60 protein-coding genes, 7 tRNA genes and 5 riboswitches (1 of these 72 running past the window's edge) are annotated in these 57,215 nt (G+C 36.2%); of the genes, 46 read left to right on the forward strand and 21 right to left on the reverse strand.

What is annotated here, in order from left to right; genetic code table 11:
• The first annotated feature begins 16 nt into the window (after positions 1-16).
• The 9 genes from ACQKNI_RS16515 (at position 17) to ACQKNI_RS16555 (ending at position 2,751) form a co-directional block, all read left to right on the forward strand.
• Positions 17-92, forward strand: a tRNA-Asp gene (locus ACQKNI_RS16515).
• 8 nt (positions 93-100) lie between these two features.
• Positions 101-176, forward strand: a tRNA-Phe gene (locus tag ACQKNI_RS16520).
• Between the two features lie 10 nt (positions 177-186).
• Positions 187-259, forward strand: a tRNA-Thr gene (locus tag ACQKNI_RS16525).
• Positions 260-265: 6 nt separating this feature from the next.
• Positions 266-336: transfer RNA gene (locus ACQKNI_RS16530), tRNA-Trp, on the forward strand.
• 10 nt (positions 337-346) lie between these two features.
• A tRNA-Ile gene (locus tag ACQKNI_RS16535) sits at positions 347-423 on the forward strand.
• 7 nt (positions 424-430) lie between these two features.
• Positions 431-505 (forward strand) — tRNA-Asn (locus ACQKNI_RS16540).
• Position 506: 1 nt separating this feature from the next.
• A tRNA-Glu gene (locus tag ACQKNI_RS16545) sits at positions 507-578 on the forward strand.
• A 129-nt stretch (positions 579-707) separates the two neighbouring features.
• A complete protein-coding gene (locus tag ACQKNI_RS16550; RefSeq protein ID WP_088232348.1) occupies positions 708-1,127 on the forward strand; it encodes a CBS domain-containing protein in 420 nt (139 codons plus the stop codon).
• 472 nt (positions 1,128-1,599) lie between these two features.
• Positions 1,600-2,751 (forward strand): DUF3965 domain-containing protein, encoded by a 1,152-nt coding sequence (locus tag ACQKNI_RS16555; protein ID WP_088232349.1) that lies wholly within the window; start codon positions 1,600-1,602, stop codon positions 2,749-2,751.
• Positions 2,752-2,991: 240 nt separating this feature from the next.
• Here the strand turns inward: ACQKNI_RS16555 and ACQKNI_RS16560 are convergent, their stop codons facing one another.
• Both ACQKNI_RS16560 and ACQKNI_RS16565 read right to left on the reverse strand, forming a co-directional pair.
• Positions 2,992-3,324, reverse strand: a complete 333-nt coding sequence (locus ACQKNI_RS16560; RefSeq protein WP_088232351.1) for a hypothetical protein — start codon at positions 3,322-3,324, stop codon at positions 2,992-2,994.
• A 5-nt stretch (positions 3,325-3,329) separates the two neighbouring features.
• On the reverse strand, positions 3,330-4,490 hold the full coding sequence (locus ACQKNI_RS16565; protein ID WP_088232352.1) for an SH3 domain-containing protein: 1,161 nt from the start codon (positions 4,488-4,490) through the stop codon (positions 3,330-3,332).
• A gap of 269 nt (positions 4,491-4,759) precedes the next feature.
• A riboswitch (TPP riboswitch) is annotated at positions 4,760-4,871 on the forward strand.
• A 60-nt stretch (positions 4,872-4,931) separates the two neighbouring features.
• A riboswitch (TPP riboswitch) is annotated at positions 4,932-5,034 on the forward strand.
• 84 nt (positions 5,035-5,118) lie between these two features.
• Between ACQKNI_RS16565 and tenA the strand changes: the two genes are divergently transcribed.
• From tenA to ACQKNI_RS16665, 20 genes are all read left to right on the forward strand, one after another.
• On the forward strand, positions 5,119-5,814 hold the full coding sequence (tenA, locus tag ACQKNI_RS16570) for a thiaminase II (RefSeq protein ID WP_088232353.1): 696 nt from the start codon (positions 5,119-5,121) through the stop codon (positions 5,812-5,814).
• Positions 5,783-6,532, forward strand: a complete 750-nt coding sequence (locus ACQKNI_RS16575; protein ID WP_088232354.1) for an ABC transporter ATP-binding protein — start codon at positions 5,783-5,785, stop codon at positions 6,530-6,532. The genes tenA and ACQKNI_RS16575 overlap by 32 nt, the downstream gene beginning before the upstream one ends.
• Entirely contained in the window at positions 6,532-7,284 is a 753-nt protein-coding gene (locus ACQKNI_RS16580) for an ABC transporter permease (protein ID WP_088232483.1), read from the forward strand. The genes ACQKNI_RS16575 and ACQKNI_RS16580 overlap by 1 nt, the downstream gene beginning before the upstream one ends.
• A complete protein-coding gene (locus ACQKNI_RS16585) occupies positions 7,281-8,282 on the forward strand; it encodes an ABC transporter substrate-binding protein (protein ID WP_088232355.1) in 1,002 nt (333 codons plus the stop codon). The genes ACQKNI_RS16580 and ACQKNI_RS16585 overlap by 4 nt, the downstream gene beginning before the upstream one ends.
• A 10-nt stretch (positions 8,283-8,292) precedes the next feature.
• Complete coding sequence (gene tenI, locus ACQKNI_RS16590) at positions 8,293-8,913, forward strand: thiazole tautomerase TenI (RefSeq protein WP_088232356.1); 621 nt, start codon at positions 8,293-8,295, stop codon at positions 8,911-8,913.
• Complete coding sequence (gene thiO / locus ACQKNI_RS16595; protein WP_088232357.1) at positions 8,906-10,015, forward strand: glycine oxidase ThiO; 1,110 nt, start codon at positions 8,906-8,908, stop codon at positions 10,013-10,015. The genes tenI and thiO overlap by 8 nt, the downstream gene beginning before the upstream one ends.
• 15 nt (positions 10,016-10,030) lie before the next feature.
• Positions 10,031-10,234: a sulfur carrier protein ThiS gene (thiS, locus tag ACQKNI_RS16600; protein WP_088232358.1), complete on the forward strand. Its 204-nt coding sequence runs from the start codon at positions 10,031-10,033 to the stop codon at positions 10,232-10,234.
• Between the two features lie 2 nt (positions 10,235-10,236).
• Positions 10,237-11,007 (forward strand): thiazole synthase, encoded by a 771-nt coding sequence (thiG, locus tag ACQKNI_RS16605; RefSeq protein ID WP_088232359.1) that lies wholly within the window; start codon positions 10,237-10,239, stop codon positions 11,005-11,007.
• Positions 11,000-12,019 (forward strand): thiazole biosynthesis adenylyltransferase ThiF, encoded by a 1,020-nt coding sequence (thiF, locus tag ACQKNI_RS16610; protein ID WP_088232360.1) that lies wholly within the window; start codon positions 11,000-11,002, stop codon positions 12,017-12,019. Before thiG ends, thiF begins: the two co-directional genes overlap by 8 nt.
• Before the next feature lie 6 nt (positions 12,020-12,025).
• Positions 12,026-12,847, forward strand: coding sequence for a bifunctional hydroxymethylpyrimidine kinase/phosphomethylpyrimidine kinase (thiD, locus tag ACQKNI_RS16615; protein WP_280147282.1), 822 nt, complete (start codon positions 12,026-12,028; stop codon positions 12,845-12,847).
• Between the two features lie 531 nt (positions 12,848-13,378).
• A riboswitch (cyclic di-AMP (ydaO/yuaA leader) is annotated at positions 13,379-13,526 on the forward strand.
• Positions 13,527-13,619: 93 nt separating this feature from the next.
• A complete protein-coding gene (locus tag ACQKNI_RS16620) occupies positions 13,620-14,006 on the forward strand; it encodes a hypothetical protein (protein ID WP_280147283.1) in 387 nt (128 codons plus the stop codon).
• Between the two features lie 16 nt (positions 14,007-14,022).
• A complete protein-coding gene (locus tag ACQKNI_RS16625; RefSeq protein ID WP_280147284.1) occupies positions 14,023-14,253 on the forward strand; it encodes a hypothetical protein in 231 nt (76 codons plus the stop codon).
• A 259-nt stretch (positions 14,254-14,512) separates the two neighbouring features.
• Positions 14,513-14,658: riboswitch (cyclic di-AMP (ydaO/yuaA leader) on the forward strand.
• A 93-nt stretch (positions 14,659-14,751) separates the two neighbouring features.
• Positions 14,752-14,856, forward strand: coding sequence for a hypothetical protein (locus ACQKNI_RS16630; protein WP_088232364.1), 105 nt, complete (start codon positions 14,752-14,754; stop codon positions 14,854-14,856).
• Positions 14,853-14,933, forward strand: a complete 81-nt coding sequence (gene kdpF / locus ACQKNI_RS16635; protein ID WP_000972378.1) for a K(+)-transporting ATPase subunit F — start codon at positions 14,853-14,855, stop codon at positions 14,931-14,933. Before ACQKNI_RS16630 ends, kdpF begins: the two co-directional genes overlap by 4 nt.
• Before the next feature lie 19 nt (positions 14,934-14,952).
• On the forward strand, positions 14,953-16,620 hold the full coding sequence (gene kdpA / locus ACQKNI_RS16640) for a potassium-transporting ATPase subunit KdpA (protein ID WP_427282504.1): 1,668 nt from the start codon (positions 14,953-14,955) through the stop codon (positions 16,618-16,620).
• A gap of 13 nt (positions 16,621-16,633) precedes the next feature.
• A complete protein-coding gene (kdpB, locus tag ACQKNI_RS16645; protein WP_140417471.1) occupies positions 16,634-18,724 on the forward strand; it encodes a potassium-transporting ATPase subunit KdpB in 2,091 nt (696 codons plus the stop codon).
• A gap of 16 nt (positions 18,725-18,740) precedes the next feature.
• Positions 18,741-19,322 (forward strand): K(+)-transporting ATPase subunit C, encoded by a 582-nt coding sequence (kdpC, locus tag ACQKNI_RS16650; RefSeq protein WP_088232367.1) that lies wholly within the window; start codon positions 18,741-18,743, stop codon positions 19,320-19,322.
• Positions 19,323-19,378: 56 nt separating this feature from the next.
• Positions 19,379-20,533, forward strand: a complete 1,155-nt coding sequence (kdpDN, locus tag ACQKNI_RS16655; RefSeq protein WP_088232368.1) for a KdpD-like non-kinase potassium sensor — start codon at positions 19,379-19,381, stop codon at positions 20,531-20,533.
• A 193-nt stretch (positions 20,534-20,726) separates the two neighbouring features.
• Positions 20,727-21,581 carry a patatin-like phospholipase family protein gene (locus ACQKNI_RS16660; protein ID WP_088232369.1) on the forward strand — a complete coding sequence of 285 codons (855 nt, stop codon included), beginning with the start codon at positions 20,727-20,729 and terminating at the stop codon, positions 21,579-21,581.
• Positions 21,582-21,650: 69 nt separating this feature from the next.
• Entirely contained in the window at positions 21,651-21,854 is a 204-nt protein-coding gene (locus ACQKNI_RS16665) for a hypothetical protein (RefSeq protein ID WP_088232370.1), read from the forward strand.
• Positions 21,855-21,960: 106 nt separating this feature from the next.
• Here the strand turns inward: ACQKNI_RS16665 and ACQKNI_RS16670 are convergent, their stop codons facing one another.
• From ACQKNI_RS16670 to ACQKNI_RS16685, 4 genes are all read right to left on the reverse strand, one after another.
• Positions 21,961-22,956, reverse strand: a complete 996-nt coding sequence (locus ACQKNI_RS16670) for an ABC transporter permease (RefSeq protein WP_098252359.1) — start codon at positions 22,954-22,956, stop codon at positions 21,961-21,963.
• On the reverse strand, positions 22,940-24,427 hold the full coding sequence (locus ACQKNI_RS16675; RefSeq protein ID WP_141555226.1) for a sugar ABC transporter ATP-binding protein: 1,488 nt from the start codon (positions 24,425-24,427) through the stop codon (positions 22,940-22,942). Before ACQKNI_RS16675 ends, ACQKNI_RS16670 begins: the two co-directional genes overlap by 17 nt.
• Positions 24,424-25,536 (reverse strand): sugar ABC transporter substrate-binding protein, encoded by a 1,113-nt coding sequence (locus ACQKNI_RS16680; protein ID WP_088232373.1) that lies wholly within the window; start codon positions 25,534-25,536, stop codon positions 24,424-24,426. Before ACQKNI_RS16680 ends, ACQKNI_RS16675 begins: the two co-directional genes overlap by 4 nt.
• Before the next feature lie 88 nt (positions 25,537-25,624).
• A riboswitch (SAM riboswitch) is annotated at positions 25,625-25,730 on the reverse strand.
• 89 nt (positions 25,731-25,819) lie between these two features.
• Complete coding sequence (locus tag ACQKNI_RS16685) at positions 25,820-27,121, reverse strand: NCS2 family permease (protein WP_088232374.1); 1,302 nt, start codon at positions 27,119-27,121, stop codon at positions 25,820-25,822.
• 221 nt (positions 27,122-27,342) lie between these two features.
• On the opposite strand from ACQKNI_RS16685, the gene ACQKNI_RS16690 reads away from it, so the two are divergent.
• The 3 genes from ACQKNI_RS16690 to ACQKNI_RS16700 all read left to right on the forward strand — a co-directional run bounded on the left by ACQKNI_RS16690 (position 27,343) and on the right by ACQKNI_RS16700 (position 29,460).
• The gene (locus tag ACQKNI_RS16690; protein ID WP_088232375.1) at positions 27,343-28,209 is read left to right on the forward strand and encodes an SDR family oxidoreductase; all 867 of its coding nucleotides are present in this window, start codon (positions 27,343-27,345) and stop codon (positions 28,207-28,209) included.
• A gap of 68 nt (positions 28,210-28,277) precedes the next feature.
• A complete protein-coding gene (locus ACQKNI_RS16695) occupies positions 28,278-29,039 on the forward strand; it encodes a L,D-transpeptidase (RefSeq protein WP_098357061.1) in 762 nt (253 codons plus the stop codon).
• 169 nt (positions 29,040-29,208) lie between these two features.
• Entirely contained in the window at positions 29,209-29,460 is a 252-nt protein-coding gene (locus ACQKNI_RS16700) for a hypothetical protein (RefSeq protein ID WP_088232377.1), read from the forward strand.
• Between the two features lie 32 nt (positions 29,461-29,492).
• Here the strand turns inward: ACQKNI_RS16700 and ACQKNI_RS16705 are convergent, their stop codons facing one another.
• The 9 genes from ACQKNI_RS16705 to ACQKNI_RS16745 form a co-directional block, all read right to left on the reverse strand.
• On the reverse strand, positions 29,493-29,708 hold the full coding sequence (locus ACQKNI_RS16705; RefSeq protein ID WP_088232378.1) for a DUF1540 domain-containing protein: 216 nt from the start codon (positions 29,706-29,708) through the stop codon (positions 29,493-29,495).
• Positions 29,709-29,780: 72 nt separating this feature from the next.
• Positions 29,781-30,233: a thioredoxin family protein gene (locus ACQKNI_RS16710; RefSeq protein WP_088232379.1), complete on the reverse strand. Its 453-nt coding sequence runs from the start codon at positions 30,231-30,233 to the stop codon at positions 29,781-29,783.
• Positions 30,234-30,245: 12 nt separating this feature from the next.
• Positions 30,246-30,665, reverse strand: a complete 420-nt coding sequence (locus tag ACQKNI_RS16715; RefSeq protein ID WP_000532256.1) for a disulfide oxidoreductase — start codon at positions 30,663-30,665, stop codon at positions 30,246-30,248.
• Positions 30,666-30,830: 165 nt separating this feature from the next.
• A complete protein-coding gene (locus ACQKNI_RS16720) occupies positions 30,831-31,079 on the reverse strand; it encodes a YhdB family protein (protein ID WP_001195458.1) in 249 nt (82 codons plus the stop codon).
• A 123-nt stretch (positions 31,080-31,202) separates the two neighbouring features.
• Positions 31,203-31,712 (reverse strand): PCYCGC domain-containing protein, encoded by a 510-nt coding sequence (locus ACQKNI_RS16725; RefSeq protein ID WP_071711548.1) that lies wholly within the window; start codon positions 31,710-31,712, stop codon positions 31,203-31,205.
• Between the two features lie 45 nt (positions 31,713-31,757).
• Positions 31,758-32,867 carry a GerAB/ArcD/ProY family transporter gene (locus ACQKNI_RS16730; RefSeq protein ID WP_088232380.1) on the reverse strand — a complete coding sequence of 370 codons (1,110 nt, stop codon included), beginning with the start codon at positions 32,865-32,867 and terminating at the stop codon, positions 31,758-31,760.
• 12 nt (positions 32,868-32,879) lie between these two features.
• Positions 32,880-33,962 carry a Ger(x)C family spore germination protein gene (locus tag ACQKNI_RS16735; RefSeq protein ID WP_088232381.1) on the reverse strand — a complete coding sequence of 361 codons (1,083 nt, stop codon included), beginning with the start codon at positions 33,960-33,962 and terminating at the stop codon, positions 32,880-32,882.
• A complete protein-coding gene (locus tag ACQKNI_RS16740; protein ID WP_098357063.1) occupies positions 33,959-35,464 on the reverse strand; it encodes a spore germination protein in 1,506 nt (501 codons plus the stop codon). The genes ACQKNI_RS16735 and ACQKNI_RS16740 overlap by 4 nt, the downstream gene beginning before the upstream one ends.
• Positions 35,465-35,589: 125 nt before the next feature.
• On the reverse strand, positions 35,590-36,186 hold the full coding sequence (locus tag ACQKNI_RS16745; RefSeq protein WP_141552205.1) for a hypothetical protein: 597 nt from the start codon (positions 36,184-36,186) through the stop codon (positions 35,590-35,592).
• A 233-nt stretch (positions 36,187-36,419) separates the two neighbouring features.
• Between ACQKNI_RS16745 and ACQKNI_RS16750 the strand changes: the two genes are divergently transcribed.
• The 12 genes from ACQKNI_RS16750 to ACQKNI_RS16805 all read left to right on the forward strand — a co-directional run bounded on the left by ACQKNI_RS16750 (position 36,420) and on the right by ACQKNI_RS16805 (position 46,277).
• Positions 36,420-36,983: a nitroreductase family protein gene (locus ACQKNI_RS16750; RefSeq protein WP_098357065.1), complete on the forward strand. Its 564-nt coding sequence runs from the start codon at positions 36,420-36,422 to the stop codon at positions 36,981-36,983.
• Positions 36,984-37,097: 114 nt separating this feature from the next.
• Positions 37,098-38,516 carry a stage V sporulation protein SpoVR gene (gene spoVR / locus ACQKNI_RS16755; protein WP_098357066.1) on the forward strand — a complete coding sequence of 473 codons (1,419 nt, stop codon included), beginning with the start codon at positions 37,098-37,100 and terminating at the stop codon, positions 38,514-38,516.
• A gap of 95 nt (positions 38,517-38,611) precedes the next feature.
• Positions 38,612-39,889, forward strand: a complete 1,278-nt coding sequence (locus tag ACQKNI_RS16760) for a neutral/alkaline non-lysosomal ceramidase N-terminal domain-containing protein (protein ID WP_427282505.1) — start codon at positions 38,612-38,614, stop codon at positions 39,887-39,889.
• A 142-nt stretch (positions 39,890-40,031) separates the two neighbouring features.
• Positions 40,032-41,696, forward strand: coding sequence for a CoA-disulfide reductase (cdr, locus tag ACQKNI_RS16765; RefSeq protein WP_427282506.1), 1,665 nt, complete (start codon positions 40,032-40,034; stop codon positions 41,694-41,696).
• Between the two features lie 185 nt (positions 41,697-41,881).
• Positions 41,882-42,145, forward strand: coding sequence for a metal-sensitive transcriptional regulator (locus ACQKNI_RS16770; RefSeq protein ID WP_000456206.1), 264 nt, complete (start codon positions 41,882-41,884; stop codon positions 42,143-42,145).
• 88 nt (positions 42,146-42,233) lie between these two features.
• A complete protein-coding gene (locus ACQKNI_RS16775) occupies positions 42,234-42,794 on the forward strand; it encodes a sulfurtransferase TusA family protein (RefSeq protein WP_088232388.1) in 561 nt (186 codons plus the stop codon).
• A gap of 38 nt (positions 42,795-42,832) precedes the next feature.
• A complete protein-coding gene (locus ACQKNI_RS16780) occupies positions 42,833-43,963 on the forward strand; it encodes an MBL fold metallo-hydrolase (RefSeq protein WP_427282507.1) in 1,131 nt (376 codons plus the stop codon).
• Between the two features lie 33 nt (positions 43,964-43,996).
• Positions 43,997-44,224 carry a sulfurtransferase TusA family protein gene (locus ACQKNI_RS16785; RefSeq protein WP_088232390.1) on the forward strand — a complete coding sequence of 76 codons (228 nt, stop codon included), beginning with the start codon at positions 43,997-43,999 and terminating at the stop codon, positions 44,222-44,224.
• 30 nt (positions 44,225-44,254) lie between these two features.
• On the forward strand, positions 44,255-44,614 hold the full coding sequence (locus ACQKNI_RS16790) for a rhodanese-like domain-containing protein (protein WP_427282508.1): 360 nt from the start codon (positions 44,255-44,257) through the stop codon (positions 44,612-44,614).
• A gap of 15 nt (positions 44,615-44,629) precedes the next feature.
• Positions 44,630-44,926, forward strand: coding sequence for a rhodanese-like domain-containing protein (locus ACQKNI_RS16795; protein WP_088232392.1), 297 nt, complete (start codon positions 44,630-44,632; stop codon positions 44,924-44,926).
• Between the two features lie 73 nt (positions 44,927-44,999).
• Positions 45,000-45,479, forward strand: a complete 480-nt coding sequence (locus ACQKNI_RS16800) for a DsrE/DsrF/DrsH-like family protein (protein WP_098858845.1) — start codon at positions 45,000-45,002, stop codon at positions 45,477-45,479.
• Between the two features lie 33 nt (positions 45,480-45,512).
• Positions 45,513-46,277 carry a sulfite exporter TauE/SafE family protein gene (locus ACQKNI_RS16805; protein WP_098858846.1) on the forward strand — a complete coding sequence of 255 codons (765 nt, stop codon included), beginning with the start codon at positions 45,513-45,515 and terminating at the stop codon, positions 46,275-46,277.
• A 33-nt stretch (positions 46,278-46,310) separates the two neighbouring features.
• On the opposite strand, the gene ACQKNI_RS16810 is transcribed toward ACQKNI_RS16805, so the two are convergent.
• Positions 46,311-46,751, reverse strand: coding sequence for a hypothetical protein (locus tag ACQKNI_RS16810; RefSeq protein WP_000642358.1), 441 nt, complete (start codon positions 46,749-46,751; stop codon positions 46,311-46,313).
• Positions 46,752-46,899: 148 nt separating this feature from the next.
• A complete protein-coding gene (locus ACQKNI_RS16815; RefSeq protein WP_141552126.1) occupies positions 46,900-48,102 on the reverse strand; it encodes an LCP family protein in 1,203 nt (400 codons plus the stop codon).
• A gap of 316 nt (positions 48,103-48,418) precedes the next feature.
• Here ACQKNI_RS16815 and ACQKNI_RS16820 point away from each other — a divergent pair, with 316 nt between their 5' ends.
• Positions 48,419-49,417, forward strand: coding sequence for a YhdH/YhfP family quinone oxidoreductase (locus tag ACQKNI_RS16820; RefSeq protein ID WP_088232396.1), 999 nt, complete (start codon positions 48,419-48,421; stop codon positions 49,415-49,417).
• Between the two features lie 36 nt (positions 49,418-49,453).
• On the opposite strand, the gene ACQKNI_RS16825 is transcribed toward ACQKNI_RS16820, so the two are convergent.
• The gene (locus ACQKNI_RS16825; RefSeq protein WP_088232397.1) at positions 49,454-51,109 is read right to left on the reverse strand and encodes a Na/Pi cotransporter family protein; all 1,656 of its coding nucleotides are present in this window, start codon (positions 51,107-51,109) and stop codon (positions 49,454-49,456) included.
• A gap of 811 nt (positions 51,110-51,920) precedes the next feature.
• Positions 51,921-53,123 (reverse strand): MFS transporter, encoded by a 1,203-nt coding sequence (locus ACQKNI_RS16830; protein WP_088232398.1) that lies wholly within the window; start codon positions 53,121-53,123, stop codon positions 51,921-51,923.
• Between the two features lie 321 nt (positions 53,124-53,444).
• Here ACQKNI_RS16830 and ACQKNI_RS16835 point away from each other — a divergent pair, with 321 nt between their 5' ends.
• Positions 53,445-54,533: a DUF871 domain-containing protein gene (locus ACQKNI_RS16835; RefSeq protein WP_088232399.1), complete on the forward strand. Its 1,089-nt coding sequence runs from the start codon at positions 53,445-53,447 to the stop codon at positions 54,531-54,533.
• Between the two features lie 94 nt (positions 54,534-54,627).
• Here the strand turns inward: ACQKNI_RS16835 and entC are convergent, their stop codons facing one another.
• Both entC and ACQKNI_RS16845 read right to left on the reverse strand, forming a co-directional pair.
• Positions 54,628-55,977, reverse strand: a complete 1,350-nt coding sequence (entC, locus tag ACQKNI_RS16840; RefSeq protein WP_098252356.1) for a cell wall-binding protein EntC — start codon at positions 55,975-55,977, stop codon at positions 54,628-54,630.
• Between the two features lie 448 nt (positions 55,978-56,425).
• Positions 56,426-57,215, reverse strand: the 3' portion of a protein-coding gene (locus ACQKNI_RS16845) for an ABC transporter permease (protein WP_088232401.1). The gene runs 386 nt beyond the window's last position; 790 of the gene's 1,176 nt are visible here — the last part of the coding sequence; its start codon lies beyond the right edge, outside the window — the gene reads right to left on this strand; it ends in the stop codon at positions 56,426-56,428.

Below are 57,215 nucleotides of genomic sequence, written 5' to 3' on the forward strand. Positions count from 1 at the left end.
GTCCCCGCAACCAAATGGTCCCGTGGTGTAGTGGTTAACATGCCTGCCTGTCACGCAGGAGATCGCCGGTTCGACCCCGGTCGGGACCGCCATTTATGTTGGCTCGGTAGCTCAGTCGGTAGAGCAGAGGACTGAAAATCCTCGTGTCGGCGGTTCGATTCCGTCCCGAGCCACCATTTTTTTTATGCCGGCTTAGCTCAATTGGTAGAGCAACTGACTTGTAATCAGTAGGTTGGGGGTTCAAGTCCTCTAGCCGGCATCATTTAGGGGCATAGTTTAAAGGTAGAACTGAGGTCTCCAAAACCTCCAGTGTGGGTTCGATTCCTACTGCCCCTGTAAAGTATATGGGCCTATAGCTCAGCTGGTTAGAGCGCACGCCTGATAAGCGTGAGGTCGATGGTTCGAGTCCATTTAGGCCCACCATATATATTCCGCAGTAGCTCAGTGGTAGAGCTATCGGCTGTTAACCGATCGGTCGTAGGTTCGAGTCCTACCTGCGGAGCCATGGCCCGTTGGTCAAGTGGTTAAGACACCGCCCTTTCACGGCGGTAACACGGGTTCGAATCCCGTACGGGTCATAAAAAAAGAGTCAGCAATATGCTGACTCTTTTTTATTATGTTTAATCCTCTTTTATCATCTTCTTTTTCTGAAATAAATAAAGGGATTTAGGAAAAGCTATGGTATGTATTAAAAGGAGGAGATAAAAATGACACGAGTTCGAGAACTTATGAGTACTCATATTGTACATTGTACACCGCTAGATAATGTATATGAGGCCGCTGTAAAGATGAAAGAAGAATCGGTTGGATTGATTCCTGTTGTTGAAAATGAACAAGTTGTTGGGCTTGTTACTGATCGCGATTTAGTTGTTCGAGGGATTGCTGAGAAACATCCTGGATCTAATAAAATTACAAATGTCATGACAACAAACATTGTTTCAGTTTCTCCAGATGATGCGATTGAAAAGGCTACAGAATTAATGGCACAGTATCAAATTAGACGATTACCAGTAGTTGAAAGCGGTCAATTAGTTGGGATGTTAGCATTAGGTGACTTAGCTATAAGAGAATCGACAGATGATCAAGCGGGATTTGCTTTAGGCGAAATATCGGGACATACAGAATAAAGATAAAACCTTAATAAATGGAAGTCTACTGCCCGCAAATAGTAAGATAAATTACGTATGAAGAACAGATACATCATTCTAGTATATAGACTAAACTAATATGTTAGCGTGATGTATCTAGGGCATTATATAATAGGTATACAGTTCATATTTTCGACAGTTTTGTAACATTTGTCATTCCTAATTTTTAATAAGAGAAAAAATGATATACTGATAGATATAAGCATTATGATAGATTTTGAATATAACAATATTTATCATTATTGATGTAACAATGAATTAATATTTCTTATGTAGATAAAGTGAAACTTTAATCAGCAGGGGAGGGATTCATCATCCAACTGATTATTAGTTGAAAGAGTCGGGCTTTTATGTGCAGTTATCTCCCACCTAATTTCCTCGCATTCGCTGAATTTTGAGGTGGGAGTCTTACTGCCCGCAAATAGCGGGATAAAAAGGGAAGGAGAATTATATGAGGGCTGTACAGGGTGATCCGAATTGGAATTTGGTTACAGATACATATATAGAACCAACTAATTTCGCTGAATTATTTTCTTTGCTTGTACCTTGTCATCCAAAAGGTGAAGGGAACGAGCGTACTATATTAGTGTGGAAAGAAAAAGAATTTTATAAAGAAGAAAATGTAGCGGCGTTTATCGTATACGGAATAAATAAAGTGAAAAATCTACCGCAGTTTCATAAAGATGAAATCCCAACTTTAGTACGTATTCTACGTCTATGCCAAGAGATTGGTTGGTATGAAGAGGCAAATACTTTTATGAAAACACAAGGGCTAGATGAGTTTGTCCAAACGTCATTAGAATATGAAACATGGGACCTTTTGACGCAAGTGGTTGCTTTAAACTACTTAATTATTAAATATCGTATTGGTGAATTAAGAGATGAGGATGCAGAAATTTGGGATAGAGTTAAATTTAATGAGAAATGTATCACAGATTGTAAACATCTATTATCCCATAAAGAAGTATTGGAATTTACATTCTTTTATATGTGCAAGAGAGCGAAGTTACTGTCAAAAGAGCAATTAAATAGTGATATGATGAGTCTAGCGATGTATTGTAATACTTTTGTGTATGATTTATATACACATGACTTATTACGAAAATATCGTAAGTGTACAGACTTTTTATCATATTATGGACCGAGTCAAGCGGTTTTAGCTTGTCAAAGAGCTGTACTTTCTCAAATTTCCGATCGATTAGACCCACTAAAGACAACACATGTAGATGATTATTTATATGTAATGAAAGAAATGATGGAACATATGACGATAGGGGTAATGGATCGTTATGGTCATTTTATTGGAAAGTTACTTTCTTATGTGCCTTTTTTCGAAATGATTCAAGTTCCACAGCATGCATATTATTGTGAAGAATTACTGTATATTTGTAAGGGCATTGAATATAAGGAAGAAATATTACGCAATTATATCTTTATACAATTACATGATTGTTTACCATCATTCTTTAAACTATTTCTTAAAAATAAGCGTTATGCAACGATTCATGATATTTTATTCTATTGGTGCGACGATGAACAAAGAATGAGCTTAGAGAAAAAATATAATCTGAGTTTTATTTATGAAAAATATGCTTGTGGATAAACAGTACTGTTTATATGAAAATTTAATATAAATTAAAAAGGATCTCAAATTTATGTGAGATCCTTTTTTGCTAGTAAAACAAGGAGAAAGTAATTAAGATGAGAAATAACATTCCATAAAGGAGAAATTGTGCAGTATAACTTCCTTGTATACCAAAAAAAGTATTTGTTTTTTCATATAAATTCAATATATATTTCATTGGAGTATCTTTGAAAGATTGGTACACAGTGTCTCCTTTTTCTAAGCCTCTTGTTCATGTTTTTTATTATTAGGGACATTCACGTATCTAGCTATGAATAATAAAATAGCCATAAAGAATACAGGAAGTACGGTAGATACATAAAAACCATTACTAATAACATTTGTTATAAGGGCACTTAATAGAAAAATAGCATTATAGATATGGGCAATTTTTAGTTTTAGTTGCACTTGAAATGATTCCATCATAATTTCTAAAGCAACAAAGGCAATGATAATAGATAAAAATACAGTGTTCGTATTATAAATGATTAAACAAAAAATTAAACCTAAAAAGGCTAAGTATTCAATTAAGAGAGGTATATTGCGTGGCATACAATTTACCTAACTAAATATGGCAGTGGATTTACTGCATTTGTTTTTTCAAAATTCCATTCTCCATTGTGTAGCTCAAAGTGGAGATGTTGTCCGTATGAATGACCTGTGTTTCCCATATGACCTACTAATTGCCCAGTTTGTACTTGATCACCAACTTGTACAGTGCGGTCTTTCATATGAGCATAAACGGTTGTATATAATTTATCGTTTATTTGATGGGAGATGAACACGACATTACCATAACTAGCTGAATAATAAGATTTCACAACTTTACCTGCAGCAGCAGCTTGAATAGAGACGTTACCTTGTGCTGCAATATCTATACCATAATGCATTTGTTCCCAGCGCATATCAAAGGTTGAGCTAACTTTTCCTTGAGTAGGAAATTTGAAAGCAGCTGGAATTGAAGAAGATTGAGCTGTTTGAGCTTGTGATTGCGGTTGATTTTGTACTATATAGTGTTTTGCCACATATCCGTATCCTGTACCAAAACGAATTTTATACCAAGTTCCTACAGTTTCTACTACTTGTACTTGTGTACCATTTTGTAATGAACCAAGTAGAGCACTACTTGTACTAGCATTACTACGTACATTAAGTTTTGGTGTTGCAACTGTGTACTTCGTATTATTTTGAACTGTAGTTCCTTTTACTAAAGGCTGTGAACCATTAGATATGAATGCTTTTTGTACATAACCTGTTTGACCATTATGTAAAATTTTATACCATTCGCCTTGTTCTTCTTGAATGGTAATGAACTTACCGTTTGGTAATACATCTAAAATTGAAGACTCTAAATTAGGTTCAGAGCGAACGTTTAATGCATTAGCATTGACGATGTATTGATTATTAGATTGAAGTTTGTTTTTTAGTAGAATAGCATCTTTTTGTACGTAACCTACTTTATTATTAACAGATACTTTATACCAATCATTCGTTGTTTCAAGTATATTCACTTTCGTATTAAAGCGGATCGTATCAATAGATGTGCTATTTGTATTGTCTTCTTTATGTAAAGTTGCTTGGTCGACTTTGACATATCCAGTTTTAACATTAGATAATTGTTCAGCGTTTGCTTTTTGTACATTTGTTTCGCCCATAGAAGGTAGTAAAGAAGCAATTGCGACAGTAGTTGCTGTTAAAGCAGTAGCTTTCATATTCATATAATAGAGACCTCCTCTAGTTGTATAGTTGTAATTTTATTATAGTATAAAGATATAATATAGTGGGGGTATTCACATAAATGTAATATGAAATCAATATAAAAATAAATTTTTTGAGGATAATGATTCTTTTTAATCCAATTAATTAGGATATCATTTTCTAAAATGGAATATAATTATTGTATAGCTTGATGATTTTGTTGACAATTGAGAAAATTAAAACAGTTGATGATGTCTTATTACGGTGTTATACTGACAGTGATAATTTTATAGTTTGCTAGGAGAGCTGGTGTTGCCAGCTGAGAGTAGGCCGTAAGCCTTTGATCCTTTTCATTACCTGATCTAGATTATGCTAGCGTAGGGAAGCAATTCGGACACTAACTATGAGTCCCCGTTTCTTTGCGTATAGAAACGGGGCTTTTTTATTTAAAAATTTCATATTGAAACCACTAGGGGTGCTTGATGTGCTGAGAGAGGACTAATCCTTAACCCTTACAGACCTGATCTAGGTAATACTAGCGAAGGGAAGTGGAACAACGAATAAATGTATAATTTTATTTGCTGTAACCACTTCTTATATAGAAGTGGTTTTTTTATTTAGATATATATATTGAAGGGGGAAATAGAAATGAAGTTTTGCGATAGATTATTAGAAACTGTGCAACCTGTTTGGGAGAAAAGTCATAATCATCCGTTTGTAGTAGGTATGGGGGATGGTACGTTAGAAAAAGATAGATTTCAGTATTATATTATTCAAGATTATTTATATCTATTAGATTATGCAAAGCTATATGCAATTGGTGTTGTAAAGGCAACGAACCCACAAATAATGGGGAAATTTGCTGAACAAATTGATGGAATATTAAATGGAGAAATGACGATTCATAAACAATATGCAAAACGACTGGGTATTTCTGTAGAAGAAATGGAATCTGCAAAACCATCTGCTAAAAATTTAGCTTATACAAACTATATGATGTCAGTATCTCAAAATGGCACACTTGCAGAATTAATCGCAGCACTTCTTCCGTGTATGTGGAGTTACTGGGAAATTGGAAAGCGTTTAAATGATATTCCGGGAGCAAGAGATCATGAGTTCTTTGGCGAATGGATTCAAGGATATAGTTCTGAAGAATACGGTAATCTTTGTGTTTGGTTAATTGATTTATTAAATGAAATGGCAGTTGGAAAGTCAGAGAAAGAGTTAGAACGATTAGAGGAGATTTTCTTATATTCCAGCCGATTTGAATATTTATTCTGGGATATGTCCTATCGTAAGGAGATGTGGGGATTTGAGGAGCAAGAACATACTACAGTTTCATAATGTTTCTTTTCATTATGATGAGAAACCAATCATCAGTGAATTAAATGCTTCTATACAAGATAAAGAATTTGTCAGTATTATCGGACCAAGTGGTTGTGGGAAAAGTACTTTATTTCGCCTTATAACAGGCTTAGAAGAAGCAAGCGCTGGAAAGATAGAGCTGACAGAAACAAAGAGTCATCCTGTAGGGTATATGCCCCAAAAAGATATGCTCCTGCCATGGAGAACGATTATTGAAAATGCGGCCCTGCCGCTAGAGTGCCAAGGTGTGCAGAAGAAAGAAGCGCAAGTGAAGGCAAAGGAACTGTTGCATAAATTTGGTTTACAAGGATACGAGAAAAAATATCCGAAAGATTTATCTGGAGGTATGAGACAGCGTGTATCTTTTATTCGAACATTGTTAACAGGCGGAGAGATATTGTTATTAGATGAACCGTTTAGCGCGTTAGATGCTTTAACGAAGGCTTCTTTGCAAGAATGGTTGTTTGAACAATGGAAAGAGTGGGAAAAAACAATTTTATTCATTACTCATGATGTTGAAGAAGCATTGTTCCTTTCGAATCGAATTTTAGTAGTGGAACAGCAACCGATAACGACTTTGACTGAGCGAATTGTGCCACTTGGCCATAACAGAACACGAAAGGATTTATATAAACCGGACGTGTTAGCGCTGAAAGAGGAACTTCTTAGTATGTTACAAAGGCAGGTACTTGTATGATGAACCGATTGAAAGAATTAGTTCCTGCCATTACACTTTCTAGTATTTTACTTGTTATGTGGGAAATAGGCGCAAGAATTGTAGATGAGATGTACATTTTACCGTCACCGTCTGCAATCGTAATGAAGATATGGAAACTAAAAGATATATTATTTACGGTTCATTTGCCGGCAACGTTATACGTCGTTTTAATAGGTGTTGTTATTTCTGTCGTATTAGGTGTGGGGCTAGCAATGTTAATGAATGCGAGTACATGGATGGAAAGAGCTTTTTATCCATTATTAGTTGCCTCACAAACGATCCCGATTACCGCGCTTGCTCCGCTCTTCGTTTTATGGTTTGGATACACAATCTGGAGTAAGGTCGTTGTTACAGTTTTAATTACGTTTTTCCCGATTGCGGTCAATACGTATGATGGACTGCGTAGTACGAAAAAAGAATGGGAGGAGCTCTTAGTTACATATGGAGCAACGAAAAAAGACGTTTTTCTTAAGTTAAAGTTGCCATCTGCTCTTCCTTATTTTTTCTCGGCTTTAAAAATTGCAGTCCCACTTAGTGTGATTGGAGCAGCAATTGGGGAATGGCTCGGTGCACAAGCTGGGCTTGGATATTTCAGTAAAAGGATGATGACGCAGTTAGATGGTGCGGGGGTATTTGCACCAATTGTATTGCTATCATTATTAGCTATTTTTTTCGTCATACTTATTTCTATGTTAGAAAAGAAATTCATTAGTTGGAGGAAGCATTCATGAAATTTTTAAAACGCATCATTGTGTTTACATTATTAGTTGCAATGATTGCTGGATGTTCAAGTAATTCAGCATCAGACAAGGGGAAAAAAGAGAAAGAAATAACGGTCATGCTTGATTGGTACCCAAATGCGGTGCATAGCTTTATTTATGCAGCAATTGAAAAAGGATACTTTAAAGAAGAAGGAGTAAAGGTAAATATTAAATTCCCTTCTAATCCGACTGATCCATTAACGTTGGCGGCTGCAGGAAAAGTAACAGTGGGCTTATATTATCAGCCAGATGTTGTCATGGCTAGAGCAAATGAACAAATTCCAGTGAAATCAATTGGAGCTGTCGTACGTTCACCGTTAAATCATGTTGTATCGCTGAAATCAGCAGGCATTCAATCACCGAAAGATTTAGAAGGCAAAACAGTAGGTTACTCTGGAACGCCTTTAAGTGAAGCATATTTAAAAACGATGGTAAAAGAAGATGGTGGTAATCCAGATACAGTGAAAGTAGTTGATGTAGGCTTTGATTTAGTGCCAGCATTAATTACGAAAAAAGTAGATGCTGTAACAGGGGCATACATTAACCATGAAGTACCTGTTATGCGTCATGAAGGTCATGAACCAGCGTACTTTAATCCAGCTGATTACGGCGTACCGAATTATCATGAGCTTGTGTTTGTAACAGGTGACAAAACATTGGAAAAAGATAAAGAAGCTCTGCAAGCCTTTTTACGCGGGGCGAAAAAGGGGTATGACTTTATGAAGAAAAACCCTGATGAAGCATTAAATATTTTATTAGATCATCAAGAAAAAGAAAACTTCCCGCTTGTGCCAGAAGTTGAAAAAGAAAGTATGAAAATTTTATTAGAGAAGATGGAAACGAAAGATGAGCCATTCTTATCAGATTCAAAAGAGTCTTGGGAGAAACAAAGTAAATGGTTGAAAGACAAAGGAATGACGAAAGAAATCGTTCCAGCCGATGAGCTATTCGAAAATATTTTAAAGTAGGCGAATGAATATGAAAAATGAGCTTCACGTAATCTCAAATGGCCATATGCCGTTCGAAGAGTTAGTGAATGTAGCGATGCAAATTGAGAGTGAGATTGATTATTTGCATATTCGTGAGCGTGAGAAAAGTACAAAGGAATTATATGAAGGGGTGGAAAGCCTTTTAAAAAAAGGCTTTCCGGCATCTAAACTTGTTATAAATGACCGAATTGATATTGCTGTTTTATTAAATATCCCGCGTGTACAGCTAGGGTATCGAAGCACAGATGTAAGGTCAGTGAAAGAAAAGTTTTCGTATTTGCATGTTGGTTATTCCGTACATTCTTTAGAAGAAGCGATAGAGGCTTTTAAGAATGGGGCTAATTCGCTCGTTTATGGCCATGTATTCCCAACAGATTGCAAAAAAGGTGTGCCAGCGAGAGGGTTAGAGGAAATTTCGGACATTGCAAAGAGCTTATCGATACCGATTATAGCTATTGGAGGAATTACTCCTGAAAATACAAGGGATGTTCTTGCAAGTGAAGTAAGTGGAATTGCTGTTATGTCTGGAATTGTAAGTAATAGTAACCCGTATAGCAGAGCGAAATCTTATAAGGAATCAATAAGAAAGTGGGCGGGGAAACATGTGTGAGAAGTATGATGTAGCGATTATTGGCGGTGGTGTAATTGGTAGTTCAGTTGCACATTTTCTAGCAGAAAGAGGACATAAAGTAGCAATTATAGAGAAGCAGAGAATTGCCTCGGAAGCCTCGAAAGCTGCTGCTGGCCTGCTCGGTGTTCAGGCAGAATGGGATGCGTATGACCCGCTATTTGAACTTGCTAGAGAAAGCCGTGCTATATTCCCAAAACTTGCAACAGTTTTACGTGAAAAGACGGGTATTGATATTGGATATGAGGAAAAAGGAATATATCGCATTGCTCAAAATGAAGGGGAGAAGGAAAGAATTCTTCACATTATGGATTGGCAGCAAAAAACAGGTGAAGATTCCTATTTTCTAACAGGAGACCATTTACGAGAAAAAGAGCCGTTTCTATCCGAATCAATTATCGGAGCGGTATATTATCCGAAAGATGGTCACGTTATTGCACCAGAGCTTACGAAAGCACTCGCACAGTCTGCAGCCATTTCCGGTGCCGATATATATGAACAGACAGAGGTATTTGATATTCGTATTGAAAATAATAAAGTGACTGGAATTGTTACAAGCGAAGGTATTATCGCGTGTGAGAAAGTCGTTATTGCAGGAGGTTCATGGAGCACGAAGCTACTAGGCCATTTTCACCGTGATTGGGGTACATATCCAGTTAAAGGAGAAGTGGTTGCAGTAAGAAGCAGAAAACCACTTTTAAAGGCACCTATTTTCCAAGAAAGATTTTACATTGCACCAAAGCGCGGTGGGCGTTACGTAATTGGGGCAACGATGAAGCCTCATACGTTCAATAAAACTGTACAGCCAGAAAGTATTACTTCTATATTAGAGCGTGCTTATACAATATTACCGGCTTTAAAAGAGGCAGAGTGGGAAAGCACATGGGCTGGATTAAGGCCACAATCGAATCATGAAGCTCCTTATATGGGAGAGCATGAAGAAATAAAAGGTTTATATGCTTGTACTGGGCATTATCGAAACGGTATTTTATTAAGCCCTGTTTCTGGTCAGTATATGGCTGATTTAATAGAAGGAAAGCAGGAGAATCACTTGCTAGATTCATTGCTTTCTAAAATGGTTTAGAAAGGGGATGGAAGTTTGAATTTAAAAATTAATGGTAACCAAATGGAAGTGCCAGCGAGTGTGAAAACAGTAGCTGAGTTACTTACACATTTAGAGTTAGATAACAGAATTGTTGTAGTAGAGCGTAATAAAGATATTTTACAAAAAGATGATCATAAAGATACATCTGTTTTTGATGGAGACCAAATTGAGATTGTAACTTTCGTAGGAGGCGGTTGATTATGTTAAACATTGGACCATTTTCATTTCATTCTAGACTTTTATTAGGAACAGGAAAATTCCCTGATTTTGATGTACAGCAAAAAGCAATTGATGTATCTGAGGCTGAGGTTTTAACGTTCGCAGTACGCCGCATGGATATATTTGATGCAAAACAGCCTAATTTATTAGAGAAACTTGATGTAAAAAAATATACGTTATTACCGAATACAGCTGGAGCAAAAAATGCTGAAGAAGCTGTTCGTATTGCAAAATTAGCAAAAGCTTCAGGGCTTTGCGATATGATCAAAGTTGAAGTTATTGGTGATGATAGAACGTTATTACCTGATCCGGTAGAAACATTGAGAGCATCTGAAATGTTACTAGAAGAAGGGTTTATCGTACTTCCGTACACATCGGATGATGTTGTATTAGCACGTAAATTACAAGAACTTGGCGTGCACGCGATTATGCCAGGAGCATCTCCAATTGGTTCAGGGCTTGGTATTGTAAATCCGTTAAATTTAAGTTTCATTATTGAACAAGCGACAGTACCAGTTATCGTTGATGCAGGTATCGGTAGCCCAGCTGATGCGGCATTTGCAATGGAATTAGGAGCAGATGGCGTGTTATTAAATACAGCAGTGTCTGGTGCAAAAGACCCTATTAAAATGGCACAGGCAATGAAATTAAGTATTGAAGCAGGACGTTTAGGATTTGAAGCAGGTCGTATTGCACGTAAGCGTTGTGCAACTGCAAGTAGTCCTTTAGAAGGAATGAGCGTAGTTGAATAATCGATATTCTCGCCAAGAACTATTTTCTCCAATTGGAGAAGAAGGACAACAAAAAATAAGAGAAAAGCATGTACTCATTATCGGTGCAGGCGCACTAGGTAGTGCAAATGCAGAAATGTTCGTAAGAGCAGGCGTTGGTACAGTAACGATTGTTGACCGGGATTATGTTGATTGGAGTAATTTACAAAGGCAGCAATTGTACGCAGAGAGTGATGTAGAGAATAACCTTCCGAAGGCTGTAGCAGCAAAGAAGCGTCTAGAAGTGATTAATAGTGAAGTAAGAGTAGAAGCTCTCGTTCAAGATGTAACAGCTGAGGAATTAGAAGAGCTTGTTACAAACGTTGATGTAATTATTGATGCAACTGATAATTTCGAAACGCGTTTCATTGTAAATGATATAGCACAAAAATATTCTATTCCATGGATTTACGGGGCATGTGTGGGGAGTTACGGCCTTTCTTACACCATTCTTCCTAGTAAAACGCCATGTTTATCATGTTTATTACAATCGATTCCGCTTGGCGGAGCAACATGTGATACAGCGGGTATTATATCGCCTGCTGTATCTCTTGTCGTTTCTCATCAAGTAACAGAAGCGCTTAAACTGCTAGTAGAAGATTATGAGTCACTCCGGGATGGACTTGTATCGTTTGATGTGTGGAAGAATGAATATTCATGTATGAATGTACAAAAGCTTCGTAAGCATAATTGTCCTTCGTGCGGAGAGAATGCATTATATCCGTATTTAAATAAAGAAAATACATCGAAAACAGCAGTTTTATGCGGGAGAAATACAGTTCAAATTAGGCCACCTTATAAAGAGGAAATGAATTTTGAACAATATAAAGGGTTGCTGAAAGGTCGCGTGACAGATTTAAATGTAAATCCATATTTACTATCATTTTCTATTGAAGAGAAGAGATTGGTTGCCTTTAAAGATGGACGTGTACTCGTACATGGAACGAAAGATATAAGTGAAGCAAAAACGATTTATCATCGCTATTTTGGATAGAAAAGGATGAGTGGGATGAAAGTAAATAAAGCTTTAACAATTGCAGGGTCTGATAGTGGCGGCGGTGCTGGAATTCAAGCAGATTTAAAAACATTCCAAGAGCTTGGTGTGTATGGAATGACAGCTATTACGGCAATTACTGCTCAAAACACGCTTGGTGTGCAAGGGGTATATCCTGTTCCGTTAGAAGGTATTACGGAACAGCTGAATTCAATTGGTACGGATTTAACACCAGATGCTGTGAAACTAGGAATGTTGTTTAGTAGTGAAATTATTCAAATTGTGGCAGAACAGATTAAGAAATTTGGCTGGAATAATATTGTGTTAGATCCTGTTATGATTGCAAAAGGTGGAGCATCACTATTACAACAAGAAGCAGTGCAAGCATTAAAAGAATATTTATTACCAGTAGCAACTGTTATAACACCAAATGTTCCTGAAGCAGAAGTGTTAACTGGGATGGAGATTCATAATATTGAAGATAGTAAGGAAGCTGCGAAGATATTGCACGAATTAGGTGCTAAATACGTGCTTATGAAGGGCGGACATGCGGAATATCAAGGTAATGAAGTAATTGATTTACTTTTTGATGGAGAAGAGTTTATTGAATTTAGAAGTGAACGAATTCCTTCGAAACAAACGCACGGAAGTGGCTGTACATTTGCTTCAGCAGTTACAGCAGGACTTGCGAAAGGGCATTCAATCGAAGAGGCAGTTCAAGAAGCAAAACGATTTATTAGTATAGCAATTGAAGTGCCGTTGAATATTGGCAGTGGTCATGGACCGACGAATCATTTTGCGTATAAGTTGAATAAAACACAAGCATAGTGAAAATTTAACCCGTGGGGCTATATCCCCACGGGTTATTAATGATTTTTAATATATGTTAGCAAATATGATTGGCTTACATGTGTCCTTTAGATGAGTAAAGTATATAAAAGGTGTGATGATATTAATATGAAAAATATAACATAGGGAATCATAGCTTTCTTATTATTACTTAAGTGTTTACTATAAATTAATAACAAACAAGAAATTAAAAAAATGATTTCTAATGTAGTACGGAATTCAGTATAACTAGGAATAGTAACTAAAATCGCTAGAATTATTAGTGACGAATTGCCTAGAATAGTTATTATTTGAATAAAATTTTTCTTTTTATCCTCGGTCATATACCATCCTCATTTCATCTTTAATTTTTAATCATTTCTTTACTTAGTATTATTACAATACGATTAATGAAAATTCCTATTGAGTGTAAATATTTATAATGTTTAACAATAAAAAACTTGATTTTGAGGAGATTTCTCCTGTTTACTTTTTCCAAATACAAGAGTAATATATCAGCCAGAATACATTTTTTGTAATACGCTGAGTCCAAATGTATGGAGCGGAGGAACCAATTTGTGCAGTGTCACTTGGGGTGAATCTTTCAGTTTTGCAAGTAGGGCTACTCTCAAAGTCCGAACCCGACAGCTAACTTCGTAAGCGTCTTGAGAGAGGACGGTGCCAGGATGGATACATCACTTCATCGGCCCGATTAGTATAGGGGAATATCAATCTACGTTTGAGTTCTTTTATGCTAAGGAGGATGAGGTACATGGAACTAACACTTATTTGTGTTGGAGAAGAAAGCAAGGTAAATAGTTTAATAGATTTAGTAGCCTTTCAACATGAGCTAATTATTTTTACAGCAAATGAAGAGATAGCGGCTGAAGTGAGGAATTGTGGGTTTGATTGGACGTATAGTTGTAGTAAGGGGCAGGATTTTACTAGTATTTGTGAGTGTATTAAGAAGGTGATTTTACTAGGGGATGAGCTTCCAATCATTAGTTTCTTTACAGAACACATTCGCTTTTCTTTTCAAGCACCTATTACTGTTGTTACAAGGAATAAACGATATCCAGCGAGGCTCTATGAAATAATTGGAGCTACATTTGTCGTGTTTACGAATTGTGATAATATTTCTTTTTTATTTTTTGAATAGGGTGGGGGAAAAGAAGATGAAGGTTTTGTTGCTAGGAGATATAGCGAATCGTTGGGCGGTATCGGTAGATCGAGTTCAAGAATTAGTTGTGCTCGACCCTATTTTTCCAAGGCCCTATATCATATTGCCATCAAAAGACGCTTTATATTTAAAAGCAGATGTTATCGAATATGAGCAGCTCCATGCAGAATTGTCACAAGTTTATATTCGCGGGAGAAATTTGCGTACATTTTTACGAGGAGAATAAATAGTGAATAAAAAAGAGCGAATGCTAAGTGCGACAAGCTATGCACTTCATGTTATTCGCTCTTTTCTTTCGTAGTTAAAAGGTTATTTCTGTGAAAAAGAAAGAAAAGACGAGAAAACAGATGAAAGAATATTAATAATACCAAATGTAAGCGTTTAAATAGATGGATTTTTTCTTATTTTCAGTAATTTAGCTCTTTACAAGTGAAATATAGAGGAGTATATTTACTCTCATAAATCATTCATAAAATTTCCAAAAAAACCTAAAATCGCTGAGTTCCAGAAATGGAGCGGGGGAACCAATTTTGTGCATCGTCACTTGGGGTGAATCTTTCAGTTTTGAAAGTAGGGCTACTCTTTAGGCCCGAATCCGACAGCTAACCTCGTAAGCGTTTAGAGAGGAGGTTTACTTTGTGTTGTTCGTTTAGAACACTAAGTAGAGCTTAGTGTTCTTTTTTGATAACTAGATGGTAAATTTTAACAAAAGCGAGGGGTAGCTATGTTAGATGTTGTAATGATCGGGACGTTTATTCTATTAGTTGCATCGATGGTGAGTCTTGCAAGTTGGTCAGATAAAGTTGTGAAGGAAGGAAAGCCATCATGATGATTGCCTTATCAGTTATTGTCGCAGCGATTACGGTGTATTTAGTATATGCATTATTAAATCCAGAGAAGTTTTAATTAGGGGGAATCATTCATTATGATTTGGATTGCAGTCGTTATTACGATGCTCTTGTTTATTTTAGTAGCAAAGCCAACGGGGATTTATTTAGAAAAAGCTTTTCAGGGGAGTAAGACGCTAGATAAAGTATTCGGGCCTTTTGAAAAACTTATTTTTAAAATTACGGGTGTAAAAGCATACAATCAAACGTGGAAACAGTACGCATTATCATTAGTTTTATTAAATGGATTTATGATTGTTGTTGTATATTTCATTTTTAGATTACAAGGGGTATTGCCACTAAATCCAGCGCATATTGAAGGGATGGAGCCTACGCTCGCTTTTAATACAGCGATTAGTTTTATGGCTGATACAAACTTACAACATTACAGCGGTGAAAATGGTTTATCTTATTTATCGCAATTAATTGGGATTACGTTTTTAATGTTTGCGGCACCAGCAACGACGTTAGCGCTTGTTATGGCATTTATAAGAGGGCTTGCTGGAAAAGAACTCGGTAACTTTTTCGTTGATTTTACGAGAGCATTAACGAGAGTGTTTCTTCCTATCGCATTTATTGCAGCACTAGTCTTTGTTGCACTTGGTGTACCGCAAACGTTAGATGGGGCGGTTACAGCACAAACAATTGATGGTGCGAAGCAAAGTATTTTACGTGGTCCAGTTGCCTCATTCGTTGCCATTAAGGAACTTGGAAATAACGGCGGTGGATTTTTCGGGGCAAATTCTACACATCCTTTCGAAAATCCAGGACAAATGAGTAATATTTTGCAAATGATGCTTATGATGTTATTGCCAACAGCACTTCCATTTACGTACGGACGAATGGTAGGAAATAAAAAACAAGGTCGTATCCTTTTCGTTTCACTATTTATGGTGTTTTTATTAGGGTTTATAACGATTACTACATCTGAATTAAATGGGAATCCAGCGTTAAATGGAATGGGTATCGAACATGTACAAGGAAGTACAGAAGGAAAAGAGGTCCGATTTGGAACAGTATTTTCTTCACTATACGCAACAGTAACGACAGCTGCTGAAACCGGAGCGGTGAATACGATGCATGATACGTTAACACCAATTGGCGGGTTAGTTCCACTCGTAAATATGATGTTAAATACAGTATACGGCGGTGTTGGAGCAGGCTTTGTGAACATTATTATGTATGCGATTATTGCGGTCTTTATATCTGGGTTAATGGTAGGACGAACACCAGAGTTTTTAGGTAAGAAAATTGAAGGTAAGGAAATGAAATTAATCGCGGTAACGATATTATTTCATCCATTGCTTATTTTAGGATTTTCGGTATTAGCTCTTTCAACAAATTTAGGAACGGATGCCGTTTCTCATTCAGGTTTCCACGGTTTAACGCAAGTTGTATATGAATACACATCGTCAGCTGCGAATAACGGATCTGGATTTGAAGGTTTAGCAGATAATACACCATTTTGGAATATTACGACTGGTTTAGTTATGTTTTTAGGACGCTATTTCAGTTTAATTACGATGCTAGCTGTGGCATCTTCGCTGAAAGAAAAAACGGTAGTGCCAGAAACAGTTGGAACGTTCCGTACAGATAATGGTTTGTTTGGAGGGATTTTCATCGGAACGATTGTAATTGTTGGAGCGTTAACATTCTTCCCGATGTTAGTACTTGGCCCAATGGCAGAATTTCTTACATTGAAGTAATGGAGGGTAAATGATGAGACCGGTAGTAGTAAAAGAAAAAAGAGTGAACGAACCACAAGTACATGCTGTAGAAGATGAGGTTAGACAAGCGAAAACGATGGATCGTGATATCGTCAAACATGCGATGAAACAATCCTTTGCGAAATTGAATCCGAAAGTAATGATAAAAAATCCGATTATGTTCGTTGTGGAAATTGGATTTATCATTACGTTAATTTTATCCTTTCTTCCAAGTAGTTCTAGTAGTGTACCAGGATGGTTTAATATAACAGTTTCTCTCATTCTATTATTTACAGTTTTATTTGCGAACTTTGCAGAAGCGTTAGCTGAAGGTCGTGGTAAAGCACAAGCTGATTCTTTAAAACAATCGAAGAAAGATGTGTTTGCAAATGTTGTAAAAGAAAATGGAGACATTGTTCAAGTTTCAGCAACTGACCTAAGAAAAGGTGACGTTGTTATTGTAAAGCAAGGTGAAATGATTCCAAATGATGGGGAAGTTATTAAAGGATTAGCGTCTGTCGATGAATCTGCAATTACAGGGGAATCAGCTCCTGTAATAAAAGAAGCGGGCGGTGATTTTTGTTCCGTAACAGGCGGAACGATGGTCGTAAGTGATGAAATTACAATTGTCATTACAAGTAATCCTGGCGAATCATTTATTGATAAAATGATTTCTTTAGTAGAAGGAGCTGCCCGTCAAAAAACACCGAATGAGATTGCTTTAAATACAGTATTAACGAGTTTAACGCTTATTTTCTTAATCGTTGTTGTGACGCTGCCGATTTTTACAAATTATTTAGGATTTCAAATTGATACAGCTGTACTTGTTGCATTGTTAGTTTGTTTAATTCCAACGACAATCGGCGGATTATTATCAGCGATTGGTATTGCTGGGATGGACCGTGTGACAAAGTTTAATGTGTTAGCAATGTCAGGTAAAGCAGTAGAAGCTGCTGGTGATATTAATACAATTATTTTAGATAAAACAGGTACGATTACGTTCGGGAACCGGATGGCACATACATTGCTTCCTGTAGGGAATGAAACGATTGAGCAAGTAGGAAAATGGGCTGCTATTAGTTCTGTTTTAGATGAAACGCCAGAAGGTCGATCTGTTATCGAGTATGTGCAAGCAAAATCTATATCATATAATAGAGAACTTGCAGAACAAGGTGAGTTTGTTCCATTTAAAGCAGAAACGAGAATGAGTGGTGTTGATTTACAGGACGGAACGAAAGTGAGAAAAGGTGCTGTAGGTAGCGTGATTGAATGGGTTAGATCACAAGGCGGAACGATTCCGAAAGATGTAAATCAAAAAGCAGATTTCATTTCAAAAGAGGGCGGGACACCACTTGTAGTTGCAGTAGGTAATCGTATTTACGGTTTAATTTATTTAAAGGATACAGTAAAACCTGGTATGCGTGAGCGTTTTGAACAGTTGCGCCAAATGGGGATTAAAACGGTTATGTGTACAGGTGATAATCCGTTAACAGCAGCAACGATTGCAAAAGAAGCAGGGGTAGATGAATTCGTTGCCGAGTGTAAACCAGAGGATAAAATTGCGGTTATTAAAGCAGAGCAAGATAAAGGGAAACTTGTAGCGATGACAGGTGATGGTACAAATGATGCACCAGCATTAGCGCAGGCGGACGTTGGGTTAGCGATGAATAGTGGGACGACAGCTGCGAAAGAAGCAGCGAATATGATTGATTTAGATTCGAATCCAACGAAAATTATTGAGGTTGTAGGAATTGGTAAGCAATTGTTAATGACGCGTGGTGCATTAACGACGTTTAGTATTGCGAATGATATTGCGAAATATTTTGCAATTATTCCAGCGATGTTTACACTGGCAATTCCGCAAATGGAAGCATTAAACATTATGAAATTAACATCACCGCTTTCAGCAATTTTATCAGCATTAATATTTAACGCTGTTATTATTCCGTTACTTATTCCGCTAGCAATGAAGGGTATTGCATATAAACCGATGAGTTCGAATGCACTACTTAGCCGAAACTTACTCATTTATGGGCTTGGCGGCGTGATCGTTCCGTTCATTGGAATTAAAGTAATTGATATAATTGTCGGCTTGTTCATATAAGGAAGAGGGGAAAAAGATGGCGAAGAAACAAAGTATACTATCACCAATCATCCGTATTACTTTTACATTTTTAGTGTTGTGCGGACTTGTATATCCGCTTATTGTTACTGGGATTGCACAAGCAGTAATGAAGGATAATGCGGATGGAAGTCTAATATATAATGATAAAAATGAAGTGATTGGCTCTAAATTAATCGGTCAAAATTTCACAGATCCACGCTATTTTCATGGGCGTGTTTCTAGTATTGAATATAAAGCAGAAGCGTCTGGTTCAAATAACTATGCACCGTCTAATCCAGATTTAGAGAAACGAGTAGAGAAAAGTATTGAAGAGTGGAAGAAACAAAATCCGAGCGTTCCAGTTACAGAAGTACCGATTGATTTAGTGACAAATTCAGGTTCAGGGCTTGATCCTGATATTAGTCCGAAGGCGGCTTCTGTGCAGGTAGATCGCATCTCGAAATTAACGAATATTCCGAAAGAAACACTAAATCAATTGATTAAGGAGCAAACAGAAGGTGCTGCACTTGGTTTATTTGGAGAAGATCGTGTAAATGTCTTAAAGTTAAATTTAGAATTACAGAAATTAATGAAATAGTAACAGAGCTACCTCAATCTAACAGATTGAGGTAGCGTTGTTTCGAAAGAAAGGTTGTGTGTGTGTTGTATGCGGATGACTATAAACCGACTTTTCAAAGGCGAACGCCAGAGGAATATTTAGAATATATTCGGCAGCAAAATCGTGGGAAGTTAAAGCTATACGTAGGGGCTGCTCCTGGAGTAGGGAAAAGTTATAAAATGCTCTTTGATGCAAGAGAAATGAAAAAAGATGGAATTGATATTGTAATTGGTTTAATTGAAACACATGGAAGAAAAGAGACGGAAGAAGCGATTGCTGATTTAGAAAAAGTTCCTTTAAAAGAAATAGAGTATAAAGGAAAAGTATTTTATGAACTCGATGTAGAAGGAATTATAAAGCGTGCGCCGCAAATTGTTGTTGTGGATGAACTTGCACATAGTAATATTCCGGGGTCGAAAAATAAGAAACGTTATATGGATGTGCAGGAATTGTTAGATTGTGGAATATCTGTATTATCAGCGTTTAACATTCAACATTTAGAAAGTGTGCATGATATTGTAGCTCAAATTACAAATGTAAAAGTACGAGAACGTATTCCAGATTTTATTTTGCAAAAAGCAAATGAAATTCAGCTTGTTGATGCAACGCCTGAGGTACTTCGGAAGAGATTAATAGATGGAAAGATATATAAGGAAGAAAAAATTCAGCAAAGCTTACAAAATTTCTTCACTCTTAATAATTTAGGAGCACTAAGGGAATTATCGCTTCGTGAAGTTGCCGATGATATGGATGAGAAAATTAGCCAAACCGTTATAGAACCAATTGGGGTGAAAGAAAAAATTCTCGTTTGTGTACAATACAGTTCAACAGCAGAGAAATTAATAAGACGGGGATGGCGCATGGCTGATCGGTTAAACGCCGAATTGTATGTATTAAACGTTGAAAGAGAAAATATAGATTCTCTTTCAGCTAGTAAGAAGCAAACAATTGAAGAGTGGAAGTCGCTAACGAATCAATTTGATGCAAGTTTTGTATTAGAAGAATCGAAAGGAAGGAAGCCAGCGGATGTTATTATTGAAGTCGCGAGAAGATTACAAGTAACGCAAATTTTACTCGGACAATCGGCAAGAACGCGTTGGGAAGAAATACGAAAAGGTTCGATTGTAAATGAAATTATGAGGGAAACGAAGTATATCGATATTCATATTGTGGCGGATCAAAGAGTTTAAAATAGAGGCTATCTTTTTTAGTAGTCTCTATTTTGCCTTGTGCGTGTTTTTATCATGTATAAGACTGTGGACGAAAAATATTTTTTTCAAGCCTTTTGAATATAATTTCTAAAAGAACTCATATATAATAGAAAAAGATACTTAACATAGTGAATAATTAAAGAGTCAATATATATAAAGAGGAGAGAGTAACATGCTTGAAAATACAGGGTTAGTATTAGAAGGCGGCGGTATGCGTGGTGTATATACGGGCGGGATACTAGAATACTTTATGGAACAAGATTTATATTTTCCATATGTAATCGGTGTATCAGCTGGTGCTTGTCATGCAGCGTCGTATCTTTCCAGGCAAAGAAATAGAAATAAGACAGTAAATATTGATTATGCATCGCATCCGAAATATTTATCGTATAAAAACTTATGGAGAAAACGTCAGTTATTTGATATGGATTTCATTTTTCATGAAATTCCAGAAAAACATGTCCCATTTGATTTTGAAACATATTTTAATAGCCCAGAGCGTTTCCTTATAGGAACAACAGATTGTGAAACAGGACAGTCTGTTTATTTTGAAAAAGAGGGAACGAATGATGATGCACTAAATTTATTACAAGCTTCTAGTTCGTTGCCTTTCATTGCACCAGTAGTAAATTACCGTGGTAAACAATTGTTAGATGGCGGGATTTCTGATCCGATCCCAGTTCGTAAAGCACAGGAAGATGGATTTAAAAAGTCAGTCGTTATTTTAACGAGAAATCATGGTTACGCGAAGAAAAAATCAAAGTTCGGATGGGTGGCAGCGAAAGCTTATAAAAAATATCCGAACCTTGTTAACACGATGTTAAATCGTTATGAAGTGTATAATGAAACACTTCACTACATTGAAAAAGAAGAGCAAGATGGTAATTTATTTGTCATCCGACCAGAATTGCCGCTTCAAGTAGATCGTATGGAAAAAGATAAGGCGAAATTACAAAGTTTATATGAACAAGGCTATGAAGATGCAAAGAGACAATTTGCGGATTTACAGGCGTTTTTGCAAAGCTAAAAACCTCTATATAGAGGTTTTTTTGTTTATGGTATAATATGGATAAAGGTATGTGGAGAGGTGATACATATGGAAAATGTATATAAAGGGCTTAGACATACTGGGTTTACTATGATGTTTATTTTTAGTAGCGTATTTTTACTGCGTTGGTTCATTCATGATGAAATACTATTAGATCAGCTTATTGGTTGTAGTGTAGGGATGATAATGGTTATTTCATCAATTTTTATTCAAAAGTATAGTAAAGAATTACAGGTGAATGAGAAATATTAATAATTTGTAACTTCTGTTATCTTTTTCATAGTTTAGGAATAGTGGAGACTTTCGTGTGATTGTTGCAAAAGGAAAGTAGAGCATCGGAATTCGATGCTCTACTCTTTTATTTACGCTTCTTTTTAATAAATGAAAAGGCTAAAGCTGTAATTAAAATGCTGCCTTTGATGATATCTTGTGCATAATAAGGAACGTTCATCATTGTGAGGCCATTTAATATAATTCCAATTAATACGGAGCCGAGAAATGTTCCGACTATATTTGGTTTCTTGGCACCGAACATTGCATAACCGATATAGGAAGCTGCAACTGCATCCATTAATAATGGGGCACCAGCTGAAACTTGCCCTGTTCCAACGCGGCTACATAGAATAATACCACCAATGGATGCAAGTAAACCACTAATCATATAAGCATATACACGGTAACGATCAGTAGGGATACCGGCTAGTCTAGCAGCTTCTCGATTCCCACCTGTCATATAAAAGAAACGACCGTACGTTGTTTTTTCTAAAAATAGATGTGCAATTAAAACGACGATAAGCATGATAATGACAGGGACTGGAATTCCTAAAACGGAACCTTGACCGATAAATAAAAAGGATGGAATAAAATGTCCTGTGGCACCCGACATTCCTTCATAAATTGAAGATCCTTTTGAAAATGTTAAGTGTAGTCCATTAACGATGTACATGATACTTAATGTGGCTAGTAAATCTGGTAGTTTAATTCGGATAACGAGTAGTGCATTTAATAATCCAACTAATAGTCCGCAAAGAATAGGAACAAGTAGTGTGACTAATAGTTCTTGTCGATATAAAACGAGACAGGAAGCAGCGGCAATTGTTGCTAAACTAGCAGTAGAGCCGACTGATAAATCAAACCCGTCTACAATCAATGTAAAGGTAACACCGATCGCAAGTAACGTTACGATAGAAATAGAACGTAAAATATCACTAATATTGTTGTATGTAAAAAAAGAATCATTGACGATAGAGAAAAAAATTGTAACACCTATAATGATAGCAATTGTACTAAATTGATAAAAAAGATGAGTAGGTAAATATAGTTTCTTAGTTTTAGTTTTATGAGCGAGATTCAATGGAATAGCTCCCTTCAGATAAATGTAAAAGTTGTTCAGGCGATAGATCGTTTGGCAAGTATTCACCTACAAACTCTCCATTTGCCAGTATAAGAATACGATCGGCGATATGTAGCGCTTCATCTTGTTCTCCTGTGAAATAAATTACAGAGCTTCCGTTTTCTGTAATGTTGCGAATGAATCGAAAAATGTCTTGTTTCGCAGCTATGTCTACACCTTTAGTTGGCTCGTCCAAAAGAAATAGATTAGGTTTGAATCCATCCCACTTTGCAATTGAGACTTTTTGTTGATTTCCACCGCTAAGTGAGTGAATAAAAGCTTTTGGGTCATTTGGTGAAATACTGAAAGAATCAATTGCTGTAGTAGCATTATTTAATTCGTTTTGTTTTCGTCGCCATCCTGATTGGTGTAAATTAGTGTGACTTATTATATCTTCCGAAAGAAATACACCTTGTTTTCTTCTTTCTTCTGGTACAAGTGCGATTTTCGCTTTAATCGCATCTCGTGGTGTTTTAATTGTTATTGTTTGACCATCTATTTTTGCGCGATAAGTATGACGAGCACCAAATAAAGTTTCGGCAAGTGTTGTTTTTCCACTTCCAATTAATCCGTATATCACAACAGTTTCTCCTTTTCGTATTGTAAGAGAAAGGGGAGAATGATCTTCGCGTAATTGAAGCTCTTGTACTTTAAATAATTCTTCGCTCCCGCATTTTGGCGCTGTATTAATAGGTAGTGTAAGTTGTTTGCCAGTCATTGCTTCCACAATTTGCTGATCTGTAATCTTTGTAATGGCTTCAGAAAGGGAAACCTTCCCATTATGTAATACAGTTACATCATCCGCGAAATTTCGAATCTCGGATAAACGATGAGAAATTAAGATAATGCCAATACCTTTTGATGTTAAATCTTTTAAGAGCTTTCCAAAGGTTTCAACTTCTTTTGGCCCAAGAGAAGAAGTGGGCTCGTCTAATAAAAGATAATTTGTATTGTTAGATAAAGCCCTTGCGATAAGAAGTAATTGTTTTTCATGTAATGAGCAGTTTGAAACATCTTCTGAAACATTTAAATTTACCTGTACAGTTTGCAAGTGTTGTTTAGCGAGTGCGACTAATTTTGACTTTGAAAATAGTACTTTATTTTGCATTGCTAAATGATCGATAAGTACATTTTCTAATACAGATAATCCGGGAATAAGTCCGTGATCTACTTCTTGTGTTACGAAAGAAATACCGTGCTGTTTTGCATCGCGTGGTGAAGTAAAGGAAACAGACTGATTATCAATTTTTATATTGCCAGCAACTGGTTGAAATTCACCAGTTGCTATTTTTAGTAAAGTGCTTTTTCCTGCACCGTTCATTCCTAGTAAAGCGTGCACTTTTCCTTTTCGAATATGAATAGAAACATCTTCTAGAACAGGTGTGGCAACATGATAAGAATGTGTAATGTTTTGAAGAGAGAATGTCATCACTTTTTCTCCTTCTCTAATTTTTTCATCCAAGGAGAATATGCATCTTTTGAGTCTCCCCAACCGTTTATATATTTTGATAACTGATCCATCGTTATATTTTCTTTTGGTAAACTATTTTTCTTTACTAAATAAGGTTCTAGTGAATAAATATCTGGCGTTTGTTCACCAGCAATTTTTTTGTATAAAAATCGCACTTGAACTTTACCTACTTCAGCTGGATCAGTTGCAGCAGTAGCTGTCCAAGGAGAGTTTTCTTTTTGTATGAGTTGTAAATCTTCATTACTTAAGTCAATGCTGTATACTTTTATATCTGTACGACCGGCTTGTTCAAGTGCTTTAACAGCCCCTTTAGCAAACTCATCCCACGAAGCAAAAATTGCTTGTAAATCTCCTTTTTTCGGATATTTTTTTAGTAAGGCTTCTACTTGTGTTTGTGTATCAAGCGGTGTGTTATTACTAGCAGTACCGAATCGTGCAACTTCTTTTATATTTGGATAACGTTTATAAAAAGCATCAATGATAACATTGCGACGTTCCATTGGAGCAAATCCGCCAACCCATACGACTGCGATATTTCCTTGTCCATTCAAATCTTCTGCTAATGTTTTTAAGGATTTCCATGCAAGGCTATAGTCATCTTGATCAATAATCGTTACACCAGGCAGGCGTAGGTCGTTATCAAATGCCACTACGGGAATGTTCGCCTGCAAAGCTTTTTCTACTCCCGGTTTTAGTGCTTCAGAGCGGCCGTGATCAATTAAAATTCCATCCACTTTTGAATTAATAGCAGTATCTAAATTTGCAGCCATTTTTGCTAAATCGTTATCAGAATTGTAGACTTGTACACTGCCGCCAAATAGCTCGACTTGTTTTTTGACACCCTCAATATATTGAGAGGAAAAAGTTCCGATGGACATTTGCATGATTAATGCGATTTTTAATGGCTTCTTCACTTGGCTTGGAACTTCTGTTGGTAAGTTGTTTTCTACTGTTGTAGTCGCTTTTTTCACAGTTTGTTGCTTTTGTGAGGAGATAGCATCTTGTTCATTTGTACAAGCTGTCAATGTAAATAAGAGAAAAATAAGTACGATGGAACATAATTTTTTCATAAAAAAATCCCTCCTAAATTAAGAAGAGAGAGGAGGGAGTGAAAATAAAAAACGCCTTTTCATATAGAAAAGACGTCTTATCATATTACTCTTATCTTTCAACACAACGTGTTGTAAGAATTAGCACCGTGCCCATAAATGGGTCGGTTGCCGGGCTTCGTAGGGCTCATCCCTCCACCTGCTCTTGATAAGACATCGAATATTTAACTATTTCGAATTATTCCACAATTTTGTCGTGTTGTCAAATAATTTTTCATAAAAAAATCCCTCACAAAGAGGGATTTTAATGTGGTAAGAATACCAATTGATAAGCAAACAAAATTCCAAATAAATATATAAGTGGATGAACAGCACGGAATTGTCCTTTTGCCACTTTCATAAGTGGGTATGAAATAAATCCAAGTGCAATCCCTGTTGAGATACTTGATGTAAGTGGCATGCTTAAAATTACTAAGAATGCTGGGAATGCTTCATCGAACGTATCCCAATCGATATATCGAACTGAACCCATCATAAGACTACCAACGATAATTAATGATGGTGCTGTAATAGCTGATACACCAGAAACAGCGCTCACTAAAGGTCCGAAGAATGCTGCTACTGCAAATAGTACAGCTACTGTAACGGTTGTTAAACCAGTACGCCCACCAGCTGCAACACCAGCAGATGATTCAATGTAAGCTGTTGATGGTGTTGTTCCGAACATAGATCCAATTGTTGCTGAGAACGAATCAGCTAGAAGTGCTCGTCCTGATTTAGGAAGTTTTCCATCTTTCATAAATCCGCCTTGTTGTGCAACGCCAAGCAATGTACCTGTTGTATCGAATAATGTAACAAGGAAGAAGGAGAACACAACACCGTATAATCCGTAATTAATTACATCAGATACAGCAGTAATTGGATTTGCAACGATAATTCCTTCTGGTAATCCAGGCATTGATGTAACGCCATTTGAAAATGTTAATTGACCTGTGAAGTAAGCAATCATACCAGTTAATAACATTCCGATAAATAGTGCCCCGTTTATATTTAAAGACATAAGGATAATTGTAATTCCAAGTCCAGCTAATGCTAGTAAAACAGGAGGGGAATGAAGATCACCAAGTCCAACTAAGTTAGATTCATGTTTTGTTACAATTCCTGTTAAGCGTAAACCGATAAAAGCGATAAAAAGACCGATACCAGCAGTAAGTGCATGTTTTAAGTTTTCAGGAATTACTTCCATTAATTTTGTACGGAATGATGTGAATGATAACAAAATTAAAATCATACCAGCTACGAATACAGCAGAGAATGCAATTGCGAAAGTCATGCCTTCATGAGCTTTTACAACAGAGTAAGAGAAGTAAGCATTTAATCCCATACCTGGTGCAATTGCGATTGGTAAGTTTGTAAAGATCGCCATAAATAATGTTCCGACAACAGCAGCGATAATTGTTGCTGTAAATGCTTGTTCAAATGGGACACCTGCATCACCAAGGATGACAGGGTTTACGACAATAATATATGCCATTGTTAAGAAGGTAATAATACCCGCCATAATTTCAGTTTTAATAGAAGTTTTATGTTTTGAAAGGTTAAACATATAAACATCCTTTCTGTTTACGAATAATTTTCACAACAGTTATATATAATATTCGTTTTTTGTGCGTTTTGCAATAGTTTTGCATAAAAAGTTTATGATAACTCATATTTTGTGTCGTAAATTCGAATATTAATCGTAGAACTACGTGTAAATTACGTTTTTTATGTGTAAGTAGTTTTTGTTATTGTGCACATGATAAGGAAAAGGAGCTGATTGAAAGTATGCCGCAGCAAAAAAACTTTGTAACAATGCCTGCGCAACATCAAAATAAACAGCCTGGTATTGAATCATTCATGAATCCACTTCCGCAGTTTGAAGATCCGAATTATAAAGGTAGCGACAAGTTAAAAGGAAAGAATGTATTAATTACAGGGGGAGATAGCGGGATTGGACGAGCTGTGTCTATCGCTTTTGCAAAAGAGGGAGCAAATATTGCGATTGCTTATTTAGATGAGGAAGAAGATGCAAATGAGACGAAACAACGTGTTGAAAAAGAAGGCGTAAAGTGTGTATTGTTGCCAGGTGATTTAAGTAATGAACAACAGTGTAAACATATTGTGGAAGAGACCGTCCGGCAGCTAGGCGGTTTGAATATTTTAGTAAATAATGTCGCGCAGCAATATCCGCAGCAAGGGTTAGAGTATATTACAGCGGAACAGCTAGAAAAAACGTTTCGCATTAATATTTTTTCTTATTTTCATGTTACGAAAGCAGCACTTTCTCACTTCAAACAAGGGGATGTCATTATAAACACAGCCTCTATTGTTGCGTACGAAGGAAATGAAACGTTAATTGATTATTCTGCAACGAAAGGAGCGATTGTAGCTTTTACAAGATCACTCTCTCAGTCGTTAGTGCAAAAAGGGATTCGTGTAAATGGTGTTGCACCAGGGCCGATTTGGACGCCACTTATCCCATCAAGTTTTGATGAGAAGAAAGTATCACAGTTTGGGAGTAATGTTCCGATGCAAAGACCTGGTCAACCATATGAATTAGCGCCTGCGTATGTATATTTAGCGTCTGGGGATTCCACATATGTGACAGGGCAAATGATACATGTAAACGGAGGCGTTATTGTAAATGGATAGTTTTCATCTATAAGAGCAAAGTAAAGCTAATTGCATTTATTATGATATTAGTGCTAGGGAGGATTTAGATGAAAAAAATATGGTGTATCGTAATCCTATTTTTCTGCCTACCAGCTAGCGCTTTTGCTAATACAGATCATTTAATACTAGTGAATCTTACGACAAATCAGCTATCTTTTTTTGAAGATGGAAACTATACGAGGACATTTCCAATAACGACTGGAAGGGATCGCACCCCAACGCCAGAAGGAAACTTTTGTATTATAACTAAATATAAAAATAAAGAATACCATCGTAAAAAGATACCTGGTGGTGCACCGAATAATCCTCTTGGTACAAGGTGGCTTGGATTAGATAAAAAGGAGTATGCAATTCACGGGACAAATAGAGAATGGACGATTGGAAGTAGGGAATCGAATGGTTGTATTCGCATGCATGACAGAGATATACAATGGTTATATGACCGAGTACAATTGCAGACAAAAGTAATCATTTCTCGTTTTCATACGAGTCCCGAATTTGAAGCGAATAAGCTGGGGTATCGCGTTGTGAGCTGGAATGGTCGTAAAGTGGAAGAAGACCAAATTGGAATACTTACGTTAGTAGACCGTGTCAATATATATTGGCAAGAGCCAAATGGGCAATTAACAAAAGTAAAAACAGTATTACCAAACGAAAGGTATGCAGTGTATGCCAAAAGGAAAGATAGAACATATTATATAGGAAACAATTTGTATATTATGGATGAAACGGGAGAAAAAGTTCGTTATGAGCAAATTCCTTCTTCGATTTTAAGTAATATATATAAACGGAAATATAATGTACTGTAAGAGCTACCGTGTATAGGCGGTAGCTTATTTGTAATTTAGTGAAGCAGATTTTGTATGAATTATTAGTTTAAACGAATCGCGATGCTCGTAAATAGCAGGATGAAAAAAGAAACAGCAACTATTGTATTTTGTTGAATATAATACAGTACAGATTGGGGGCGGTTACAGTATGAAAAGTGAATTTGCATTTAAAATTTTCTTAGTAACGACCTGCTTATTTATCGTGTATTTGTATGCGTTTCTCGTCTTTTCTTTTTATGTTCCATATGTGGATTTAATATTGTTCTTCGGATTTATTTGTGCATTTGTTAAAGCGAGGGAAGGAGAGAAGAGTATATATCGGCGCATTACCTTATGTGGGACAGTCGTTCTCGTTATTTTGTACTTTTTTATCATGCATGATTTTTGGAGGGGAATGTAAAAAAGCATACGATTAATCGTATGCTTTTTTGTTTAATATTTTGGCTTAAATGTATGACAACAAGTTTCTACACTTGTTGCTACAGAACTTTCTAGTGTTTCGTTTGTTAAAACAGCACCTGTATACGAATCATTTGTATTCTGACCAGCCTCTTGTGCATCTGGTTGAACAACGATTGAACTTGCTTGACAAAAGTTACCTTGTCCCCAAAATGAGCAATTGGAAACAGAGCATTTCACTTCTGGCATAAAACCCCCTCCTTATATATTAGTGTGGGATTTTATAAGCATTTCATGTATAGAAGGAGTTTCCTTTTCTCTTTATTTCTTTGTTTGTTCAAGCCATTCTTTTAATTTGTCTTTCGGTTGTTCACCACTAATACGGCTTATTTCTTTGCCATCTTTAAAATGAATGATTGTTGGTGTTCCTGTAATTTTATATTCATCCCAAGGAGCATCTAATTTTTCAATATCCATAACTTTCATATCAACGTTCAAGTCTTTAGCCATCGGTACTACGATAGGAGATAGCTTTTGACAATGAACGCAAGATGTTTGATAAAAGTATACTGTTTCCTCTTTTTTCTCTTTTAAATTCTTTTGAAGATCTGAAAGAGAGATTTTATTTGTATAGTAGTCAGGGCCATTTGTTTTACTATCAGTAGTATTATCAATTTTTTGGCTAGTAGCATTTTTTTCTTCCATTTGTGTGACAGCGAAAATTGCTGCAAACAAGGCAATAATAATACCGCCAAATATAAGCATTTTTTTCATTCTTTCATCTCCTTATTTGTTTTTGATTACAATAAAGCTACAAACAGCGATTGTAATAAAGCCGATAAGTGCTAAGAACGGGATTGTCACAAAGCCGAACCAATTTATGTATTCTCCCGTACAAGGTACACGACCGCAAGCTGCCCCAGCAGCTGAAAATGCTGCGATTTTTTGAATTGCATAGTGATATAAAGAAATACAAGCACCAATACTTGCGATTGGTAAAGAATAACTTGCGATGCGATAGTCTTTTTTTACTACAGCGATACCGAGCCATAAAACGAATGGATACATAAAAATACGTTGGTACCAACAAAGGACACAAGGCTCAAATTTCATGATTTCGGAAAAGTATAGACTTCCGAGTGTAGCAATAAAAGAAGCACCCCACGCGGTAAATAAAGCATATTCTTGCTTTTTTTCTCGTCCCATATTTTATACCTCTCTTATAATAGTTACATACTAAATTATAGTATGAAGTAGTACAGAAAAGAAAGAAAAAATATGTTTATCAATAAAAGTTTTATAAGGAGAAACCTTTATTGATATAAACATTTTAAAAAAGCGCCATTCTCTGCAAGAGAATAGCGCTATATTTTACATTTGAATTTGCTCTACTTCTTCTATATGTGACTTTTGGGATGCGTGGTCAATATATTGAAATAGGAGCTGCAATTGTTTATCAACTTCTGGTAGTTCTTTACTGTATTGATAAGCGTGTAAAAAATGCTCAATACGCTTAGAAAATAATTGATCGTTCGTTTGAACCATGAGAACGAGTAATTTATCCCAATTACAGCAATACGTGTAATAGAGAGCTTTGTCATAGTCGTTATATGTTTGCACTGTGTACCCTCCTTACTGAGGAGTTATATATAGTGTGTGACAAGCAAGGGGAAATACACTTGAAAGAATTTGTTAAGAAAAAATGTGAATGAAAAGAAAAAACGAGGCATGTCCTCGTTTTTATTAAGCTTTTGGCATTGGTGTAGGTGTTGGTTTGCCGTAGCCTTCTTTATATTTATTATCGATATAGTTGCGAATTTCTAGCGTTGACTTTCCTTTTTGTTTCATCGAAGCGGATTCTACTGCGATTTCTAAGCAATTGACGCAAGTCGTTGCATGGGAATCCCAAACAACCTCACCGTTCTTTTTAATTTCACGAATAAAGCAGTTTTTATTATTTTTATGTCCTACACTTTCACCGCAGCCACAGTAACATGGAATCCAATCTAATAGTTCTGCATTTTGTCCAGCGACAGTGTAGATTTCTTTCATTTGTGGATCAAGCTTGTCTAGGAAGGCCGGAAGTGTGTCGATTCCTTTTGTTTTTTCTTGAATGTCAGCTTGCTGAGTGTGCGTGGCATGATCATGCTCTTCTTTTGATTCAGAAGATTTTTTGTCATTTGTACTAGTACTCCCGCATCCAGCAAGAATTAGGCTCAGTACCGCAAGTAAAGAAAATACATACTTTTTCATTCGCTTGTCCCCTTTACAAATGTATTAACCAAATTGTATCAAATATCATGGTGCGTTGGGGGAAGATTTTTTCGACTGATTTTTGAAGCGCCATCGTAGTGAATGAAATAGAAATAAAATCGGAATATAAGCGTATACAATATATAAGCCCGCCTGAGAAAGTACTGTATTTAATATATCGATGCTTTCACGGTTTGTGAAAAATAAGGACGAAATAAATATGGCTGCGATAAAAAATGGCAGTGTGATTTTAAAAGGTATGTGAAAAGATCTTTTACTAATGCAACAAGAAGACCAAATTGTTAAACAAAGATTAGGTAAAATAATTAGATACCATAAGAAAATAATGACGTACTCAAACCTTTGGATAAAAGGAACCTTAATGATTTTTAGCATCGTTAATGTTGGCCAAATTGTATGATGTAGTTGTCCTTGGCTATAGTACATAAGGGACACGATTGCTAGTACTACGTATAAAATAGTTGTAAAGGTAATACCGCCATGTGCCCATTTATTTAACGATTTTCCTTTTTTAATAAATGGATAAAAAATAAGGATTGCTTCAAATCCGAGAAATTCTAATGCAGATGCTTTCGTTGCAGTTAAAATTTCTAAAGGTGAATGAGTTAGAATTGGGAAAATGTTACGGACATGTGCGTATTTCATTGGGAAAGCTAAGAAAAATAGGACGAAAATCGGTATTATGACGCCCCAAAAACACATTCCTGTTACAGAGCGAAAACCACCTTTAATTACGTAGTAAGCCACCAGTAAAAATAATAAAGTTAATTTCCACGGTTTAATTGTAGGGAAGACCCAAACTTGAATAACTTCAATATATGTACGAAGAACAGTAAGGCAAAATAATAGAAGGTATACAGCAAAGCATACGGAAAAAAAAGTTCCAAGCCACTTTCCGAAACATGTCGTATGAATATTCATTAAATCATTATCTTTTTCTAACATTTTCAGCATGCAAAATAATACGATATGAGTTACAATGCCGGCAACAATAAGGGAAATCCAAGAATCATAACCGGCATATTGCGCAATAATTCTTTGGTATCCTAATACACCCACTCCGATTTGAAGGGAGTGTAATAGAAGGAATGTGAAATAAGGGGAAACAGTATGTGTTTTATCTTGTTCAGTCATGATAGCACCTCACTATTCTCCGATACCAGATTGTACGACATTAATCTCCACATTAACAGCAATGTCTACGCTAGGATACATGTCTTGAATTTGTTTCATGCTCCATTTTCTTGAGTGACTACGAATTTCTTCACGTATACCTATTGGATCGATTTCTTTTTCTTGGAATTGTTTTATTAATTCGTCCAAATGTTTCTCAAGCGTGGTTTCAACATGTTTTTTTACGTAAGTTACATTTTTATTCTTTGTTAAATCAAGCCAGTCGGGAGCGTTTTTTATGAGTCCATTTAATTTCAGGTGAATACGAACTTTCGGAATGTCACCAGTGTCGGAAAGAGAACAAACACTCTTTCCGGATAAGTTTTGAGTGGCGATTAAGCCTTTATGTTTACCTTGACGTATCGGGACTTCGTAACGTCCATTTTTAGTTGGATTAATGAGTAGTTTGAATAAAAAAGATCCTTTTTTATCTGTGTACATAGCTACTTTATCTTTTTTTAAAAAAGCGAGTCCTATAATGGAAGCAGATTTATCTTCATCCGCTTTAATATAAGGAAGAAATGGATCGCTTCCGGATGAATAAAAGTTATATAAAAAAACATTTAAAGGCGTCCGAGGAATTGTCTCGGTTTCTATATTTTGCTCCAGTAAATCAGACAGATATAGCGATCCATTTGTTTTAATATGCTTGAGTAATTCTTCTGTTGAACCGTCTACAAGCGCTAGCTGTACATCCCGCCCTATGTTAGGATCACGTTGTAAGTTGTTAATAACATCCCCAATTCCACGTTCGCCAAATGATTTTCCAAATAGGACAACACGCATTTGACCTATAGCGATTGTATGTGGCGATTTTGCATTTAGAAGTGAAGAGATTGTTTCGAGGGTACCAGCAGTAGTGGATTGTGTTTCTGGTTTTGATTGTACGCCTCTTGTGTAATCAGGGTAGAGAATTGTCCCACGAAATTTTTTATCCTTCATTATATCGAATCCACTGACATGAATAATTCGCTGTGTGTCTACTATATTCGGTTGTGTACAGCCAGATTGAAAAATTAAAATGACAATGAAAAAGCATAATAAAATATTTTTCATTTCTCCTCACCATCACGTTTTTCTTTCGCTTTGTTTGGATCATAGCGCCATTTCTTTTTTGGTCTTAGAAAAGAGGCACGTCCCGCAGTTTGACTAAACGGCAAGCGAAAGAGACCTTCTGCTGTCCCTAACCCGCGGAATGGGTATAAAGGTAATAAATAAGGTGATCCAAGTGATTTTAAGCGAATTAAATGAGCTAATATAAATACGAATCCGACGATAAGACCTACGCCGCCAAATGCTCCAGCTAAAATGATGAGTGGAAATCGTAATATCCGGATAGTGGAAGACATTTTTACTGTTGGTGTTGTAAAAGACGCAAGCGCAGACAACGCCACCGCAATTAATAAAATAGTGCTCGTTAAAGCAGCCTCAACAGATGCTTGCCCAATTACAATCCCGCCAACAATACCAATCGTTTGGCCGACTTTAGTCGGTAAACGTGCTCCAGCCTCGCGTAGTAATTCAATTGTAATTTCTAAAAAGAGTGCTTCTAACATAGGTGGGAATGGTACGTTAGCTCTAGAATAAATAATAGGACCAAGTAAATCAGCTGGAATCATTTGATAGTGATACGTTAATACAGCTGTATAAATAGCTGAAGAGAATAGAGAGAATGCAGCTCCGAAAAAACGAACCATTCTAAGAAATGAGCCTGCTATCCATGGTAAATAATAATCTTCTGGCGAGACGAAGAAATCAAGCAACGTTGCTGGTCCAGCTAATGCGTATGGTGAACCGTCTGTTAAAATGACAACTCCTCCGTTCAGTAACGCATAAACGGAGCGATCTAAACGCTCTGTAGGTAGTAAAACAGGGAAGGGGGAGTTGCTATTATCGCTAATAAACTGTTCAATCATAGTTGCATCAAAAGGAAAATCAAAGTCAATATCTCGCAGACGTTGCACTGTAGTATTCACATGTTGTTCATTTGTAATATCCGCCATATAAGCGACTACGATTTTTGTTTTTGATATAGAACCAACAGAAAGTTCTTTGAAAATTAATTGTTCTGTTACGATATTTCGCCGAAGTAAATGCATATTGGTATCGATATTTTCAACGAATCCGATTTTTGGACCAATGACACTATATTCATTCTCCGTATCGTTATATAATCTTGTTCCTAAAACGGAACTTTCAGCGCGTAGGAGGGCATACGCTTCTTGCTCTGAACCTTTTTTTAGTTGTAATAAAACGTATCCACCTAATAATTTTTCACGAATATCATTAACGGAAGGAGAAACGATAACTTCTTCAATAGATACAATATTTGCAATGTCTTCAATGGTATGAATCCCTTCCAATCCAACTTTTATAGGAGATAAAATGAATCGCTTAATAATGAGTGATTCTACTGTAGATTCATAATAAAACAAACATAATGACCCATCCTCTATGACATTATAAGAAGAGAAGTCACTTGATTCTTTCATGGTGTGGATAAATTCTGGAACAGAGCATACGGATTGTTTCTTCTTTTTAGATGATAAACGAAACATTTTCTCACCCCTGACGTACATCATTTACTTGTGTTAGTTTTTGGGAAAGACGGGAATTTATACTTCAAAGTTGAAAGTTCATAAAGAAAAGGAAGAGCAGTGAATATCTCTTCCTTTTTGGTCTGTTAATTTGTTTTCTTTTCTTTAATAGACTTTACTAATTTAATCATTTCCGCTCTTATATCTTCTCTTTTTACGTTTAATTTTTCTGCAATTTGTTTAATGTCCATTCCATCTTTTTTCATTTTTAGTACATCATCAAGAGGAGTATTACTTTTTTGAGAAATGATCGTTAATACGGTAAGCTGACGCAGGCCGATATTGTATTCTTTCATTTTTTGTTTTAGTCCGTCTGGTGTAGATTTTTGCATAGTTGCTAATTGTTGTAGCAGTGCTTGCTTTGTTTCTTTATTCATATGATGCTTTTTCAGCTTACTTGGATCTACACCGAAATGTTCTGCTGTTTTCTCCCAAGATTTATTTTGCTTATAGTAAGCTAAAACGTCTTTTATTTCTTTTTTACTAATTCTCGCAATATGAGCAGCTTTCCAAATGTCATGTTTGTTATAGCCGAGTTTTTCGAGCGACTGCATTTCTTCTTCTGAAATTGGTTTATGATGGTGCATGGTTACTTCTTTTTGTGTAGCAGCGGAAGCCGGGAAGACAGTTACCCCGCATAATAATGCTACCATAGTCATACTTACTGCAATCTTTTTGTACATGTAAACTCCTCCTAGATGGATAATGTGGAAAACTGTACACATATCATTTCCATAAAATGTGAAATACTTGTGAACAAAGTAAGTTTTTTTATTCACAGCATGAAATGATTTTTTTTAGGAGTTTTCTAACATAAAACATTGATTAATAGTAAAAAACTAGGTTATAATCGAAATTGAAAATCAATATCAATAACGAAGGTATACATATAGATAAAAATAAGGGAGAGAAAAATATGACTACATATACTTCCATCGCAAATGTGATTAAAGAAAGACGTTCTGTTCGTACATTCACAGATAAAGCAGTAGATAAAGAGTTATTAATTGAACTATTAAACGACGCAACTTGGGCACCAAATCATAAACACCGTGAGCCATGGAATTGTAAATTATACATTGGAGAAGGCCGCAAAAAATTAGTAGACGCAGTATTAAACTCTTTTACAGAAGAAGAAAGAGCGAAACGCGGTAAAATTTTATCAGATCGTTTCTTAAGCACGCCTGCGCAAATCGTTGTTTACATAAATGAAGATCCACGTCAAATTCAACGTGATGAAGATTACGCTGCAACATGTGCATTTATGCAAAACTTCCAACTACTTGCTTGGGAACGCGGCTTAGGCTGTGTTTGGAAATCAGGCGGATTAAACTACAATCCATTATTTATAGAAGGAATCGGTTTAACAAGAGGAGGCCAACGCATCGTTGGAATTCTTCACCTTGGCTATTTCGATAAAGCACCAGAAGGAAAAGCGCGAGCGCCGATTACGGAGAAGATGGAGATTATTGAAGGTTAATAGATGAGACATTCTCGTTTTTATGAGGATGTCTTTTTATTATGCAATCAATCCTCATGAAAGCTTGTTTCCAATCATACACTTTCTTAAGGGAAAGTGTAAGGAGGGAAAATAATGAGAGCAAGTGACGATAAAGCACTGCAATATGCGATTGCGGAAATTACGGAAATTGCGACTGGATTTGGGCTTGATTTTTATCCGATGCGTTATGAAATATGTCCAGCTGAAATCATTTATACATTTGGTGCATATGGGATGCCGACGAGGTTTTCACATTGGAGTTTTGGAAAACAATTTTTCAGAATGAAATTACAATACGATTTAGGACTTAGTAAAATATACGAACTCGTTATTAACTCTGATCCATGTTATGCCTTTTTATTAGATACGAATTCTTTAATTCAAAACAAATTAATTGTAGCGCACGTTTTAGCACACTGTGACTTCTTTAAAAATAATATTCGTTTTTCAAATACGAAGCGAGATATGGTAGAGAGTATGGCGGCAACAGCAGACCGTGTGAAAGCATATGAGCATAAGTACGGAAAGGCGGAGGTAGAAACATTTTTAGATGCAGTGCTCGCTATTCAAGAGCATATTGACCCATCGCTTATGCGACCAAAACTCGCATGGAGCATCGATGATTTAGAAGAGGAAGAAGTAGAAAAGAAAAAAGCGTCTCAATACGATGATTTATGGAATTTAGATGATCGAAATAAAAAGAGGGAACGATCCAATATACGCAAAAAGAAGAAGATTCCGCCACAGCCAGAGAAAGATTTACTCCTCTTTATTGAAGAATATAGCCGTGAGCTAGAAGAATGGCAGCGCGACATTTTAACGATGATGCGTGAGGAAATGTTATATTTTTGGCCGCAGCTTGAAACGAAAATCATGAACGAAGGCTGGGCATCATACTGGCATCAACGCATACTTCGTGAAATGGACTTAACATCTGATGAAGCAATTGAATTTGCGAAATTAAATGCGGGCGTAGTGCAGCCATCAAAAACAAGCATTAACCCATACTATCTCGGTATTAAAATGTTTGAAGATATTGAAGAACGCTACAACAATCCGACAGAAGAGATGAAACGACGCGGTGTAAAACCAGGTTCTGGTCGTGACAAAATCTTTGAAGTACGTGAGATTGAATGGGACGTATCGTTCTTAAGAAACTACTTAAATAAAGAACTCGTCATGCGAGAAGATATGTACTTATTCCAGCGCCAAGGAAAAGAGTATAAAGTAATAGATAAAGAGTGGGAAAATGTGCGTGATCAGCTTGTAAATATGCGAACAAATGGAGGTTTTCCGTACTTAGTAGTAGAAGATGGAGACTACTTAAAGAATGGCGAATTGTACATTAAACATAGCTATGAAGGAATCGAGCTAGATTTAAAATACTTAGAAAAAGTGTTGCCATACATTCATCAGTTATGGGGAAGAACAGTGCATATGGAGTCGATTGTGGAAAGTAAGGGTGTTGTGTTTTCTTATGATGGGAAGATGGTGCATCGGAAGTATGTGTGAAGGAAAGAACGGACATAGAATGCTATGTCCGTTCTTTTTATTAAATATGCTATTCTTAAAGTAAGGGAGTTACATAGAGAAATGGAGCGATTCAAATGAGCAAAGTAGGGGTATGTAAGGTTGATATTACGCCGCCGTTAGGTATTGATTTTATCGGATATCATCGAGAGACAGGAATAAATAATATTGAAGAACGTATTTACGGGACGGTTTTTGTATTTGAAAAAGATGAAATGAAAACTGTGTTTATAAGTATTGATAATATTGGAATGTTAGTAGAAGATACGAATATGATTCGTGAGCGAGTAGCGAGTGAGCTTCATGTGCCATTTGAGCGGATAACGGTTGTGTATACGCATACGCATTCCGGTCCAGAAACGGTCGGTGCTGATCCGCTAGTGCAGTCGTATAAAACGATTTTAGTAAATAATGTAGTGCACGGTGCTATTATTGCCAATAATAACTTAAGGTCATGTGAAGTTGGCTGGGGCATTACGGCAGGTGATATTGGAGTAAACCGAAGAGAGAGAACGTCCGATGGAACAGCGAAGATGGGAATAAATATAGAGGGTGTTGTAGATAAACGAATTGGTATGTTAGCAATAAGAGATGCTGAAACGAAAGAGCTATGTGGGGTTGTAGTATTTTGCACGGCTCATCCGAATGTTTTAAAAGGTGATAGTGATGTATTGTCAGCGGACTATCCCGGGATGACGAGAGAGATTCTTGAGAAGATAATAAACTGCCCAGTTATTATCGTGCAAGGTGCTGCTGGAAATGTGAATGCGAAATATCGCGGTTCAAGGGAAGCATTAAAACAAATGGCTTACATACTTAGTGGACATGTATTAACGATGTTGCCAACAGTTACATATAGCTCAATCGTAAAGTTAAGAACAATTTCGAGTACGATGCAAATGCAGTTGAAGGATATTCCTGAAGTTGATGAGGTAAGAAGCATGGCTCAATTAGCTAAGAAGCAGTGGGGTGTGAATACGGATGAATGGCTTACTATCGTTTTAGAGAAATATAAGCAAGGTATTCGGAAGTTACGTATCGATTTAGAAGTTCAACTGTTTCAAGTTAATGATGGTATGTTCTCTGGTATACCGATGGAACCTTTTTCAGAGACTGCGTTAGAAATGAAAGAGCGTCTTCAAAATGATCTAGTTTTCTTTGGTGGCTATACGAATGGATATATCGGTTATTTACCGACAAAGGAAGAATTTGCATATGCTGGATATGAAGTAGAGTTGAATCCTATTGTGTATGGAACGGTTACGAATTTATTGATGCCACCGGAGGAAAATACAGCAGATGTAATCGTAAAGAAAGTTATAGAATTATACACAAAAGAACTTGGAGATGTCTAAGTTCTTTTTTATTTGTTTCAAATTTGTGAAAGAAAGACATATATATTGAAAATGCTTTTTGTATGTTTTATTATATACCCATACGGGTATTAGTTTTCGTTTTTGATACATTGAGAAAATAAATAACACGGAGGTTTGAAATATGTCTAGAAAAATAGTTGTAGTAGGCGGAGTTGCCGGCGGCGCATCAGTAGCTGCAAGGCTTCGTCGTTTAAGTGAAGAAGATGAAATTATTATGGTTGAGCGCGGTGAATATATTTCATTTGCAAATTGTGGATTACCATACTATATTGGCGGTGTCATTACAGAAAGACAAAAATTATTAGTACAAACTGTTGAAAGAATGTCAAAGCGCTTTAATTTAGATATACGTGTATTGAGTGAAGTAGTAAAGATTAATAAAGAAGAGAAAACAATTACTATAAAGAATGTAACGACGAATGAAACATATAACGAGGAATATGATATATTAATTCTTTCACCAGGGGCGAAACCAATTGTTCCACCTATTCCAGGTATTGAAGAAGCGAAGGCGTTGTTTACGTTACGGAATGTACCTGATACAGATCGTATTAAAGCGTATATTGATGAGAAGAAACCACGTCATGTGACGGTTATTGGCGGCGGATTTATTGGAGTGGAAATGGTTGAAAACTTAAGAGAACGTGGAATTGATGTTACTCTTGTAGAGATGGCAAAGCAAGTGATGCCACCAATCGATTATGAAATGGCAGCATATGTGCATGAGCATATGAAAAATCACAATGTTGAGCTTGTTTTTGAAGATGGTGTAGATGAATTAGAAGAGAGCGGGACTGTTGTACGTTTAAAAAGTGGTTCAATTATAGAGACAGATATGATTATTTTAGCAATTGGTGTACAACCAGAGAGTAGTTTAGCAAAGGATGCAGGATTAGCTCTAGGAGTTAGAGGAACGATAAAAGTAAATGAAAAATTTCAAACATCGGATCCACATATATATGCAATTGGTGATGCGATTGAAGTGAAAGATTTTGTTACAGAAACAGAAACGATGATTCCTTTAGCGTGGCCAGCTAATCGTCAAGGTCGCATGTTAGCGGATATTATTCATGGTCATACTGATTCTTTATATAAAGGAACGATGGGAACTTCTGTAGCTAAAGTTTTTGATTTAACAGTTGCTTCAACCGGAGTAAATGAGAAAATATTAAAACGATTAAATATACCCTATGAGGTAGTACATGTACAGGCAAATTCGCATGCTGGATACTATCCGAATGCTACCCCAGTGCTAATAAAATTAATTTTTAATAAAGAAAGCGGAAAAATTTACGGGGCACAGGCGTTAGGACGTGACGGTGTTGATAAGCGTATCGATGTTATTGCAACGGCAATAAAAGCAAATTTAACTGTAATTGATTTACCGGATTTAGAATTATCATACGCACCGCCGTATTCTTCTGCAAAAGATCCAGTAAACATGGTGGGGTATGCCGCAAGTAATATAGTAGATAGTTTTGTGGAAACGGTACAATGGCATGAAATAGATCATATTGTTGAAAATGGTGGATATCTTATCGATGTTCGAGAGCCTAATGAACTAAAACAGGGAATGATTAAAGGTTCTATTAATATTCCGTTAGATGAATTACGTGATCGTTTGGATGAAATGCCAGTGGATAAAGAAATATATATTACTTGTCAACTCGGTATGAGAGGATATGTTGCAGCACGCATGTTAATGGAAAAAGGATATAAGGTAAAGAATGTAGATGGTGGTTTTAAATTGTATGGTACAGTATTACCAGACCGTATTGTATATTGATATTTTTTCATCTTCCACTTCAAAATTTGGTGGAAGATGAAAGCCTATAGATTAAGGTTTCACTTTATGTTTTGCGAATATATAAGGTGAAAATTAAAAATAGGGGTTTACAAAATACCCTGTAGGGTATAATATGTTGTCATAAGTTATAAATGGTGACATAATAGTAATGAGGTGATTATACAATGGAATACAATCAAGATATGAAAAATAGATTGAAACGTATTGAAGGTCAAGTTCGTGGCGTGCTTCGTATGATGGAAGAAGGAAAAGATTGCCGAGAGGTTATTACACAGTTAACGGCATCTCGCTCTGCTTTAGATCGTACAATTGGACTTGTTGTTGGAACGAATTTAGAGCAATGTTTACGTGAACAGTTTGAAAGTGGTAATGGTTCAAATGAAGAGTTAATTAAAGAAGCTGTTCAATTACTTGTCAAAAGCCGATAATCTGTCAAACATAAGTGTTGACAGATTTTCAAAAACATTTTAATATACCCCTACAGGTATATGTATATGAATTAAGGAGGAATCGACTATGATTATAAAAGTGGATATGAGTTTAGATTGTAAAGGTTTGGCTTGTCCGATGCCGATTGTGAAAACGAAGAAGGCGATGGAAGGATTGGCGTCAGGAAAAGTGATTGAAATTGAGGCGACAGATAAAGGGTCTACAGTAGACATACAAAGCTGGGCGAATAAAGTAGGACACCAATATATTGGGACGAAACAGGAGGGTGATATTTTGATGCATTACGTTAGAAAAGCACACGAGCATGAAGTGAATGAAGTTGTGAAATATCCTTATACAATTTCGAATGCGGAATTACAGGATATAGTATCTCGCGGAGAAGAATGTATCATACTCGATGTTCGCGAAGCGGCGGAGTTTGCTTTTGGTCATATTCCATCTGCCATTTCGGTGCCATTAGGTGAGTTAGACGGTGCTTTTTTAGATCAGGAGAAGCAAATATATGTTGTTTGTCGAACTGGTAACCGTAGTGATGTAGCTTGCCACATGTTGAAAGAGAAAGGTTATTCAAATGTGAAAAATGTCATTCCAGGTATGTTAGAGTGGCAAGGGAATATAGAGAAGTAAATTTTTTTGAATGAAAATATACCTAAGGGGGTAATTGCATGAGCGTTAAATCGTTACAAGCAAAAGATGTGGCTGAGAAAGTTTTATTCGGAGAGTTGTTTATTTTAGATGTTCGTAATGAGACGGATTATGAAGAGTGGAAAATTGAAGGGAAACAAATCTCTTCTATAAATCAACCGTATTTTGATTTATTAGATGGTGTAGATCATATTGTAAGTGAATTGCCGAGGGAGAAAGAAATTTTAGTCGTATGTGCGAAGGAAGGTTCTTCGCAGTTTGTTGCAGAGCAATTGTTGGATGCCGGTTTCAACCATGTTTCCTATTTAGCTGGCGGTATGAAAGCTTGGAGTGAATATGTAAAGCCGTTAAAAGTAGGAGATGTACAGGGCGGAGGAAGTATATATCAATTTAACCGCCTTGGAAAAGGCTGTTTATCTTATATGGTCGTTTCAAACGGTGAAGCGGCAGTTATTGATGCGGTAAGAACGGTTGAAGCATACGCGGAGTTTGCGAAAGAGCATGGCGTTACGATTACGAATGTAATGGATACACATTTACATGCAGATCATATTTCTGGCGGACGTAAATTAGCTGAAAAAGTAGGTGGTACGTATTGGTTACCTCCAAAAGATGCGAAGGAAGTTGTTTTCTCGTATGAACCGCTTGTAGAAGGATCTGTTATTACGGTGGGGGGTACTAAAATTGAAATTGACGCATTATACTCACCGGGGCATACGATTGGAAGTACATCATTTATTGTAGATGATTCCTATTTATTATCAGGCGATATTTTATTTGTAGATTCAATTGGGCGTCCAGATCTTGCTGGTAAGGCTGAAGATTGGGTGAGTGATTTACGAAATACGTTATATAAGCGCTATAAGGAACTGTCTCCAGAGTTAATAGTTTTACCAGCTCATTATTCAAAAATAAGTGAGATGGATGAAAGAGGTATTGTAAGTGCGAATTTACAAGATCTATTTAAGGAGAATGTAGGATTAAATATTGTCGATGAGGCAGAGTTTCGTAAAATCGTGACAGAGAACTTACCGCCTCAGCCAAATGCATATGAAGAAATTCGCCAAACGAATATGGGGAAAATTCATCCGAGTGCAGATGAAGAGCGTGAAATGGAGATTGGTCCAAATCGTTGCGCAGTTCATGATTGATTAATAATAAACAATAAACTGGAGGAATAGAAGATGAATGTAAAACAAGTATTAGATGCGAAAGATTTAGCATGTCCAATGCCAATTGTGAGAACGAAGAGAGCGATGGATGCGTTACAAACTGGAGAAGTATTAGAAGTACATGTAACGGACAAAGGATCAGTTAAGGATATTCCAGCGTGGGCAAATAAAGGTGGTCATGACATCGTGAAGCATACAGAAGAAGCCGATGTGCTGAAATTTTGGATTAAGAAGGCGTAGTAGGCTTATAAATGTAGAGAGGTTGGTTATATGAATACAATATTAAGTACGCTTTTCATTGTACTTGCTGCAGGGTTTGTTATTTCACGGTTTTTACCGGTAAAAGGTGTTCAAAATATAAGTGGAAAAGAATTAAAGAGTATAGCGGGAAAAAAGGGGGAACAATTTATCGATGTTCGTACAGTAGGTGAATATAGAGGAAATCATATGAAAGGATTTCAGAATATCCCGCTAAATGAGTTAGCTAGTAAAGCAAATCAATTAGATAAAAATAAGGAAGTCATCATTATTTGTCAGAGCGGGATGAGAAGTAAACAAGCAGCAAAAGTATTAAAGAAATTAGGGTTTCAGCACGTTATCAATGTTTCAGGCGGTATGAACGCTTTGTAAGGAAGGAATATCAAAATGAAAGAAATAACAGCGAAAGAAGTAGAGGAAAGATTGTTACGAAATGAAGAGTTACATGTAATTGATGTTCGTGAAGTAGAAGAAGTGGCGGAAGGGAAAATTCCCGGCGTGCTTCCTATTAGGTTAGGTTTACTAGAGTTTCGAATGCATGAGTTGGATAAAAATAAAGAATATATTATCGTTTGTCGATCAGGAGGAAGAAGTGCAAGGGCCGTTCAGTTTTTAGAGAGCTACGGTTTTCAAGCAATCAATATGGCAGGTGGTATGTTAGCGTGGGAAGGTAAAGTCGTATAGTACAGAGATAAATGATTTGAGCTTTTTTACGAGTAATAAAATACCCCTATAGGTAATTCGGAGGAGGAACAACATGGAACATCAGAAGAGAACAACAATCGTTTTATTTAGCGGAGATTATGATAAAGCGATGGCTGCTTATATTATTGCAAATGGTGCAGCGGCGTATGATCAAGAGGTGACTATTTTTCATACTTTTTGGGGGTTAAATGCGTTAAGGAAAGATGAGCATGTGGAAGTAAAGAAAACTTTCATAGAGAAGGTATTTGGAAAGATGATGCCACGTGGTGCGGATAAAATGGGGTTATCTAAAATGAATTTTGCCGGTATGGGACCAAAGATGATAAAAGGTATTATGAAAAAACATAATGCGATGCCTTTACCAGATTTAATTGATTTGGCGAAAGAGCAAGGTGTGAAACTTGTGGCTTGTCAAATGACGGTAGATTTATTAGGGTTAAAAGAGGAAGAGATTATGGAAGGGGTAGAGTTTGCTGGAGTAGGAGCATATTTAGCAGATGCTTCGGATGGGAATGTAAACTTATTCGTTTAAATCACCTTCTTTTAAGAAGGCGGGGGATATAAGGTGAGTTTAGTCGTATTACTTTTTATAATTGGGTTTATAGGATCGTTTATATCAGGAATGGTTGGAATTGGCGGTGCGATTATTAATTATCCGATGATCTTATACATTCCGGTACTACTAGGATTTGATGGTTATACGTCACATGAAGTGAGCGGTATTACAGCAGTACAAGTATTCTTTGCAACTTTTGCAGGCGCATGGGCATATCGAAAGAATAAAGATATGGATAAAACGTTAGTTGTGTACATGGGCGCTAGTATATTAATAGGAAGCTTCATAGGGAGTTTCGGTGCTAATGTATTAGAGGAACATACAGTCAATGTTGTGTATACACTGTTAGCTACGATTGCAGCTGTGATGATGTTTATACCGAAAAAAAATAACAGCGGAGTAGTGAAATATAATAAATGGTTAGCAAGCTTGCTAGCGTTTATTGTAGGCGGAGCATCAGGCATTATAGGAGCTGGAGGTTCTTTCTTATTAGTTCCAATTATGCTAGTCATTTTAAAGTTACCGATACGGATGACGATTGCAACATCAATTGCAGTCACATTTATTTCTTCAATAGGAATTACGACAGGGAAAGTGCTGACTGGGCAAGTAGTGGTGATTCCAGCTCTTATTATTGCGATCGCTAGCATCTTTGCTGCGCCGCTTGGAGCAAGAGTTGGGAAGAGGATGAATCAAAAAGTACTGCAATATATGTTATCGGTTTTAATTGTAGGTACTGCTGTTAAGATGTGGATGGATATGATATCGAAATAAAAGGATGGTGCTGCTTGCAGCCCATCCTTTTGTTTATGCCCAAATAACTTTCATTAAGTTTTTATATTCGTCATTCGCTAATTTATATAGCATTCTCGTATGTTCAAAGACAAGTGCTGGATTAAAGTTTGGTTCTGAGAATGCAAGAGATGTTGAAATATCAATTGCATTTTGCTTATTTAGCGTGAATTTTGCAAATCGATAAGATGTGTTTAATTCATTGATGACATGTAAAATGTCATTTGTTGATGTTTCATCAGGTACATGAGCAACATTGAAGCAGTATATATCCACAGTAGGATTTTCGTTTTCAAAAGCAGCGATAAGTTGAATTTTTGCGCCAGCTTCTGTCTCTAATCCTACTGAAAAGTGTACAGAACCATCATTTTCATCTATATTTTCTTCCATGTATATATCGTTTGATTTTAAGTAGTCTTTAAAATCTGAAATGTTATGTTTTACTGCAGCTTTCATATGTATGAGCCCCCTGGTAATTGGAATAGATTACTATCATTTATTATAATTTAAAAATATTAAAAAAGATAGTTAGAAAGTTCTGATTTTTAGTTTTAAATGAATAAAAAGAAGCAGTGCTCTACCTCCATAGAGCACTGCTTCTATATTATTCATTGTCATTAGACGATGTTTCTGTATCTTCACTACTATTATTATTTTCTACGTCATTATTACTTGATTCGCGTTCACTCGTATTTTCGGACTTAGATTCTTTTGTCTTCTCTGAATTTGTTTTTTTCGAATCAGAGTCAGTTTTTGTATATGCAGGTAGTCCAAGGTGAGCACGAAGTTCGTTTGTAACTTTTGCTAATTCTTTTTTATCTGGGTTGTAGTAATATGTTCGGCCACCACCAGCAGATTGGCTACATGTATCATCACCTTTTGCCATGTAACAGTCTTCACCTTGAATTTGTAATTTCTCAATTTCTGAATCCGATCCGTACTTATAGAATGAAAGCATATCATCGAATGTTAAGTTTGTAACGAATTGTCCGTTAATATCATCAATGATGTTTCCAACTTTTGTTACAGATCCAACGTCTGTTACTTTCTTTAAAATCGCTTCAATAACGAGTTGTTGACGTTGTCCACGCATCGCATCACTATCAATGTGTCGTGTTCTGGCAAGAGCAAGAGCCTCTTCGCCATTTAATTTTTGGACACCTTTTTGCAGATGAATTGCCTCGGCATTATCATTGCTATCTTGCTCAGTAAATTCAACTGGTACATCAACTTCAATACCGCCTAAGTCATCGACGATTTTTATAAATGATTTAAAGTTGAATTTTACAAAGTAATCGACAGGAACATTCATTAATTTTTCAACTGCATCAATGGTTGCTTGTGGTCCACCGTTTTTGCCATTTTTAGCAGAACCGTATGCATGAGCGTGTGTTATTTTATCTTTCTTCTTTTCAACTGGAATATAAGTATATGTGTCTCGTGGAATACTTAATAGCTTCACAGTTTTGCTATCTTTATTAAACGTTGCAAGTAATAGTGCATCCGTTCTTATAGCTTCACCATAATCTTTTCCTCGGACATCGCTTTCATCAACACCCATTATTAAGACAGAGACATTGTTCGTAATAGGTTTTACAGCTTTGTCACGTAAATCAGATTTATCACCGCGCGCTAAATCGTGTGCGGCATTTCGAACAGCAGAAGATGCTTTATTTACTAAAAACCAAGTATAACCGCCACCTACTAGTAAAAAGAATAGAATAACGCTTATAATAATTTTTGTTTTTTTCTTACTTTTTTTCGGTTTATTGCGTGTATTTTCTTGCAAAGATGGGTTTTGCTCCATTTCTTGTACTCCTTCATTTGGATTGAAATACGACACTCATATCCACTTATTATAATGAAATTTGACGAAAAAAAACATTACAAATCATTTACATTTCGTAAAAATTCAATATATTTATAAAAAGTCAGATTTTTCATATTTTGTTTTTGAGATGTAGAATAAGTATAAGTTGTTTTAGTAGAAATGAAAATATGTATTGTGAGAAAGTGAGAGAGAAGTAAGATTTGTTGAAATATAGCCAAGAAGAAACGAGTAGCCGTACGTATATTTTCTATATAATAAAGAAGAATTTTACGGATAAAGGAGAAAGAGCATAATGAATCATACATCATTCCGAGCAATTGTTGTGAACGAAACGGAAAATCATCAGTTTGAAAGAGAAGTTGTTGAGAGAGAAGTAAGTAGTTTACCTGAGGGAGATGTGCTAATACGGGTTCATTATTCGTCATTAAATTATAAAGACGCCCTTTCAGCTACTGGAAATAAAGGTGTTACGAGAACATATCCTCATACGCCAGGAATCGATGCCGCAGGAGAAGTTGTGAGTAGTGAAGATGAAACCATTAAGGTAGGAGATCAAGTCATTGTAACGGGATATGATTTAGGTATGAATACTTCTGGTGGTTTCGGAGAATATATTCGCGTGCCAGCATCTTGGATCATCCCTTTACCAGAGGGAATGTCATTAAAGGAAAGTATGATGTACGGGACAGCAGGTTTTACAGCTGCTTTATCGGTATATAAGCTTATTGGAGCAGGCATAATGCCTAGTATGGGAGATGTTTTAGTAACAGGTGCTACAGGCGGCGTAGGTAGTGTAGCGGTTAGTATTTTAAGTAAGTTAGGATATAACGTAGTAGGAGCAACAGGAAAAATGGATGAAGAAGAGATGCTACTGCGTCTAGGGGCAAAAAAGGTGATTCACCGCGCGGAATTGAGTGATGAATCAGGAAGACCGATGCTTAAAGGGATATACGCTGGAGTTATCGATACTGTAGGCGGAAGTATGTTAGAAACAGCTTTGAAATTGGTGCGGAATGAAGGTTGTGTCACGACGTGTGGTAACGTAGCGGGGCATGAGTTACATACAACGGTATATCCATTCATATTACGAGGGATTAGCCTTTTAGGAATAGATTCAGTTCAATGTCCGGTAGACATGAGAAGAGAAGTGTGGGCATTGTTAGCTGATGAGTGGAAAAATACAGAGCTATTATCTTATACAGAAGAATGTACATTAGAAGAATTAGATGAGAAGTTTACATTTATATTGCAAGGAAAGTTAAAAGGAAGAACAGTTGTAAAAATGAAATGAAAAAAGAGACGCGTAATATAGCGTCTCTTTTCTTCATTATAATGATTGTTTTAAATTGATTTTTCCTTGTTCTCCTAAAACACCATCAGCGATATTTACAGCGTGATCGCCGATACGCTCTAAGTTACTTACCATATCAACGAAGATAATACTTGCATCACCTGAACAGCTGCGTTCGTTTAGACGTAATACGTGACGTTTACGAAGAACACGTTCCATTTGGTCGATTTTACGTTCTTTTGCAATAACTGTTTGTGCTAGTTCAGTATCGAAGTTTGTTAAAGCTTCAACTGCGTCTTGTAATGTTGAAATTGTTAATGCAAGCATTTCATTTAGTTCAGCTAATGCTTCACCTGATAGTGAAACACGGTTTGAAATTTGGAAGTCTACAAGTTCTACAAGGTTTTCTACATGATCACCGACACGTTCAATATCTCCAACAACACCTGCTAAAACGGAATGTTTCTCAGAGTCTGTAGGTGAAAGTGGTTTTTCTGATAGTAAAACTAAATACTCGGTAATTTTTTTATCTAAATTGTTAATAGCTCCTTCTAGTTGAGTAGCCATGTCAGCGTGTTTTTTATCTTGTGTATTTAAAAATTGGTTTGCTTCTTTTAATCCGTGTAATGAAAATTCAGCCATACGAATAATTTCTTTTTGAGCTTCTGTTAAAGCGATGGCTGGAGATTGTTCAATAAAGATTGGATTTAAATGTTGCGGTTTGAAATCAATAGATGCATCTTCACCGCGAATAATTTTTGTTACAATCCATGCTAATGCTGCAATGAATGGGAACTGAATAATTGTATTCGTTACGTTAAATGTTCCGTGTGCAAATGCAATGGTCATTTCTGGATTTAAATTTAATGACGTTTGGAAATATTGAATTAAATTTGTAAATGGTACTAATAAAATCGTAAAAATAATTGTACCGACGATGTTAAAGATAACGTGAACTAATGCCGCACGTCTTGCTGCAATTGAAGTACCGATTGCTGCTAATACAGCTGTAATTGTTGTACCGATATTATCACCGAACAATACAGGAAGAGCAGCTTGTAAGTCGATTGCACCTTGACCGAATAATTCTTGTAAAATACCGATTGTTGCACTTGAGCTTTGTACAATTAAAGTGAAGACTGTACCGACAATAATGCCTAAAATTGGATTATCACTCATGCTAACCATTAATTCTTGGAATGACTCTAAAGAGCGAAGAGGTTTCATACCTGTGCTCATTAGTTCTAAACCGAAGAATAACATACCAAAACCAAAGATAACTTGACCTACAGAATGTACTTTTTTATTTTTAAAGAAGAATAGTAAGATTGCTCCAACTGCCATAATTGGGAGAGCGTATTCTCCGATTTTAATTCCGATAATAAATGCAGTAACTGTCGTTCCGATGTTCGCACCCATAATAACACCAATTGCTTGTCTTAATGTCATAAATCCGGCACTTACAAGTCCGACTGTTAAAGCGGTTGTTCCTGAACTTGATTGGATTAGGACTGTAACTAACATACCTGCTAGTACACCCATAAGTGGGTTTGTTGTAAAGCGATCTAGAATATCGCGAAGACGATCTCCAGCTGCTTGTTGCAGTCCATCGCCCATGTATTTAATCCCGAATAAGAAAATACCTAATCCACCAATGAACTGGAAGATCATATCTTGAACATTATATTCCACGCATTCCACTCCTTAAATTTCATGTACGATGTAATTATTAACTAAACCTTGAGGCACTGTAAACGGTTTGCTAGTAAAATTTACACTAAATTTACAAAGTGATGAAAAGTTTACAAATCTTTAAAGAAATACCTGTATTTAATTGGTTTTTCGGCTAATATATCCAATCGTTTTGTAAAGAAGTCACATTTATCAAACTATTTACAGATAGTAAAAATAGGAGAGGTAAACTATCCAAATTGGATGCGCTAAGTAAAATTTCACCGTATTCATAATAATGATTCTTTGCATATTTTTGATTAAAATTAGAAAAATATGTAGGGGAAAATGGGGAGGTTTGAAATGAAAGCAAAAACGATTGAATGATTTTAAACCGTCTTTTTTGAAGTGCTTACAACAATAAAAAAGAGCAATTCGTATATGAATTTGCCCTGTTTTTTATGTTGAAAAAGTTTGAGTACTTCGTATAATAAAAATTGTGCGCAGTGTACTTCTTTAATCCGGTTATTTGCGTACAATCCTGATGGGGTTGCTAACAAGAGAGTTTCACTTTAGTAGGAGTCATTATTATGCTTTACATTTGAAGAACATCGGGGGGACCGTATTTTGTGTACACTATTGCCTTCATCAACATTTCCTCCAATTCGTTCTATATATTAATATCATACGAACAACAGGAATAAATAGAACAATGGTTCATCTTTCAATACAATGCAAAAAGCAGTGTGATTTTTGGAGGAATCCACTGCTTTTTGCATTTGTGTATATATGATTTTTTTGTTTAAGTACTTTGAAATAGAGCGAGTTAACATTATCCAACGGCTTTTTCGTTTATTTTACCTTTCTGTTTTTGTTTCCGTAAGCTTGTGATGTAAATGAACAGGAAAGCAATAAGTAAAAGAGAGGAATAACGATATACAGTTGCATAGTTTGTAAAATGTGCAATGAACCCAAAAATAATGGCTCCAGCGCCAATTCCAAGGTCAAATGCAGAGAAGAATGTAGCTGTTGCGACTCCTCGTCGGTGTGGTGCTACGCGGTCAATCATCCATGCTTGTAGTGCAGGTTGAATTGCTCCGAAGCCACTTCCGTAACATGCTGCTGCAAGAATTAAACTCGGAATTGTAGTTGTATACGACAGTAGAATAATACCTGTAAACGTAATAATAACTCCTGGAATAATAACGAATGCATGACCTTTCGCATCATATAATTTTCCAGAAAACGGACGAGTAACAGCGATTGCCAGTGCATTAAATAAGAAGAAGAGGCTTATATCAGCAATGCCGACTTCGGTAGCGAATAGCGTGATAAAACTTCCGATCCCGCCGTACATTAATGTAATACATAATATTAATAATGAAGGAAGTAAAGCTTTACGCTCAATAAATCCATCGAGAAAAGTACCAGATGATTGCTGTGGTGGTTGTTTCGTTTTTTTGATTTGAAGTAATTTCGTTAATATTAATGAAGCTATTGTGCAAGAGAGCGCACATAAAAAAAGAATAGTAAAGTTATATGTTTGCATAAGCCATAGTCCGATTAGTGGACCGAGCGCCATTGCGATTGTTCCAGAAAGGCCGAAATATCCCATTCCTTCTCCACGGCGTGCTGCTGGAATTAAATCAGAAACGACAGTTCCATATGTAGTCGTTGTAATACCAAAACCAGCGCCATGTAAAATACGAACGGCTAGCAAGAGAAAAACAGTTGAGGCGAAAAGGTAACTGCCCATAGCAAGTAAACAAATAGCAGTACCGATCATTAAAATGATTTTTTTATTGAATTTCTGCAAGGCGTTTCCAGTTAGCGGTCTAACAAAAAGTGCCGCCACGGTAAACATCCCGACAACAAATCCGATATTGGAACTTGTGCCACCAATTTCTTTCACATAAACAGGTAAAGTCGGAATTAACATCTGAAACCCTAAAAACATACATAAGTTTGCAAAAATTAAAGCGACAAACTCTTTTGTCCATAACGGTTCTCGTTTTACGAGTATTGCTTCTCCCATATATTCATCCCCTATATAAAAGTCTTCTCTTTTCTTTCGAGTATATGTAGTGGTCAACGTAACAGTCAAGGAAGATGTCTTGAAAACGGATAACAATTTTTAAAACGAAAAAACTGACAAATTTGTGTAAAAGCTACACAACTATGAAAAAAAGATGTAAAGTATAGATGTATAGACTTGTAGTTGTTATGAATGATAGAAATTGTTTTTTCTTTAAAGAAAGCGGATTCAAAAAAGTGGTGAATGAGAAGGGGATATATATTTTTTCACTACATATATTTGAAAAGGTTTACAAAACGATGAAGAAAGAGGCGTGTACATATGAGACGATTAGGTATTTCTATTTATCCAGAACATTCAACAGTGGAGAAAGATAAAGAGTATTTAACATTAGCAAGTAAATACGGATTTACACGTGTGTTCACATGTTTACTATCTGTGGATGGAGAGAAAGAGAAAATTATAGAAGAGTTTAAGGAAACGATTTCGCATGCGAATGCATTAGGATTCCAAGTGTTAGTTGATATTAGTCCATCTGTTTTTGAACAACTTGGTATTTCATATAACGATTTATCGTTCTTCCATGAACTAGGTGCGTATGGTATTCGTTTAGATGTTGGTTTTTCAGGATTAGAAGAATCAATTATGACGTACAACCCATATGGATTAAAAATCGAGATTAATATGAGTAACGGTACGAAATATGTAGATAACATTATGAGTCATAGACCAAATCGTGAAAATTTAATTGGTTGTCATAACTTTTATCCACACCGTTATTCAGGATTATCATACGATCATTTCATTACATGCTCGAAACAATTTAAAGATTACGGCATGAGAACAGCTGCATTTATTTCATCATTTGATGCAACATATGGGCCTTGGCCAGTAACAGAAGGATTATGTACGTTAGAGCAGCATCGTGAATTACCGATGACAACACAGGCAAAGCACCTATTTGCGACAGAATTAATTGATGATGTTATTATTGCGAATGCATATGCATCAGAAGAAGAGTTACAAGCGCTAGGTGCATTAAATAAAGAGAAACAAACATTTGATATAGGACTATATGATACAACGACAGAATTAGAAAGAATTATTGTGTTAGACGAACCTCATTTTTATCGAGGGGATGTATCGGAATATATGATTCGTTCTACACAAAGCCGTGTGAAATATAAAAAAGAAGAGTTTAAACCTCATAATACGCGTGAAATTAAGCGTGGTGATCTTTTAATTGATAATGAACAATATGGTCAGTATAAAGGTGAATTACAAATCGCGCTAAAAGATATGGTGAATACAGGAAAAACAAATGTAGTTGGTCGAATTGTAGAGGAAGAGATTTTCTTATTAGACTATTTACAAGCATGGGATAAATTTGGATTTACATTAAAGAAATAGAGAGGATAGATTTAATTTGGACGGGAGAGAAAGAATGTAAGAATGATAAAAAAGAGTCAGTCTCAACATGGAGACTGACTCTTTTACATAGTAATTAGTTTAAAATTTTCACTGTAACTGTTTGACGCCCCCAGTTACTTGATGTAGCTTTATCAGGCATTAAAACGTCAATTTTATTACCTTTAATAGCTCCACCAGTATCACCAGCGATTGCTACTCCGTAACCTTCAACCCATACTTTTGAACCTAATGGAATGACACTTGGATCAACTGCAATTAGTTTCATGTTTGGATTAGCTGTTAAGTTATGACCCATAGCTGATTTTACTTGGTCGCCTGCTTTATAACCATTTTCAAGTGGATCTGCTGTGTAAGCTGTCGCTACAACTTGTAACTCACGAGAAGATGATGGTGCACTTGTTTCAGTTTCTTTTGCAACAGGTTGTTGTGTAGCTGGTTTTTGAGCTTTAGCCGCTTCACGAGCTTTAGCTGCCTCTTGAGCTTCAGCCTGAGCTTTAGCTGCTTCACGAGCTTTAGCCGCTTCTTGAGCCTTAGCTTCTGCTTGAGCTTGAGCTTCAGCCTGAGCTTTAGCTGCTTCACGGGCTTTAGCCGCTTCTTGAGCCTTAGCTTCTGCTTGAGCTTGAGCTTCAGCCTGAGCTTTAGCTGCTTCTTGAGCTTTAGCTGCTTCCTGGGCCTTAGCTGCTTCCTGAGCTTTAACTGCTGCCTCGGCTTCAGCTGCTTCACGAGCTTTAGTTGCTTCTTCTGCTTGAGCTTTTGCTTGAGTTTCAGCTACTTCCTTTGCTTTAACTGCTTCACGAGCGTTAGCTGTATCTTGAACTGTAGTTGTTTTTTCAGCTTTAACTACTGGTTGAACTTTAACTGGAGCTGTACCTGTTAAGTAAGGGACATGAACATAAGCTGTTTTTCCGTTATATTCAAATTGGATCCAACCATTTTCAACTTGGTGTGTTGTTTCAATTACATCATCTTTTTTCAATTTACCAAGAATCTCTGAGTCTGTATTTGCACCAGCACGTACGTTTAATACATTTGCTGTTACGTAATACGTATCTTTTGTGTAGTCAGCGCTTATGAAAGCTTCTTTACCATTGTTTAATTTAACTTTTGACCAACCATTTTCTGTATGTAAAACATTTACTTTATATCCATCTAATAACTTTCCGACAACTTTTGATTCAGTAGTTGGGTTTTCTCGTACATTTAGTACATCAGTCGTTACGATTGTTTCTGCTTTAGCAGATGTTGTGAAAATCCCAAGACCAAAAACCGCTGCTGTTGCTATACCCATAATTTTTTTCATAATAGCCTCCATTGCATTTGTTTTCGTTGACCTCATTATAGCAACCATTATTTTCTTATTTGCGAAAAACATAAAATTACAAAGCTTTCGTAACGGGTCATTAATATTCTGTAATAATTCCAGTAATATCCTAAAAGCGCTTTCTTATAGTTTGTTTGGGGGATAAGAGCATATGAAACATAAAATGGAGAGTATTTCAATTTCTATTAGATTAATAATGTTTCGAAACTATTACTATAGTTTTTCTTAAATGTTACAGAAACAGTGTATTTTGCTGTCGGAACAGGTAAGTAGTTATGTAATAATAACTATTTTTAGTGGGTGACTATATATATTAAGTGAAAATCAATGAAATATCGTTATAATTGTTACAAAATAAGTCGAGGCATGGAAGAAATTACGTCTTGCATTTGGCTTGTTACATATTATTTTTGAAATAATAGAATTCTATAATGGCTTTAGTACGTTAAAATAATGAAAGGTGTTTATAACGTGAAACATATATAATAGAAGAAACATGATTTGATAGGTAAATAAAAAACGTAGGAGTGCAAACTCCTACGTTTTTTACTTACTCATATCGTAAACATTCAATTGGATCAAGTTTTGCAGCTTTGTTAGCTGGTAGTAAGCCGAATGCAATACCGATTAGCATTGAGATACCTACTGACAGAAGTCCAAGTTCTTTTGAGATAACAAGTGGCCATCCGGCAAAGATTGAGACGATCCAAGCGAAGAAAATACCGAGCATGAATCCGATGAAACCACCGAGCCCTGTTAAAATACAAGATTCAATTAAGAATTGCATTAATACTTTACCACGTGTTGCACCAAGTGCTTTACGAATACCGATCTCACGTGTACGTTCTGTTACAGACACAAGCATGATGTTCATTACACCGATACCACCAACAAGTAAGGAGATAGCGGCGATACCACCGAATACCATTTTCATCATACCAATTGATTCGTCTAGTTGCTTCGTAAAGTCACCTAAGTCCTGGGCTTCAAATTTATGCTCAAATTTAGGAGCTTTCATTTCATTTAAAATGGAAACGGCTTGTTTTTCTACACTTTTACGTTCTGCTGGAGAAACTAGTGTTAGTTTTACAGTTTCATATTCAGTTACTCCAGAAATGACAGGAGCATTTTCAAGCGATGTATAACCTTCCGCCATAGCCATTCCGAAATCATTTTTTGTTTCATACACACCGACTATTTTATATGGTTTTCCTTTTATATCGGCATATAAATTTGATTCCCAACCATTAAATAATTTATTGAAAGCTTCTTCATTTAATATAATCGCAGGAATTGCTTGGTTTAATTCATTATCGTTTAATTCACGACCGTGAACTAAT

The sequence above is a fragment of the Bacillus sp. NPDC094064 genome (genome assembly GCF_050279585.1).
Lineage (GTDB): Bacteria > Bacillota > Bacilli > Bacillales > Bacillaceae_G > Bacillus_A.

What these genes read in the sequence shown, in the direction of transcription:
- ACQKNI_RS16630 (WP_088232364.1), top strand. Translation starts at nt 14,752, where the DNA reads ATGTTAGATGTTGTAATGATCGGGACGTTTATTCTATTAGTTGCATCG.
- ACQKNI_RS16815 (WP_141552126.1), bottom strand. Translation starts at nt 48,102, where the DNA reads ATGGAGCAAAACCCATCTTTGCAAGAAAATACACGCAATAAACCGAAA.
- ACQKNI_RS16810 (WP_000642358.1), bottom strand. Translation starts at nt 46,751, where the DNA reads ATGAAAGCTGCAGTAAAACATAACATTTCAGATTTTAAAGACTACTTA.
- ACQKNI_RS16745 (WP_141552205.1), bottom strand. Translation starts at nt 36,186, where the DNA reads ATGTACAAAAAGATTGCAGTAAGTATGACTATGGTAGCATTATTATGC.
- ACQKNI_RS16775 (WP_088232388.1), top strand. Translation starts at nt 42,234, where the DNA reads ATGATTATAAAAGTGGATATGAGTTTAGATTGTAAAGGTTTGGCTTGT.
- ACQKNI_RS16785 (WP_088232390.1), top strand. Translation starts at nt 43,997, where the DNA reads ATGAATGTAAAACAAGTATTAGATGCGAAAGATTTAGCATGTCCAATG.
- spoVR (WP_098357066.1), top strand. Translation starts at nt 37,098, where the DNA reads ATGAGAGCAAGTGACGATAAAGCACTGCAATATGCGATTGCGGAAATT.
- ACQKNI_RS16820 (WP_088232396.1), top strand. Translation starts at nt 48,419, where the DNA reads ATGAATCATACATCATTCCGAGCAATTGTTGTGAACGAAACGGAAAAT.
- ACQKNI_RS16695 (WP_098357061.1), top strand. Translation starts at nt 28,278, where the DNA reads ATGAAAAAAATATGGTGTATCGTAATCCTATTTTTCTGCCTACCAGCT.
- ACQKNI_RS16680 (WP_088232373.1), bottom strand. Translation starts at nt 25,536, where the DNA reads ATGAAAAAATTATGTTCCATCGTACTTATTTTTCTCTTATTTACATTG.
- ACQKNI_RS16555 (WP_088232349.1), top strand. Translation starts at nt 1,600, where the DNA reads ATGAGGGCTGTACAGGGTGATCCGAATTGGAATTTGGTTACAGATACA.
- ACQKNI_RS16665 (WP_088232370.1), top strand. Translation starts at nt 21,651, where the DNA reads ATGGAAAATGTATATAAAGGGCTTAGACATACTGGGTTTACTATGATG.
- ACQKNI_RS16740 (WP_098357063.1), bottom strand. Translation starts at nt 35,464, where the DNA reads ATGTTTCGTTTATCATCTAAAAAGAAGAAACAATCCGTATGCTCTGTT.
- kdpA (WP_427282504.1), top strand. Translation starts at nt 14,953, where the DNA reads ATGATTTGGATTGCAGTCGTTATTACGATGCTCTTGTTTATTTTAGTA.
- ACQKNI_RS16700 (WP_088232377.1), top strand. Translation starts at nt 29,209, where the DNA reads ATGAAAAGTGAATTTGCATTTAAAATTTTCTTAGTAACGACCTGCTTA.
- ACQKNI_RS16735 (WP_088232381.1), bottom strand. Translation starts at nt 33,962, where the DNA reads ATGAAAAATATTTTATTATGCTTTTTCATTGTCATTTTAATTTTTCAA.
- ACQKNI_RS16560 (WP_088232351.1), bottom strand. Translation starts at nt 3,324, where the DNA reads ATGCCACGCAATATACCTCTCTTAATTGAATACTTAGCCTTTTTAGGT.
- ACQKNI_RS16660 (WP_088232369.1), top strand. Translation starts at nt 20,727, where the DNA reads ATGCTTGAAAATACAGGGTTAGTATTAGAAGGCGGCGGTATGCGTGGT.
- thiO (WP_088232357.1), top strand. Translation starts at nt 8,906, where the DNA reads ATGTGTGAGAAGTATGATGTAGCGATTATTGGCGGTGGTGTAATTGGT.
- ACQKNI_RS16770 (WP_000456206.1), top strand. Translation starts at nt 41,882, where the DNA reads ATGGAATACAATCAAGATATGAAAAATAGATTGAAACGTATTGAAGGT.
- ACQKNI_RS16760 (WP_427282505.1), top strand. Translation starts at nt 38,612, where the DNA reads ATGAGCAAAGTAGGGGTATGTAAGGTTGATATTACGCCGCCGTTAGGT.
- ACQKNI_RS16750 (WP_098357065.1), top strand. Translation starts at nt 36,420, where the DNA reads ATGACTACATATACTTCCATCGCAAATGTGATTAAAGAAAGACGTTCT.
- tenI (WP_088232356.1), top strand. Translation starts at nt 8,293, where the DNA reads ATGAAAAATGAGCTTCACGTAATCTCAAATGGCCATATGCCGTTCGAA.
- ACQKNI_RS16565 (WP_088232352.1), bottom strand. Translation starts at nt 4,490, where the DNA reads ATGAATATGAAAGCTACTGCTTTAACAGCAACTACTGTCGCAATTGCT.
- ACQKNI_RS16585 (WP_088232355.1), top strand. Translation starts at nt 7,281, where the DNA reads ATGAAATTTTTAAAACGCATCATTGTGTTTACATTATTAGTTGCAATG.
- tenA (WP_088232353.1), top strand. Translation starts at nt 5,119, where the DNA reads ATGAAGTTTTGCGATAGATTATTAGAAACTGTGCAACCTGTTTGGGAG.
- ACQKNI_RS16835 (WP_088232399.1), top strand. Translation starts at nt 53,445, where the DNA reads ATGAGACGATTAGGTATTTCTATTTATCCAGAACATTCAACAGTGGAG.
- ACQKNI_RS16715 (WP_000532256.1), bottom strand. Translation starts at nt 30,665, where the DNA reads ATGGGACGAGAAAAAAAGCAAGAATATGCTTTATTTACCGCGTGGGGT.
- thiD (WP_280147282.1), top strand. Translation starts at nt 12,026, where the DNA reads ATGAGTGGGATGAAAGTAAATAAAGCTTTAACAATTGCAGGGTCTGAT.
- ACQKNI_RS16800 (WP_098858845.1), top strand. Translation starts at nt 45,000, where the DNA reads ATGGAACATCAGAAGAGAACAACAATCGTTTTATTTAGCGGAGATTAT.
- ACQKNI_RS16625 (WP_280147284.1), top strand. Translation starts at nt 14,023, where the DNA reads ATGAAGGTTTTGTTGCTAGGAGATATAGCGAATCGTTGGGCGGTATCG.
- kdpC (WP_088232367.1), top strand. Translation starts at nt 18,741, where the DNA reads ATGGCGAAGAAACAAAGTATACTATCACCAATCATCCGTATTACTTTT.
- ACQKNI_RS16705 (WP_088232378.1), bottom strand. Translation starts at nt 29,708, where the DNA reads ATGCCAGAAGTGAAATGCTCTGTTTCCAATTGCTCATTTTGGGGACAA.
- ACQKNI_RS16830 (WP_088232398.1), bottom strand. Translation starts at nt 53,123, where the DNA reads ATGGGAGAAGCAATACTCGTAAAACGAGAACCGTTATGGACAAAAGAG.
- ACQKNI_RS16790 (WP_427282508.1), top strand. Translation starts at nt 44,255, where the DNA reads ATGAATACAATATTAAGTACGCTTTTCATTGTACTTGCTGCAGGGTTT.
- ACQKNI_RS16580 (WP_088232483.1), top strand. Translation starts at nt 6,532, where the DNA reads ATGAACCGATTGAAAGAATTAGTTCCTGCCATTACACTTTCTAGTATT.
- ACQKNI_RS16730 (WP_088232380.1), bottom strand. Translation starts at nt 32,867, where the DNA reads ATGACTGAACAAGATAAAACACATACTGTTTCCCCTTATTTCACATTC.
- ACQKNI_RS16550 (WP_088232348.1), top strand. Translation starts at nt 708, where the DNA reads ATGACACGAGTTCGAGAACTTATGAGTACTCATATTGTACATTGTACA.
- kdpF (WP_000972378.1), top strand. Translation starts at nt 14,853, where the DNA reads ATGATGATTGCCTTATCAGTTATTGTCGCAGCGATTACGGTGTATTTA.
- thiG (WP_088232359.1), top strand. Translation starts at nt 10,237, where the DNA reads ATGTTAAACATTGGACCATTTTCATTTCATTCTAGACTTTTATTAGGA.
- ACQKNI_RS16795 (WP_088232392.1), top strand. Translation starts at nt 44,630, where the DNA reads ATGAAAGAAATAACAGCGAAAGAAGTAGAGGAAAGATTGTTACGAAAT.
- ACQKNI_RS16780 (WP_427282507.1), top strand. Translation starts at nt 42,833, where the DNA reads ATGAGCGTTAAATCGTTACAAGCAAAAGATGTGGCTGAGAAAGTTTTA.
- ACQKNI_RS16710 (WP_088232379.1), bottom strand. Translation starts at nt 30,233, where the DNA reads ATGAAAAAAATGCTTATATTTGGCGGTATTATTATTGCCTTGTTTGCA.
- cdr (WP_427282506.1), top strand. Translation starts at nt 40,032, where the DNA reads ATGTCTAGAAAAATAGTTGTAGTAGGCGGAGTTGCCGGCGGCGCATCA.
- kdpB (WP_140417471.1), top strand. Translation starts at nt 16,634, where the DNA reads ATGAGACCGGTAGTAGTAAAAGAAAAAAGAGTGAACGAACCACAAGTA.
- ACQKNI_RS16690 (WP_088232375.1), top strand. Translation starts at nt 27,343, where the DNA reads ATGCCGCAGCAAAAAAACTTTGTAACAATGCCTGCGCAACATCAAAAT.
- ACQKNI_RS16685 (WP_088232374.1), bottom strand. Translation starts at nt 27,121, where the DNA reads ATGTTTAACCTTTCAAAACATAAAACTTCTATTAAAACTGAAATTATG.
- ACQKNI_RS16620 (WP_280147283.1), top strand. Translation starts at nt 13,620, where the DNA reads ATGGAACTAACACTTATTTGTGTTGGAGAAGAAAGCAAGGTAAATAGT.
- ACQKNI_RS16725 (WP_071711548.1), bottom strand. Translation starts at nt 31,712, where the DNA reads ATGAAAAAGTATGTATTTTCTTTACTTGCGGTACTGAGCCTAATTCTT.